Annotated in this window: 51 protein-coding genes (1 of these 51 running past the window's edge); 28 read left to right on the top strand and 23 right to left on the bottom strand. The window is 62.7% G+C overall.

The window, feature by feature from the left end; all coding sequences use genetic code 11:
• The 3 genes in view from V8U06_RS19395 to V8U06_RS19405 are tightly spaced (each overlapping or abutting the next) and all read right to left on the bottom strand, a layout consistent with a single transcriptional unit that may run on beyond the window.
• Window positions 1–325, bottom strand: the beginning of a protein-coding gene (locus V8U06_RS19395) for an ABC transporter permease (RefSeq protein WP_427142080.1). Its footprint begins 671 nt before the window's first position; only the first 325 of its 996 coding nucleotides appear in the window; its start codon is at window positions 323–325; its stop codon lies off the left edge, out of view.
• The gene (locus V8U06_RS19400; protein WP_427142081.1) at window positions 291–1,883 is read right to left on the bottom strand and encodes a sugar ABC transporter ATP-binding protein; all 1,593 of its coding nucleotides are present in this window, start codon (window positions 1,881–1,883) and stop codon (window positions 291–293) included. Before V8U06_RS19400 ends, V8U06_RS19395 begins: the two co-directional genes overlap by 35 nt.
• A complete protein-coding gene (locus V8U06_RS19405) occupies window positions 1,880–2,566 on the bottom strand; it encodes a GntR family transcriptional regulator (RefSeq protein ID WP_427142082.1) in 687 nt (228 codons plus the stop codon). Before V8U06_RS19405 ends, V8U06_RS19400 begins: the two co-directional genes overlap by 4 nt.
• Before the next feature lie 100 nt (window positions 2,567–2,666).
• Between V8U06_RS19405 and V8U06_RS19410 the strand changes: the two genes are divergently transcribed.
• The 4 genes from V8U06_RS19410 to V8U06_RS19425 are packed head-to-tail and all read left to right on the top strand — an operon-like array spanning window position 2,667 to window position 7,226.
• Entirely contained in the window at window positions 2,667–3,671 is a 1,005-nt protein-coding gene (locus V8U06_RS19410) for an Ldh family oxidoreductase (protein ID WP_427142083.1), read from the top strand.
• A 20-nt stretch (window positions 3,672–3,691) separates the two neighbouring features.
• Window positions 3,692–4,891 (top strand): iron-containing alcohol dehydrogenase, encoded by a 1,200-nt coding sequence (locus V8U06_RS19415; protein ID WP_427142084.1) that lies wholly within the window; start codon window positions 3,692–3,694, stop codon window positions 4,889–4,891.
• A 14-nt stretch (window positions 4,892–4,905) separates the two neighbouring features.
• On the top strand, window positions 4,906–6,369 hold the full coding sequence (locus V8U06_RS19420) for an NAD-dependent succinate-semialdehyde dehydrogenase (protein ID WP_427142085.1): 1,464 nt from the start codon (window positions 4,906–4,908) through the stop codon (window positions 6,367–6,369).
• Between the two features lie 17 nt (window positions 6,370–6,386).
• Window positions 6,387–7,226 (top strand): alpha/beta hydrolase, encoded by an 840-nt coding sequence (locus V8U06_RS19425; protein ID WP_427142125.1) that lies wholly within the window; start codon window positions 6,387–6,389, stop codon window positions 7,224–7,226.
• A gap of 579 nt (window positions 7,227–7,805) precedes the next feature.
• Here V8U06_RS19425 and V8U06_RS19430 read toward each other — a convergent pair.
• A complete protein-coding gene (locus tag V8U06_RS19430; protein ID WP_427142086.1) occupies window positions 7,806–8,057 on the bottom strand; it encodes a DUF982 domain-containing protein in 252 nt (83 codons plus the stop codon).
• A gap of 903 nt (window positions 8,058–8,960) precedes the next feature.
• The gene (locus V8U06_RS19435) at window positions 8,961–9,740 is read right to left on the bottom strand and encodes an ABC transporter permease (protein ID WP_427142087.1); all 780 of its coding nucleotides are present in this window, start codon (window positions 9,738–9,740) and stop codon (window positions 8,961–8,963) included.
• A 112-nt stretch (window positions 9,741–9,852) separates the two neighbouring features.
• Between V8U06_RS19435 and V8U06_RS19440 the strand changes: the two genes are divergently transcribed.
• Window positions 9,853–11,967 (top strand): 4Fe-4S binding protein, encoded by a 2,115-nt coding sequence (locus V8U06_RS19440; protein ID WP_427142088.1) that lies wholly within the window; start codon window positions 9,853–9,855, stop codon window positions 11,965–11,967.
• A complete protein-coding gene (locus V8U06_RS19445) occupies window positions 11,964–12,845 on the top strand; it encodes an FAD:protein FMN transferase (protein ID WP_427142089.1) in 882 nt (293 codons plus the stop codon). Before V8U06_RS19440 ends, V8U06_RS19445 begins: the two co-directional genes overlap by 4 nt.
• Here the strand turns inward: V8U06_RS19445 and V8U06_RS19450 are convergent.
• Window positions 12,842–13,738, bottom strand: a complete 897-nt coding sequence (locus tag V8U06_RS19450) for a substrate-binding periplasmic protein (RefSeq protein WP_427142090.1) — start codon at window positions 13,736–13,738, stop codon at window positions 12,842–12,844. The genes V8U06_RS19445 and V8U06_RS19450 overlap by 4 nt on opposite strands.
• 6 nt (window positions 13,739–13,744) lie before the next feature.
• Window positions 13,745–14,431, bottom strand: a complete 687-nt coding sequence (gene pedF, locus V8U06_RS19455) for a cytochrome c-550 PedF (protein WP_427142091.1) — start codon at window positions 14,429–14,431, stop codon at window positions 13,745–13,747.
• Window positions 14,432–14,677: 246 nt separating this feature from the next.
• On the opposite strand from pedF, the gene V8U06_RS19460 reads away from it, so the two are divergent.
• Genes V8U06_RS19460 through V8U06_RS19485 form a run of 6 tightly spaced genes read left to right on the top strand, consistent with a single transcriptional unit; the run spans window position 14,678 to window position 19,342 of the window.
• Window positions 14,678–15,769: an ABC transporter substrate-binding protein gene (locus V8U06_RS19460; protein ID WP_427142092.1), complete on the top strand. Its 1,092-nt coding sequence runs from the start codon at window positions 14,678–14,680 to the stop codon at window positions 15,767–15,769.
• Window position 15,770: 1 nt separating this feature from the next.
• A complete protein-coding gene (locus tag V8U06_RS19465) occupies window positions 15,771–16,736 on the top strand; it encodes a YVTN family beta-propeller repeat protein (RefSeq protein ID WP_427142093.1) in 966 nt (321 codons plus the stop codon).
• 29 nt (window positions 16,737–16,765) lie between these two features.
• Entirely contained in the window at window positions 16,766–17,224 is a 459-nt protein-coding gene (locus V8U06_RS19470) for a hypothetical protein (protein WP_427142094.1), read from the top strand.
• 5 nt (window positions 17,225–17,229) lie between these two features.
• Window positions 17,230–17,943, top strand: coding sequence for an ABC transporter ATP-binding protein (locus V8U06_RS19475; protein WP_427142095.1), 714 nt, complete (start codon window positions 17,230–17,232; stop codon window positions 17,941–17,943).
• Complete coding sequence (locus tag V8U06_RS19480) at window positions 17,940–18,782, top strand: ABC transporter permease (protein WP_427142096.1); 843 nt, start codon at window positions 17,940–17,942, stop codon at window positions 18,780–18,782. Before V8U06_RS19475 ends, V8U06_RS19480 begins: the two co-directional genes overlap by 4 nt.
• Window positions 18,783–18,796: 14 nt before the next feature.
• A complete protein-coding gene (locus tag V8U06_RS19485; RefSeq protein WP_427142097.1) occupies window positions 18,797–19,342 on the top strand; it encodes a tetratricopeptide repeat protein in 546 nt (181 codons plus the stop codon).
• Here the strand turns inward: V8U06_RS19485 and V8U06_RS19490 are convergent.
• The gene (locus V8U06_RS19490; protein ID WP_427142098.1) at window positions 19,282–19,962 is read right to left on the bottom strand and encodes an ATP-binding cassette domain-containing protein; all 681 of its coding nucleotides are present in this window, start codon (window positions 19,960–19,962) and stop codon (window positions 19,282–19,284) included. The two genes, V8U06_RS19485 and V8U06_RS19490, sit on opposite strands and share 61 nt — an antisense overlap.
• A complete protein-coding gene (locus V8U06_RS19495; RefSeq protein WP_427142099.1) occupies window positions 19,934–20,908 on the bottom strand; it encodes an ABC transporter substrate-binding protein in 975 nt (324 codons plus the stop codon). The genes V8U06_RS19490 and V8U06_RS19495 overlap by 29 nt, the downstream gene beginning before the upstream one ends.
• Window positions 20,909–21,111: 203 nt before the next feature.
• On the opposite strand from V8U06_RS19495, the gene V8U06_RS19500 reads away from it, so the two are divergent.
• The 12 genes from V8U06_RS19500 to V8U06_RS19555 all read left to right on the top strand — a co-directional run bounded on the left by V8U06_RS19500 (window position 21,112) and on the right by V8U06_RS19555 (window position 32,198).
• On the top strand, window positions 21,112–22,878 hold the full coding sequence (locus V8U06_RS19500) for a PQQ-dependent methanol/ethanol family dehydrogenase (RefSeq protein ID WP_427142100.1): 1,767 nt from the start codon (window positions 21,112–21,114) through the stop codon (window positions 22,876–22,878).
• A 113-nt stretch (window positions 22,879–22,991) separates the two neighbouring features.
• Window positions 22,992–23,678 (top strand): response regulator, encoded by a 687-nt coding sequence (locus V8U06_RS19505; RefSeq protein WP_427142101.1) that lies wholly within the window; start codon window positions 22,992–22,994, stop codon window positions 23,676–23,678.
• 94 nt (window positions 23,679–23,772) lie between these two features.
• Window positions 23,773–24,924 carry an FIST N-terminal domain-containing protein gene (locus tag V8U06_RS19510; RefSeq protein ID WP_427142102.1) on the top strand — a complete coding sequence of 384 codons (1,152 nt, stop codon included), beginning with the start codon at window positions 23,773–23,775 and terminating at the stop codon, window positions 24,922–24,924.
• Window positions 24,921–27,113 carry a PAS-domain containing protein gene (locus tag V8U06_RS19515; RefSeq protein WP_427142103.1) on the top strand — a complete coding sequence of 731 codons (2,193 nt, stop codon included), beginning with the start codon at window positions 24,921–24,923 and terminating at the stop codon, window positions 27,111–27,113. The genes V8U06_RS19510 and V8U06_RS19515 overlap by 4 nt, the downstream gene beginning before the upstream one ends.
• Window positions 27,114–27,292: 179 nt before the next feature.
• Entirely contained in the window at window positions 27,293–27,733 is a 441-nt protein-coding gene (locus tag V8U06_RS19520) for a pseudoazurin (RefSeq protein ID WP_427142104.1), read from the top strand.
• 97 nt (window positions 27,734–27,830) lie between these two features.
• Entirely contained in the window at window positions 27,831–27,932 is a 102-nt protein-coding gene (gene pqqA, locus V8U06_RS19525; RefSeq protein WP_069063320.1) for a pyrroloquinoline quinone precursor peptide PqqA, read from the top strand.
• A complete protein-coding gene (gene pqqB / locus V8U06_RS19530) occupies window positions 27,904–28,827 on the top strand; it encodes a pyrroloquinoline quinone biosynthesis protein PqqB (RefSeq protein ID WP_427142105.1) in 924 nt (307 codons plus the stop codon). The genes pqqA and pqqB overlap by 29 nt, the downstream gene beginning before the upstream one ends.
• Window positions 28,824–29,594 (top strand): pyrroloquinoline-quinone synthase PqqC, encoded by a 771-nt coding sequence (gene pqqC, locus V8U06_RS19535; RefSeq protein ID WP_427142106.1) that lies wholly within the window; start codon window positions 28,824–28,826, stop codon window positions 29,592–29,594. Before pqqB ends, pqqC begins: the two co-directional genes overlap by 4 nt.
• Complete coding sequence (pqqD, locus tag V8U06_RS19540; protein ID WP_427142107.1) at window positions 29,591–29,863, top strand: pyrroloquinoline quinone biosynthesis peptide chaperone PqqD; 273 nt, start codon at window positions 29,591–29,593, stop codon at window positions 29,861–29,863. Before pqqC ends, pqqD begins: the two co-directional genes overlap by 4 nt.
• The gene (gene pqqE / locus V8U06_RS19545; protein WP_427142108.1) at window positions 29,860–30,951 is read left to right on the top strand and encodes a pyrroloquinoline quinone biosynthesis protein PqqE; all 1,092 of its coding nucleotides are present in this window, start codon (window positions 29,860–29,862) and stop codon (window positions 30,949–30,951) included. Before pqqD ends, pqqE begins: the two co-directional genes overlap by 4 nt.
• Window positions 30,952–31,280: 329 nt before the next feature.
• On the top strand, window positions 31,281–31,661 hold the full coding sequence (locus tag V8U06_RS19550; protein ID WP_427142109.1) for a hypothetical protein: 381 nt from the start codon (window positions 31,281–31,283) through the stop codon (window positions 31,659–31,661).
• Between the two features lie 123 nt (window positions 31,662–31,784).
• Complete coding sequence (locus tag V8U06_RS19555) at window positions 31,785–32,198, top strand: hypothetical protein (RefSeq protein ID WP_427142110.1); 414 nt, start codon at window positions 31,785–31,787, stop codon at window positions 32,196–32,198.
• Between the two features lie 285 nt (window positions 32,199–32,483).
• Here the strand turns inward: V8U06_RS19555 and V8U06_RS19560 are convergent, their stop codons facing one another.
• The 3 genes from V8U06_RS19560 to V8U06_RS19570 all read right to left on the bottom strand — a co-directional run bounded on the left by V8U06_RS19560 (window position 32,484) and on the right by V8U06_RS19570 (window position 33,801).
• The gene (locus V8U06_RS19560; RefSeq protein ID WP_427142111.1) at window positions 32,484–32,732 is read right to left on the bottom strand and encodes a DUF982 domain-containing protein; all 249 of its coding nucleotides are present in this window, start codon (window positions 32,730–32,732) and stop codon (window positions 32,484–32,486) included.
• Between the two features lie 316 nt (window positions 32,733–33,048).
• Window positions 33,049–33,351 (bottom strand): DUF982 domain-containing protein, encoded by a 303-nt coding sequence (locus V8U06_RS19565; RefSeq protein WP_427142126.1) that lies wholly within the window; start codon window positions 33,349–33,351, stop codon window positions 33,049–33,051.
• Between the two features lie 204 nt (window positions 33,352–33,555).
• Window positions 33,556–33,801 carry a hypothetical protein gene (locus tag V8U06_RS19570; RefSeq protein WP_427142112.1) on the bottom strand — a complete coding sequence of 82 codons (246 nt, stop codon included), beginning with the start codon at window positions 33,799–33,801 and terminating at the stop codon, window positions 33,556–33,558.
• Window positions 33,802–34,961: 1,160 nt separating this feature from the next.
• Between V8U06_RS19570 and V8U06_RS19575 the strand changes: the two genes are divergently transcribed.
• Window positions 34,962–35,153 carry a DUF6894 family protein gene (locus V8U06_RS19575; RefSeq protein WP_427142127.1) on the top strand — a complete coding sequence of 64 codons (192 nt, stop codon included), beginning with the start codon at window positions 34,962–34,964 and terminating at the stop codon, window positions 35,151–35,153.
• 776 nt (window positions 35,154–35,929) lie between these two features.
• Here V8U06_RS19575 and sigJ read toward each other — a convergent pair.
• Complete coding sequence (sigJ, locus tag V8U06_RS19580; protein ID WP_427142113.1) at window positions 35,930–36,802, bottom strand: RNA polymerase sigma factor SigJ; 873 nt, start codon at window positions 36,800–36,802, stop codon at window positions 35,930–35,932.
• 173 nt (window positions 36,803–36,975) lie between these two features.
• On the opposite strand from sigJ, the gene V8U06_RS19585 reads away from it, so the two are divergent.
• On the top strand, window positions 36,976–37,419 hold the full coding sequence (locus V8U06_RS19585; RefSeq protein WP_427142114.1) for a carboxymuconolactone decarboxylase family protein: 444 nt from the start codon (window positions 36,976–36,978) through the stop codon (window positions 37,417–37,419).
• Window positions 37,420–37,558: 139 nt separating this feature from the next.
• On the opposite strand, the gene V8U06_RS19590 is transcribed toward V8U06_RS19585, so the two are convergent.
• The 3 genes from V8U06_RS19590 to V8U06_RS19600 are packed head-to-tail and all read right to left on the bottom strand — an operon-like array spanning window position 37,559 to window position 40,384.
• On the bottom strand, window positions 37,559–38,548 hold the full coding sequence (locus V8U06_RS19590; protein WP_427142115.1) for a zinc-binding dehydrogenase: 990 nt from the start codon (window positions 38,546–38,548) through the stop codon (window positions 37,559–37,561).
• A 13-nt stretch (window positions 38,549–38,561) separates the two neighbouring features.
• Complete coding sequence (locus V8U06_RS19595; RefSeq protein ID WP_427142116.1) at window positions 38,562–39,257, bottom strand: SDR family NAD(P)-dependent oxidoreductase; 696 nt, start codon at window positions 39,255–39,257, stop codon at window positions 38,562–38,564.
• Window positions 39,254–40,384, bottom strand: a complete 1,131-nt coding sequence (locus V8U06_RS19600; RefSeq protein ID WP_427142117.1) for a glycerol dehydrogenase — start codon at window positions 40,382–40,384, stop codon at window positions 39,254–39,256. The genes V8U06_RS19595 and V8U06_RS19600 overlap by 4 nt, the downstream gene beginning before the upstream one ends.
• Before the next feature lie 86 nt (window positions 40,385–40,470).
• Here V8U06_RS19600 and V8U06_RS19605 point away from each other — a divergent pair, with 86 nt between their 5' ends.
• Window positions 40,471–41,277, top strand: coding sequence for a shikimate dehydrogenase family protein (locus V8U06_RS19605; protein WP_427142118.1), 807 nt, complete (start codon window positions 40,471–40,473; stop codon window positions 41,275–41,277).
• A 16-nt stretch (window positions 41,278–41,293) separates the two neighbouring features.
• Here V8U06_RS19605 and V8U06_RS19610 read toward each other — a convergent pair whose 3' ends face one another.
• The 5 genes from V8U06_RS19610 to V8U06_RS19630 form a co-directional block, all read right to left on the bottom strand.
• On the bottom strand, window positions 41,294–42,280 hold the full coding sequence (locus V8U06_RS19610; RefSeq protein ID WP_427142119.1) for an ABC transporter permease: 987 nt from the start codon (window positions 42,278–42,280) through the stop codon (window positions 41,294–41,296).
• Window positions 42,281–42,285: 5 nt separating this feature from the next.
• Window positions 42,286–43,773 carry a sugar ABC transporter ATP-binding protein gene (locus V8U06_RS19615; protein WP_245507853.1) on the bottom strand — a complete coding sequence of 496 codons (1,488 nt, stop codon included), beginning with the start codon at window positions 43,771–43,773 and terminating at the stop codon, window positions 42,286–42,288.
• 58 nt (window positions 43,774–43,831) lie between these two features.
• On the bottom strand, window positions 43,832–45,070 hold the full coding sequence (locus V8U06_RS19620; protein WP_133036504.1) for a sugar ABC transporter substrate-binding protein: 1,239 nt from the start codon (window positions 45,068–45,070) through the stop codon (window positions 43,832–43,834).
• Window positions 45,071–45,178: 108 nt separating this feature from the next.
• A complete protein-coding gene (locus V8U06_RS19625; RefSeq protein ID WP_427142120.1) occupies window positions 45,179–46,168 on the bottom strand; it encodes a transketolase family protein in 990 nt (329 codons plus the stop codon).
• A gap of 1 nt (window position 46,169) precedes the next feature.
• On the bottom strand, window positions 46,170–47,033 hold the full coding sequence (locus tag V8U06_RS19630) for a transketolase (RefSeq protein ID WP_427142121.1): 864 nt from the start codon (window positions 47,031–47,033) through the stop codon (window positions 46,170–46,172).
• 107 nt (window positions 47,034–47,140) lie between these two features.
• On the opposite strand from V8U06_RS19630, the gene V8U06_RS19635 reads away from it, so the two are divergent.
• Window positions 47,141–48,637, top strand: a complete 1,497-nt coding sequence (locus tag V8U06_RS19635) for an aldehyde dehydrogenase (protein ID WP_427142122.1) — start codon at window positions 47,141–47,143, stop codon at window positions 48,635–48,637.
• 145 nt (window positions 48,638–48,782) lie between these two features.
• Here the strand turns inward: V8U06_RS19635 and V8U06_RS19640 are convergent, their stop codons facing one another.
• On the bottom strand, window positions 48,783–49,454 hold the full coding sequence (locus V8U06_RS19640) for a GntR family transcriptional regulator (protein WP_427142123.1): 672 nt from the start codon (window positions 49,452–49,454) through the stop codon (window positions 48,783–48,785).
• A gap of 26 nt (window positions 49,455–49,480) precedes the next feature.
• Window positions 49,481–51,085 carry a GMC family oxidoreductase gene (locus V8U06_RS19645; RefSeq protein ID WP_427142128.1) on the bottom strand — a complete coding sequence of 535 codons (1,605 nt, stop codon included), beginning with the start codon at window positions 51,083–51,085 and terminating at the stop codon, window positions 49,481–49,483.
• Window positions 51,086–51,200: the final 115 nt, after the last annotated feature.

The following is a 51,200-nucleotide window of genomic DNA, read 5'->3' on the forward strand; positions in this document are numbered from 1 at the left end:
CCCCCATTGGAAGGGCCCATGTTCCGAACGCCGGAGCGAGATGGTTCATCGCCATGATCATGATGCCCGTGACGAAGGCCATCATGGAACCGACGGAAAGGTCCAAGCCGCCGGACGAAATGACGAAGGTGGCGCCCACCGCGATGATCGCGATGAAGGCACTGCGCGTCATGACATTGATCAGGTTTGCCGGCGCGACGAAGTTGGAATTCACCAGCGCTCCGAGCAAGACGATCACCGCCAGAGCGATGAAAGGCGCAAGGTCTGCCCAGCGGATGCGGCGTCCCTCGTCAACGGAGATGATGGTTGCGGTCGCTGCAGTCATGTTCGTCCTCCCGGTCGTCTGCGCGCCCCCCAACGGTGGCGGCATAGACGACATTTTCCTCATTGATTTCTGCACCGCGAAGCTCGGCGACGACCTTGCCGGCCCGCATCACCAGGACGCGGTCGGAGAGCCCGACCAGCTCCGGCATTTCCGACGAGATGACGATGCAGGCCTTGCCCGCGCGCACCATCGCGTCGATGAAGTCGTAGATCTGGCTCTTGTTGCCGATATCGATGCCGCGCGTCGGTTCATCGATGATCACTACGGAGGGATCGGCCAGCATGACCTTGGCGAGCAGCAGTTTCTGCTGGTTCCCCCCCGATAGTTTTCCCGCGTCGAGGCGAAGAGAACGGACGCGGATATCGTAGTCCGCCACCGCTGCCTCAAGGCGGGAGAGCTCGCTCCGCTTGTCCAGAACAGCACCCGGATTGACGGCATCGAGCGCCTGAAGCGTAAGGTTCGGGCCGAGCTTCTCCTCCAGAAGGAGGCCCTTTCCCTTTCGATCTTCGGTCAGATAGACGAGACCGGCGTCCATCATCGTACGGACCGACCGGTGCCTGATCTCCTTGCCGTTGAGAACGACATTGCTCGCCTGCGAGGGACGAAGCCCCATCAGCCCTTCGATGAGTTCCGTGCGCCCCGCGCCGATCATGCCGCCGATACCGAGCACCTCGCCCGGCCGGACGTCGAAGCTGACACCATCGGAACCATGATCGACCGCCAAATCCGTAACGGAGAGGATTGGCGCGTCTTCGGTCGGAATACGCTTATGGGGATAGAGCATCTCCAGTTCGCGCCCGACCATCAGCTCGGCCATTTCACGCTGGCTGAGGCCTGCAGCAGGCCAGGTGCCGATCATCCGGCCGTCGCGCAGCACGGTGATGCGGTCGGCAAGCGCCTGCACCTCATCGAGACGGTGAGAAATATAGAGCACTGCCACGCCGTGATCGCGCAGCATCCTTACGATGTCGAGTAGCGCTGCGACCTCGTCATTGGCCAGAACAGCCGTGGGCTCGTCCAGAATGACGACTTTTCGCTCATCAAGTAGTGCGCGTGCGATCTGCACGAGCTGGCGCTGGGCAAGCGGAAGTTCACCGACACGATCTCGCGGACGCGCCGTCGAGCCGACTTTCGCAAGAAGTTCGGCGGTCCGGCGGTTCATCCCGCGATCATCGACCATCAGACCGTGGCTCATTTCACGCCCAAGAAACAGATTTTCCGCGACCGTCAGGTCCGGTGCCAGCAGAATTTCCTGGTGCACCAAAACGATGCCGGCCTGTTCCGCCTCCACCGCGTTTCGAAACCCGATCGGCTTGCCGTCCAGGAGCAGCCGACCTTCCGTCGGCGCGACATGACCGGACAACAACTTCATGAGGGTCGATTTGCCGGCGCCGTTTTCACCGATGATGGCGTGAACCTCTGCGGTACGTACATCAAGCGTGACATCGGAAAGGACGGTGATCTGGCCGTAAGCCTTGCCCAGGTTTTCGATCCGAAGGGTTGCGACCGCCGATTCCATCGGCGGCGCCAGGGAGTGAGGAGAAAGCACCGCGTTCATTCGAAAGCCGAAAGCAGCCGGTCGCGCGAACGCTCGATGTGGACGCGCATAGCTTCGGACGCTGCCTGCGGATCACCCGAGCGGAATGCCGCGAGCAGGTTCTCGTGCTCCTCGAGAGCCTCCTGCGTCACGCGCGTGTGGAACATCAGCCGGAAAATGTGCAGGTGAACATGTTGGTTCGACAGCGTGTTTCGGATGATCTCGTTGCCGGCGATCTTGAGGATCGCATCATGGAAGTGCGCGTCAGCGCGGGCGAAACGCGAATATCGCGTGTTGCGATCAACCGGCGCTGCGCCGTTGCCCATGTCCGCAGCGGAATTTTCAAGCCGCTGCAGCGCCTCGGGGGTCATGTTGATCGCTGCCAGTCTGGCGGCCTCCGGCTCGATCAGCAGGCGGAAAACGTAGAGATCCTCGAACTGCTTCCTGGTCCACTGCGGTGCAGCGCTATAGCCGACAAGATGCTCCTTGCGAACGAGGCCTTCGCGTTCGAGACGGCTCAAGGCCTCGCGGATTGGCGTTTGGGAGACGCCGATCTCACGGGCAAGCACGTCGATCGGAATCCGGGCACCGGGCGCGATCTCCAAGGACATCAGCCGATGGTAGATGTTGTCATAGACACCATCGACCACACTGCTCGGTCGAAGGCTGACCCCTCGGGCCTCCCGTTCCGCTGCGAATGCCACTTGCGTTCTCCAACTGCTTCTTGACACGCCGATATTTGTTGCAAATAAGATATCCCATGTCAAATACAATATCGTATATGATCTGATATAGGATTTTGAAATGAGGGTTGCGCCGGAACGGCTCCGAGAATTGGCGAGCGGGCTGCTCGAAGCACGCGACGTCCCTTCCGCCCATGCTCGCCTTCAGGCCGATCTTCTTCTGGAAGCCGAACTGCGCGGCCTGCCCTCCCATGGTTTGCAGCGACTGCCGATCATCCTTACTCGGCTGGACAAGGGCTTGGCCGATGGGCGAGCACGCGGAAGCGGAACATGGCGCCGACGCTCATTTCTCAGCGTCGATGGTGAGCGCGGCCTTGGGCCGGTGGTGGTCATGCAGGCCTTGGAAGCCGTGCGCCCCGTCGTGGGAGAGACAGGGATCGCCATAGCGGCGATCCGCAATACCAACCATATCGGCATGCTCGCCTATTACGCGGAGGCGGCGGCGAGGAGCGGCCTGATCTGCTTGGTCATGTCGACCAGCGAGGCACTCGTTCATCCATTCGGCGGAACGCAGGCCATGCTGGGCACCAATCCCGTCGCCATCGGAATCCCTTCCGGCGATCAGCCCTTCGTCCTCGATCTTGCGACGAGCGTCGTCTCCATGGGCAAGATCAACCATCACGCAATGCGTGGTATGCCCATCCCGCCCGGCTGGGCCGTGGACGCAGAGGGCTGGCCGACAACGGATGCGAAGGCGGCCAGGACAGGTGCCATCGCCCCGTTCGGCGGCGCCAAAGGATACGGGCTGGGCCTTGCGATCGAGCTTCTGGTCGCCGCCCTCGCCGGCTCCGAACTAGCACCCGATGTGCACGGCACGCTCGACGATATCCACGCCGCCAACAAGGGCGACCTTCTCATTATCATAGACGCGGCGGCGGGTGATGGCAGTGTCCACTCGATTGCATCCTATCTCGATCGGCTACGCGGCTCTCGCCCGTCCGATCCCGCAAGCCCAGTGGCCGTTCCCGGCGACGGCGCGCGCCAGCGCCGCGCCGCGACAGAACGCTCGGGAATAGAGCTGCCCCAACCGCTTTTGGAACATCTTTTGGCACTTGAAGCCGCGTGAATTATCGGAGGAGAAACGGAATGAACCTTTTCGGCACATTGAGAGCGCCGCGTGAGCTGCTTTTCGGCGCGGGGCAGCGGCTTGCTCTCGGAAGCATCGCCGCAAGGCTAGGCCGGCGCGCGCTTGTCATCACGGATACACGCCTCGCCGCGGATGCCGATTTCCTCATGCTCGTCAGGCAGCTAGAAGAAGCCGACATAGCGGTTGCGGTCGATAGCTCGACCCTCCCGGACGTTCCCGTCAAATCCGCGGAACAAAGCGCGGAAAATGCCCGAAACTTCTCACCCGACCTCGTCATCGGCATCGGCGGTGGCTCCTGCCTCGACATGGCCAAATGCGTGGCCCTGCTTGTCACGTATGGCGGGCGGCCACAAGACTATTACGGCGAGCATACCGTGCCCGGCCCGGTCATACCGCTGATCGCTATTCCCACCACCGCCGGCACCGGTTCGGAAGTGACACCCGTCGCCGTGCTTTCCGATGCCGAACGGAGCCTGAAGGTCGGCATTTCAAGCCCGCATCTCATTCCAACCGTCTCCATCTGTGACCCGGATCTTACCCTCTCCTGCCCGCCCGCGCTGACGGCGATCGCCGGGGCCGATGCATTGACGCATGCGCTCGAGGCCCTCACCGCAATCCGCCGCGACCCCGTTCCCGGCATCGCGCAACAGCGAGTCTTCGTCGGCAAGAACGAACTCTCCGATCAGTTCGCGCTCAGGGCCATCGCACTGCTCTGGCAGGGCCTGGAAGCGGCATGCACGAATGGCGGCGACCGTGCGGCGCGCGAAAAAGTCATGCTTGGCGCAACACTGGCAGGGCTGGCCTTTGGCGTGGCGGGAACCGCGGCCGCCCATGCCATCCAGTATCCTGTCGGCGCCCTCACTCACACTGCGCACGGTCTCGGCGTCGCCTGCCTCATGCCTTATGTCATGACATGGAACGCGCCCGTCATCCGCGCCGACCTTGCCAGGATAGCGCAGGCGGCGGGGCTGGCAGGACCCGACAATGTCATTCCCGAGCTCGTTTCCCTTTTCGCCCGGATCGGCATCCCATCCACGCTGCGTGAACTTGGGCTGGAAGAAAGCCGGCTTGCCTGGGTGGCCGAACAGAGCATCGGCATCGCGCGCCTCATTCAGAACAATCCCCGCCCCTTGAACCTCGACGAAATGCGAAACCTTGTCGCCGCCGCCTACCATGGCGACTGTTCGAGCCTGAATTGAAAAGGATTCCCACCATGACACTCCACGCCAAGATCACCGGCTATGCCGATCCCACCATGCACGCCGCCGGCCTTTACATCGGCGGCAAATGGCACAAGGGCGACGGAATCGCGGTCATGAACCCGTCCACGGGCGAAAAACTGTCCGACGTCGCGGATGCCACCGTCGAGGATGCGATGCGCGCCGTCGATACCGCAGAGGCCGCAGCGTCCGGCTGGCGGGCCACGCCGGCGAGGCAACGTTCGGAAATATTGCGCCGCTGGTTCCAACTCATGACGCAGCACGCGGAGGAACTGGCGACCCTTATCTCGCTGGAGAACGGCAAGGCGCTGCCAGACGCCCGCGGCGAAGTCGCCTACGCCGCCGAGTTCTTCCGCTGGTACGCGGAGGAGGCGGCACGTGTTCCCGGAGAATACCGCCACACGCCCTCCGGTTCACATCACATCCTCGTCGATCACGAACCGATTGGCATCGCGGTTCTGATCACGCCCTGGAATTTTCCGGCCGCCATGGCCACCCGCAAGATCGGCCCGGCGCTGGCAGCGGGCTGCACGGTGATCCTCAAGCCGGCGTCCGAAACGCCGCTGACGGCCTATGCCATGGCGCGCCTCGGAGAAGAAGCCGGCGTACCGCCGGGGGTCGTCAATGTGCTCACGACGAGCAGACCGGGCGCGGTGACCAATGCCATGCTCGCCGATCCGCGTGTGCGCAAACTCTCCTTCACCGGTTCGACGGGTGTTGGCCGGACGCTTCTCGCCGAGGCAGCAAAATCGGTCGTTAGTTGCTCAATGGAACTTGGCGGCAATGCCCCCTTCCTTGTATTCGATGACGCGGACCTGGAAGCTGCGCTGGAAGGCGCAATGATCGCCAAGATGCGCAACGCCGGCGAAGCGTGCACCGCCGCCAACCGCTTCTATGTCCAGACCGGCATATACGATGCTTTCGTCGCGGGGCTCACGGCGCGCATGGCCGCGCTGAAGGTGGGACCGGGATATGATCCCGCCACGCAATGCGGCCCCATGATCACCACGAACGCCGTCCACAAGATCGACAGGCTCGTCACCGATGCGATCGCCCTGGGCGCACGCGTAACCACCGGCGGCAAACCTTTAACAGAAAACGGTTATTTCTATCCGCCGACAGTTCTTGAAAACGTGCCCACCGACGCGGCGATCGCGCGTGAGGAAATTTTCGGCCCCGTCGCGCCTGTCTACCGGTTCGAAAATGAAGATGAGGCTGTCCGGCTTGCCAACGACACCGAATACGGCCTCGCCGCCTACATCTACAGCCAAGACCTGAAGCGCGCCATGAGGGTTGGAAAACAACTCGAAACAGGCATGCTCGGCATCAACAGGGGCCTGATGTCAGACCCGGCCGCGCCCTTCGGCGGCGTCAAACAGAGCGGTCTTGGCCGTGAAGGTGGCGTTACCGGCATACTGGAATTCATGGAGGCCAAGTATTACGCAGTGGACTACTGACAATGAGAGAGCCCATGATGACTTCCCAGGACCTCTACCGGATTCGAGACTTCGTTCCCGACTTCGACGCCATTGCCACAGAATTTGCTGAGCGCAGCCGGAAGCTCTCGGAGACGGCCGATGTTTTGGCCGATATCCGGTATGGCGCGCGTGAAAGGGAGGTTCTGGACGTCATACTCCCTTCACGTTTCAACGCCGGCGCCCCCTTGCATGTGTTTGTGCACGGCGGTTACTGGCGCTCGGGTGAAAAGGAAAACTACCGCCTTGTCGCGGCACCCGTCCTTGCTGCTGGCGGCGTCGCCGCCATCGTTGAATATGACCTGATGCCCGGCCAGCGCCTCCACGTGCTGGTCGACCAGGTGCGTCGGGCGGTGCTCTGGCTCCAGAAACACGCCAGCGATTTCGGCGCGGATCCTCGCAGGCTCACGGTCAGTGGCCATTCGGCAGGCGCACACCTTGCCTCGTTTCTTGCCGCACGGGGCCCGGAAGAGACGGCCGAACCATCCCTTCCCGAGATAAGCGGGCTTCTTCTCGTGAGCGGCATCTACGATCTTTCGGAGATTCCGGGCAGTTTTCTGCGCGACGAGGCCGAAATGACGCTGTCGGAAGCAGCGGCATGGTCACCTCTGACCTCAATTCAGCTTCATTGTCCTCAACGGATCATAGCATTCGGCACAGAGGAAACATCGCCCTTCCACCAACAGGCCACGGCTTTAACCGCACAACTCAACGCTCGGGGCAGTGTCTCGGAAATCCTCCCGCTGCCGGGTTTGAACCATATGAGCGTCGTGCTGGATTTGGCGGATCCGGCCGGTCAGTTGGGCGGCCGTGTCGCGAGCATGATCTCGTCGATTTGAAATCAAGGCACGTACGTGAGATCAACCGGTGTTAGCGGTCTCTCCGATGATTTCGGCGAGGCCGCGCAAGGGCGTTCCGTACAGCAGGAACGAGTTCCTTATGGTCGCTGTGTCGCTACGGCAGTCTTGCCATCCGGCATGGAGGACGACGTCGACCTCAAGAATGCCACCCAAGTTCTCAGGCCGACAGCAAAACCGATTGGGTCGAACCAAAGCCTGCCTTCGCAGAACGATTAACGTTTCCCCGTTCGTCGACAAGCCTTGCGCTTCGGCCCCTAAAGTATCGGCTGAACGCAGCGCTCGACTTCTATCGAATCTGGTATCCTCGAAAAACCCCGTGGGATCCGCAAAGCATCGGGTTCTAAGCGCCGAAATCTGGAAGGACGCAGTTTTTCTCGTGCACCGCGTCCTTCCCAACCCCGGAGTGTGAGGGGAGACATCCCTTACTCTCATTCAGATAGAACGGACGCGCCTTTCGACAATAGCCGTTCAAGGCCAACAACGCTCGCCCGGCTGGCGGGATCTGCGGTCGCGCTCTGGAGAGCGCAAATCTCCTAGCTGTGACGTCGGCCCGTCCAGTCATCGCCACTGCCGGAGAATGCCAACTTCGGCGGCTGCCTCCTTGAATGCCTCGGCCGCCGCAGAAGCGTCCACACGGCCTTCGATTGCTTCGATGCACGCCCTGCGCGCTGCTGCGAAAGTCTTGCCACCTTGTTTTGGCCAACTGGTCATCAGCCAAGCGAGGGCATCTCGGGTATTTGTAATGCTTTTGAAGTGGTCCCCATTGTCGATAGCTATTTCGACGGCGGGGTCCCAGAGCTCTGTCATCATCGGGATAACCTGTGTGTCCATCTATGAAGTTGCTAAAACGCCGGATGTGGCAACAGGTTTCTCCATGGGACTTTGGTCCAAAAACCGCTGACAGGTATCGGCGAGAAATCCGACCTCTGGCACAAGAGTGCCGCGGGCAAAGACGCGCGATGCGGAGCACTGTTTGCAAAGCGAGGGTGCGGGACCTTTTTGTGCCCTGCTATTTTCTACCCATTGCCATCTCGTCCCTCACCACAGGATCGTCATCAAGAAACTCTTGCTCGGCCTCCGCGCCGACTGCGTCGAAGTAGCGGCGCATGAAGGTCTGGAAAGAAGCCGCCTATGCAATGTCCGCGATATTGACGTCTCTCAATCCGACGGACCGCAGGCGCTGGATGTTCGCCTCCGCAATCGCGGGCGCGTCCACCGTGGTCTGTTTCGCATAGGTCAGCATCTCGACCTGTTGCGCAGTTAAGTCAGCGCTCCGGTATTCCTTCGGATGGCAGCGCTTGCTCCCCCCAAGGATCATTGCGGAAATAGACGTGAGGACAGTAGCTGGCCGGTACATGCTGGGCACAAACGAAGGCAATCAGGCGAAAATTCAGCAATCTCGGAGAGAAACCGTCTCGTATTTGGTAAAGGAGAGCTTCCACGGGAACGAGAACGACCGGGCGAGCAGACCAGTATTGGGTCGCCGGCCCCCTGGGCTTTCTCGGCGGCGTAAACCGCGGCAATCTCACCCGCCTCTTCCGGTTGAATTGGTTTGATGAACATGTCCCTCAGACACCGTTCGACCGCCGGCATGATAAGGTCGATCGCGCTCGCGCAGCATTGTCTATTCTCACGGCCGTCTCGATGTGATTGTTCGACAAACCGTTGCACCGGGCATTAAGTCGATCGACGTTGCTTTTTTTGCGCGGCTATTCAATTGTCTGGGGCTTTTCGTCTCCAATGGGTAGAGCGGCTCTCCCAGGGTTGAATCAGAAAACGCTCCACCGCAAGCATGCAGGCCACGAAGGAAACGGAATAGGCGAGGATGTGGGCGACCTCGAACTGCTGGAAATAGAGATGGATCCGGAAGCCGACCCCGTTTGACCGGCCAAGAAATTCGACCACGAGCACGATCTTCCAGATGACGGCGATACCGTTTCGCGCCGCGACGGCAAGCCACGGCCCAAGCTGTGGCAGGATCACGTGCCGCAACCGTTCGCGGCACGACAACCGGGCGACGAAAGCCAGATCGGCGAGAGCGGGATCCAGGGCGCGTACGCCCTGTCGCACGGTGACCATGACCATGGCGGTCTTGTTGAGTGTCACCGCGACGACCGCCGCGACCTCATTGAGGCCGATCCACAGATAACAAAGGACGATGAGCACCAGCGCGGGCAGGTTCATGAAGATCGTTACCCACGGATCGGCCCAATGATTGAAGCGCCGGAAATGACCGAGAAGGATGCCGAGCAGGGTGCCGATCGCCATTGCGAGGCCGAAGGAGACGGCAACGCGGGAAAGCGTCGCGAAGAGATCGCGTGTGAGCCGCCCGGCGGCGAGTTCCGACCGGAACACGCGCGCCACCTCGAGCGGATCCGGCAGTACCGTCCGGTCGGCCTTGAGCGCCGCAAGCGCGGTCCAGAACAGCACGAACAGGACGAGGGAAAGGATGAACACGCCACCGGACGGACGGTCGTCTAGGCTTTTCTGCATAAGACATCTCCCGTCCGCACCATAGCGGCATCCCCCATAAGCCGATCCGCGACCTTGGTCGTATGGCGGCGGCTCTCTTCCTGCATAGAAATCGGCGGGGGAGGATTGCTGCATGGGGAAAGGCCCGACACTTCAAACGGTGCTGCGGCGCGCCTTTCTCGTCGTCGGCGCAATCGTCGTGGTCGCGATCGCCGGGCTCCAGGCCGTGCGCGCCGCGCCGCTGGACCGGGAAGCGCTGCAGGCGATGATCGTGCCGCCCTATGCCCTCGGCGAAGCCGTGAACGACAAGGGTGTATGGACGCTTCTCAATTCCGGCGGCGCGGAGGCCGGTTATGTCTTCGAGACCGGTCCCCTCGCCCCGCTTCCCGGCTTTTCCGGCGCGCCCATCGATATGCTCGTGACCATCGACCTCGATGGCCGTTTTCTCGATGTCAGGCTCGTCTCGCACAATGAACCGATCTTCGTATCCGGTCTCGGCGAAGCACCCCTTCATGCATTTCTGAAGCAGTACCGCGGCCATTCGATCCGTGAGCCGCTGGTCGTCGGCACGCCCTATGGCGATGCCGGCAATGGCTCGGACCTCGTCTATCTCGACGGCGTGACCAAGGCGACGGCCTCGGTGCGAATTGCCCATGAATCGATCCTGGCCGCAACGCTCGCCGTCGCGCGCGAGAAGATGCAGGGCGTTGCAAGCGGCCCGCCCGCTTACCCCGACCCGGCGATCGATGCGGCGCTCGACTGGGCGACGCTCGTCGAGCGCGGCTATGCCCGCAACCTCAAGGTCACCAACGCCGAACTCGACGCAGCCTTCCAAAAGACCATCTGGGCGCATGACGATCCCGACGCCGCGGCGGACCCCGAGGGCCTCTACCTCGATCTGTGGGCCGTCGACATCGGGCCTCCGGCCATCGCCAGGGCTGTGCTGAGCAATGACAGCCTTGCCGATCTTCAACGCCTTCTTCGGGTTTCGCCTGACGACGAACCCGTTCTCGTCATCGACGCGGGCCGCCACGGCCTCGTCTCGCAGGATTTCGTGCGCAATACGGCACCGGACCGGCTCTCGGCGGAACAGGACGGCCTGCCCCTCGCGCTGCGTGATGCCGACATGCTGGTGGAGACGCAGGACGGCGTGCCACACGGCACGCGCATGGTCCTGCGTATCGACCGCCGCCTCGGCTTCGACCCGACGCGGGAGTGGACGCTGGCGGCGCAGGCCGTGCGCGCGCATGGGATGCTGAAGCCGGAAAGCGGATCCGCCCATTTCCCGCTCACCCTCAAGGCCGACGGGCAGTTCTTCGCTCGCCCGCAGATCTCCGTTGCCCTGCCCGCATGGCAGGCGGCGATGGTCTCCCGCAAATGGGATCTCGCCCTTCTCTTTCTTTTGCTTGCCGGCCTGCTCGCCGCCGTCGGTCCGGGCATGCACAGACTTGCAAGGCCTGCGGTACTGCGCCCTGCGCGGCTCGGCTTTCTCGCCCTCGTCATCGGGTTCGTCGGATGGTGGGGCCAGGGCCAGCTATCGATCGTCACACCGCTTGCCGCGCTTCGGACGGCAATGGGTGGCGGCAACCTCGCCGTGCTGCTGTACGACCCGTTCTCGCTCATGATCTGGAGCGCGACCATCATCGGCTTCCTGCTCTGGGGGCGCGGCCTGTTCTGCGGCTGGCTCTGCCCCTTCGGCGCCATGCAGGAATTTGCCCACCACGCCGGCCGCCTGCTGCGACTGCCGCAATGGAACCCGTCCCCGGCGTGGGACGCCCGGCTCAAGGCCGGGACGTGGCTGTCGCTTGCGGCCCTCGTCGCCATTGCCGTGTTCGCACCGGAAAGGGCGGAAACGGCGGCCGAGATCGAACCCTTCAAGACGGCCGTCACCACCGGCTTCCAGCGCGAATGGTACTATGTCGCCTATGCCCTCTTCTGGCTGGCCCTGGGTGCGATCACCTTCAAGGGCTTCTGCCGCTACCTCTGCCCGCTTGGCGCCCTGATGGCGTTGGGCGGCCTGCTCCGCACACGCAGATGGATCCCGCGACGCGTGGAATGCGGCTCGCCCTGTCAGCTCTGCCGCGTGCGCTGCCCCTATGGCGCCATCAAGAAGACAGGCCATATCGCCTATTCCCAATGCTTCCAGTGTCTCGATTGCGTGTCGATCCATGACGACACGGCGCAATGCGTGCCGCTGGTGCTTGCCGCGCGAAAGCGCGCATCACAGCCGGCGGGAGCCCAGCCATGAAGCGGCGGCGCTTTCTCTTCATCGCCGCGGCGACGGCATTTGGCGGCCCTGCGCGCGCCGAGATCACGACATGGCAGGCCGATATGCTCGGCGGTACGGTGCGTATCGACCTGCGCGGCCCGCGCGCGCTTTCCGCCGATGTCGTGCGCAACGTCGGCGCCACCATAGCCGAGGTCGAGGCCGCAGCCAGTCTGTTCAAACCCGCCTCGGCTTTGCGCCGTCTCAATGCCGCCGGCCGTCTTGACGAGCCGCCCGCCGCCTTGCTCGATCTGTGCAGCCTGGCTGATGATCTCTACCGTCGTACCGACGGGCGCTTCGATCCGACGGTTCAACCGTTATGGCGCGCCCTTGCCGAAGGCCGCGATACCGCGGATGCAAGGGCCGCGATCGGCTGGAACCGGGTGCGGATCGGAACGCCCATCCGGCTCGACGATGGCCAGGCGCTGACCTTCAACGGGCTTGCACAGGGGTATGCGGCGGATCGGGTACGCGCCCTGCTTCGCAAGGCAGGCTATAATCAGGCTCTTGTCGAAATGGGGGAATACGCGACGATCGGCGGACCATTCACCGTCGCAGTGGAGGATCCGGACATCGGTACCGTTGCGGTCCGGCGGCTGACGGGAAATGCCATCGCGACCTCCAGCCCGGCCGCCATGCGCATTGGCGGCAGCTTTCATATCCTCGGACCGAAGCGTGAGGCCCCATGCTGGTCAACGATTTCGGTGGAGGCGGACGACGCCGCCATGGCCGATGGTTTCTCGACAGCGTTCTGCCTGATGCCAGCCGACGACATACGCGCCACCCTGCTTCGGGCACCGTCCATCGCGCGGGTTACGGCGGTCGACCTTTCCGGCGACGTCTCGACCTTCGTTCGCTAGCGTTGCGGCGCGGTGAACGTCAGGCCGTGCGCAGCGAAAATGCGCGCGATCTCGCCGTCGTTGAGCGCGGCCTGGATGGCGTCGTCAACCGCATAGGCAAGATCCTTGTGCTGGAAGTTGATCCCGACGCCAAGCGTCCACTGGCCACGGCCAAAGCCCACGAGCGGTGGCGAGTGCACCTTCAGCCCTGCCTGCGGATGACGGGTGAGCCCCTCTTCCAGCTCGGCACGCGGCCCCATGGCAGCCTTGGTATCCCCTTCCGCCAATCCGTCCATCGCAGCGCCGGTCGAGCGATAGCGGTGGATCTTGTCGACGGATCCGATCAGCGATGTCAAGTAGAAATCGGCGATCGAGTCGTTTTCGACCGCGACCGGATCGAAGCGGAAGAAGGCTGGCGACGGCGCCTTCTCGGTGTAGTCTGCTGCACGGTAGGCGATCGCCACGTTTTCGGCGGCATATTGGCCCGTGAAGGTCACCTGCTCGATACGACAGACGAGTGCGCTGTCATAGGGCACATGCAGCATGACGTCGCTGACCCGCCCCCCGACAGCCGCTCCTTTCCAAACGTAGTTCAAGAGGTCGGCCTCGAGGTTTTCCCCGGAGGCCACCAACCTGAATTTCGCCTCCAGGCCAAGGGCCTTGGCAATCACCCGGCCGATGTCGATGTCCACACCCGCGGGCTTGCCCTTTTCCTCATAGGACCACGGAGCATAGTTCTCATAGACGGCGAACTCGATCCACCCTTCCTCGACAATGCGATCGAAACTCCGGCCGACATCCTGCGCGAACGTGTTCTGCGGCTTGGGTTGGGGCTTGTAATCCTCGCAACGTGCGAGAGCCCCGCCCGGCAAGGCGAAGCCGATCAGGATCCCGATAAGGGCGCGGGTCAGCATGGCGGTCTATTGCGTGGCGGAAAGGCCGACGGTCAGGACTTCTGCCGCCTTTTTCCAGCTTTCCGGTTTGTCGGAGAGGATGCGGGCGGCTTCATAGGTGACGCTGTCGGCAATCGGCGCGCCGGAAGCTGTCTTCACATCGGTTGCGATCGTCTCAAGTTCCTTTTTCAGGGCTGCCGTATCCGACACCTTGCCGCTGCCAAGTTCGTCGCGGATCTCATGAAGGCGCTTGGCGTGGGCGTCGAGCGCGCCATCCTCCGGCCGTGTCTCGACATAGGTGCGGATCGCCCAGGCCGCTTTCTGACCGAGAATGTCGCCGAAGGCAGGCATCTTCGTCGTGCCGTCCTGCGTATAGCCGTGACGGAAACGCTCGATGAACCATTCGTCGCCGACTTCCTCCGCCTCGAGGAAGCGCAGGTCAGGCGCAAGACCGCCGGAAACAGCGCCGAGGCCATGACAGCGCGCGCAGTTCTGGTTGAAGCCCGAAGCACCGATCTCAACAGCCTTCAGCCAGGTTTCGTGCCCTGCCTTGGCCTCGCGGTAGGGGTTTTCCGTCAGCCACTCTTCGCCCACTTCGGGCAGCGCGTCCGTGTTGACCGGTTGCGGCGCCACGTCGCCATGGGCGACCACCAGGCTCGTCGTTGCTAAAAGGATGGCTGCGGCAATCCCGCCACGAATTGTGTTGGCCGACATACGGTCCTCCCTCGCATTCAAGACTGCCGGTTTTCTACGGCAGGCAAGCCGCGCCGCGATATGCGACCTAGGTCTCCCCACCCCATGGCACCAAGGTCGTATTTCGGCGTTGGCCGGGTATGGCCATGCTGGCAGCCGGGAGGACATGAAATGCCGACAAGTCTTGCACCGCGCTGCGGAAGCCTTGGGCTTGCGGCCGCGATCGTCTGCCTGGCGTCCTCGGCCGCTGCCGGGATTGACATACCGATGACCTATCTCCGGCAGCGGATGAATGCGCCGCCGGTGCTGTCCAACCTCGACCCCATACCGGAAAATCGCGGCGTTGCGGGCGCGAACGTCGCGCTGGCGGATGTCAGGACAACCGGCGGCTTCCTCGGGCAGAACTACAGTCTCGCCGTGGTTTCCGTCGAACCGGGTGGGGACTTTCTGGACGCGGCGCGAAAGGCCCTCGCCGTTTCGAGGATCGTCTTCCTCGACGCCACGACGGAGAGCCTTCTCGCCGTCGCCGACCTGCCGGAGGCGAAGGGCGCGTTGCTCTTCAACATTGCCTCGGGCGCGCGGCGGCTGAGGGATGCCGATTGCCGCGCAAACCTCCTCCATACCATGGCGGAGGACGCCATGCGCACCGATGCACTCATGCAGGTGCTCAAGGCCCGGCGCTGGACACGCACCGTGCTGATCGTCGGGCCGAAGCCGGAAGACAAGGCGTATGCCGAGACGTTGCGCACATCCGCGCGCAAGTTTGGCGTCGATATCCTCGCGTCCAAGGACTGGACATTCAACACGGACCTGCGCCGTGCCGCCGGCCAGGAGATTCCGCTCTTCACACAGGATTTTCCCGACCATGACGTCCTGCTGATCGCGGACGAGGCGGACGATTTTGCGCGCTATGTCCAGGACAACACCTGGCTGCCGCGTCCCGTCGCCGGCGCGGACGGGCTTCGCGGGGAAGGTTGGGCGCCGGTTCTCGAGCAATGGGCGGCTGTGCAGTTGCAGAACCGCTTCGAGAAGGCGACCGGCCGCGACATGGGTTCGCGCGACTATGCTGCCTGGACGGCGCTGCGCACCGTCGGCGAGGCGGTGACACGCACCAATTCCGCCGATCCCGCGGCGCTTCGCGCCTTCATCCTTTCCGACAAATTCGCGCTGGACGGCTTCAAGGGGCGCAGCCTCAGCTATCGCGCCTGGAACGGCCAGCTTCGACAGCCGATGGCGGTCGTCAATGCCCGCGCTCTGGTCGAACTGGCTCCGCTCGAGGGGTACCTGCACCAGATCAATGAAATGGACACGCTGGGGCTCGACCGCCCCGAAAGCGCCTGCGCCGCCTTTGGAGAATGACATGCGATTTGCGCCCCTTCTGCTCGCCCCTCTCCTCTTGGCTGCGCCGCTGCAAGCCATCGCCGGGGAAATCTGGGTGACGAACGAAAAGGACGATACGATTTCCGTCATCGACACGGCCACACTGGAGGTGACGCGCACGATGAGGACCGGTGAACGGCCACGCGGCATCACCTTCAATTCGGATCACAGCCGCGTCTACATCTGCGCTTCCGACAGCGACACGGTGCAAGTCATGGATCCGGCGACGGGTGCAATCCTGCATGACCTGCCTTCCGGCGAAGATCCCGAGCAGTTCGTGCTGGCACCGGACGACAGGCATCTTTGGATCGCCAACGAGGACGACGCGGTCACCACTGTCGTGGATGTCGATACGCGGCAGGTGGTCGGCCAGATCAATGTGGGCATCGAGCCGGAGGGCATGGCCGTCTCGCCTGACGGGAAGATCGTCATAACCACCTCCGAAACGACGAACATGGCGCACTGGATCGACACGGGGAAGAAGACCATCTTCGCCAACACGCTCGTCGACTCCCGCCCCCGGCACGCCGAATTCGCCAAGGGGGGAACGGAACTCTGGGTCTCCTCGGAGATCGGCGGAACGATCACCGTCTTCGATGTCGCGACACAGGCGGAAAAGGCGAAGATCCGTTTCGAGATCACGGGTGTGAATGCCGATCTCATCCAGCCTGTGGGCTTCGAGTTCACACCCGACGGCAAGACCGCCTTCGTCGCGCTTGGCCCGGCCAATCATGTGGCCGTCATCGATACCAAGACCTTTGCCGTCGAAAAATACGTGCTCGCCGGACGCCGCGTCTGGCACCTCGCCTTCTCGCCGGATCACAAGCAGCTTTTCACCACCAACGGGGTGTCCGGCGACGTGACCGTCGTCGATGTCGCGACACTCGAACCCGTGAAGTCCATCAAGGTCGGCCGCTTCCCCTGGGGCGCGGCGACCCGGCCATGAACGGCCATGAATTTGTAAGGGAGGTTTGAATGAAAAAAGCACTTTTTGTGGCCTTGATCCTTGCTGGCATTCCGTTGGTCGCCGCTGCCGAGGATGACGACGACGCCAAGCCGGAGACCGGCATGGGTCTGGCGGGTGTTCTGTCGAAATCCAATCGCGAAACGCTTCCCGAACTTACGCTGTCGGCCGGAAAGCCCATCGCCACGGGTCCGCTGACGCTGAAGTCGGGCAAATATTACACGCTGAAGATCGAGGCGGACGGCAGCCAGGAGCTGGCGCTGGAAGGGGCCGGTTTTTTCCGCGCCGTGTGGATCAACGAAATCGTCATCGAAGGCATCGAGATCCGGCCGCTCGGCATCGACTCCATCGAGTTTGATGAGGCGGGCGAAGCGGAAATCAGCTTCGTTGCCGTAAAACCGGGCAGCTACCACCTGAAAATTCCCGGCAGCACAGGTGACAACCAGCAGGTCGTCATCACCATAGAGTAACGGCCATGGGCGGCTTGACGGTCGAGGGGATCAGCCATGACTGGGGCGCGCGGCGCGCATTGGATGCCGTGTCCTTTTGCGTCGAGCCCGGCCACTTCTGCGCCCTGCTCGGCCCGAACGGCGCTGGAAAGTCGACGCTCTTTGGCGTGCTGACGCGGCTCTTCACGCCGAAGAGCGGCCGCATCGCCATTGCGGGCTACGATATGAACCAGCAGCCAAGAGCCGCGCTTGCCCATATGGGCGTCGTCTTCCAGGCCTCGACGCTCGATCCCGATCTTACGGTCAAGCGCAACCTGCTTTATTTCGCCGCCCTGCACGGCCTTTCCGGAAAGGAAGCAGAGATGCGGGCCATGGCCGCACTCGAACAGCTCGGCATGGCAGACCGTGCCGGCGAGAAGGCAGCGAAACTGAATGGCGGGCACCGCAGGCGCATGGAGATCGCCCGCGCTCTTCTCCACCGGCCGAAGGTCCTGCTGCTCGACGAGCCGACCGTCGGGCTGGACGCAGCCTCGCGCATGGCCATCACCGCGCACGTGCATGATCTGGCATTACAGGGTCTGACCATACTCTGGGCAACGCACCTCGTCGACGAGATCCGTGCGGCGGACCGGCTCGTCATTCTCCATCACGGCCGCGTTCTTGCCGATGGCGAGGCGGGTCCCATCGGTGGCGGGGATCTGACGGCGCGCTTCCTCACGCTCACGGGAGACCGGGCATGACGACGGAGGCATTCGGCGCAATCGAACAGAAACCGGCCGGCATCCCGCGTGCCCGCCCCTTCGTTGCGCTGGGGGCGATCCTCCATCGCGAGGCGTTGCGCTTCCTCGGCCAACGCGGGCGGCTGGTCGCCGCGCTCGTGCGGCCGCTCGTCTGGCTTTTCGTCTTCGCGAGCGGCTTTCGCGCAGCACTCGGCCTTTCGATAACGCCGCCCTATCAGACCTATATCACCTACGAGATCTACATCGTGCCAGGCCTCGTCGGCATGATCCTTCTCTTCAGCGGCATGCAATCCTCGCTCAGCCTTGTCTACGACCGGGAGATGGGTTCGATGCGGTTGCTTTTGACCGCGCCGCTGCCGCGCTGGTGGTTGTTGTCGTGCCGGCTTCTGGCCGGCAGCCTCATCGCCGTCCTGCAAGCCTTTGCATTCCTTGCCATCGCGGCCCTCTACGGCATCCGTTTTCCTTTGATCGGCTATCTCGCCGCAGCGCCCGCAATGGCCGCCGCCGCGGTCATGCTCGGTGCGCTCGGGCTTCTGCTCTCCTCCTTCATCCGCCAGCTGGAGAACTTTGCGGGGGTCATGAACTTCGTGATCTTCCCGATGTTCTTTCTATCGTCCGCGCTGTACCCGCTTTGGAAGATGGCCGAGGCCTCGCCGCGTCTGCGTGACCTGTGCGCGCTCAACCCCTTCACCCATGCCGTCGAACTGATCCGCTTTGCCCTTTATGCCCGGTACAACCTGACGGCGCTCGCCGTCACGCTCGCCGCCTTCGTCATCTTCGGCCTCATCGCCATCTGGGGATATGACCCCGCCCGCGGCCTGACCGCACGCAAAATCTGAAGTGGAGAACCGTCATGCGCCTTGCGATCCTTGCGGCCAGCCTGGTGCTGTCCGCCACTGCCGCGCTACCGCAAGTGGATGCGGACGGCGGCGGCACGCTCAATCCGGAAGAACTGACGCTGAACCGCGTCATGCAGGATGTCGCCGAAGGCCGGACCAACATGACCGTCTGTGCAGCGGGCTACTACATCACGAAATCCGGACGCCATGCCATGGCGCGCGATCTCTTCGAGCGCTGTGCCGCGGCAGGCTGGACGGGCGCGATGACGTGGATGTCGCAACTCGAGGACAATGGCCTTGGCGGTATCGAGGATCCGGATGCTGCCGCCGAATGGGACCGCCGGGCGGCGGAGGCCGGCGATCCCGTCGGCAAGTTCAACTACGGCCTTGACCTGATGCGCGGCCGCGGCGTCGTCGAAAACAGGCTGCTTGGCCGGCGCTACATCGACGAGGCGGCGCGGCAGGGTCTTGCGCCCGCCCGCACGCTCAAGGGCGCCGGCTATGATCTCGGCGTCGTGACGCCCGACGCGGACAACTGGAAATACGCCCCTGCCTTCTGATCTTGCGCGACAAGGCGCGCCGGACGTCCCTCCAGGCGAAGGACACGGCCGGCAAGCCGCTCGGCTTCGGCCTCCACATGCGTAACGATGAGGGCCGCACAGGGGCGCGCGGTCCTCAGGTCTTCGAAGACGCGCATCATGTCTGTGGCAAGCGCCGGATCGAGACTGACGAAGGGCTCGTCCATCAGCAGGAGATCCGGCGCGCCGGCGAAGGCGCGCGCGAGCGAAAGCCGCCGCTGCTGGCCAAGCGACAGCGCGCCGGGAAACCGGCCGCCCAAACCGGCGAGACCGACTTTCTCAAGCCAGCACTGCGCCTCGTCTTCGGTTATTCGGGCGATGATCGTCAGGTTCCGAAGGGCGGTGCGCCATGGAAGGAGGGTGGGTTCCTGGAAGACGACGGCGAGCCGCTCCGTTGCTTCGCGGCGCCCGCAAAAGGTCCGGTCGAGGCCAGCGGCGATCCTCAAGAGCGACGTCTTGCCGACGCCGGAGGCCCCCGTTAACGCGACCGTCTCCCCGGGCAGCAATGAAAGGGCGATCGGGCCAAGCACGCGGCCGGGACCGCCATGGCCGAGATCGAGCCGGAGCACCGGCTCAGCTGCCGGGGTGATGGAAGACGCCATCGGGCAGTTCTTTCAGGTCGCCGACGAGATCAGCGCCGCCAAGCTTGGTCATCAGCGCCAGCATGCGGGCGGCGGCGGCTTCATCGACGGGCCCCCGCTTCGGAATTCCGGCGAGAAATCCTGCCCTCAGCGCTTCGAACTCGGCATCGTTTGCGGCCTTCATCATCGGACGGATGCGTTCCCAGGCAGCCGGGTCGGAAGCGAGCCTCTCCTTGGCCTCGCGCGAAGCTGCTGCGATCGCCTCGCCAAGGCGCGGACTGGCCTTGAGCACCGGGCCGCGCACCACATAGCCGAGGAGCGGCGTTTCGGGATCGAGCCCGAGGGCTTGCGCCGCCTGCTCGACGCTGACCAGCGTGCGCATGCCCGCCGCCTGCATCCTGGCACCGAAATTCCAGAAGTTCAGCGCGCCCTGCAGCTCGCCGTCCAGGGCGGCCTTGTAGATGAGCGGCGGCGCGCCAAACAATTGCTCGGTCGTCGCGGACAGATCGATGCCTTCGACCTTCTGCGCATAGGCGCGCAGGATCAGCCAGCTCTTGTCGATGGGGCTGCCGGCAACGCCGATTTTCCCGCCCTTGAGGTCCGCGAGCGTTTTGGCCGGACTGTCGGCCGGCACCATCAGCCCGCCGACGGCCCGGGAATAGGGGATGAAGACGAAATCCCGGCCGGCGGCGCGCTCGCGCGCCACCCAAAGCCAGTCGGAGACGATCATGTCCACATCGCCGGCAAGAAGCGCGATCTGCGCCGCGGGCGCACCGGCGACATCGATCACTTCCAGAGAGAAGCCGTTCGACGTGTCGAGCCCATAGTGGCGGATCGTGTCTGCTTCCCAATTCACCGTGCCGGAAAGCTGGAGCGCGGCGCGCAAGACAGGCGGGGCTGCGCGCACCGGCGCAAGCGACAAAAGGGCCGCGGTGAATGCGCCGAGCAGCAGAATAAGGCCTTTCATATGCTCCCTCCTCCCTGGTCTCGTGATGCTAGCGACCTGGCGCGGGCCTCGCCATACGACCTATTGACGGGGGGCAAAGCCGCCGCAAACGCACGGGAGGCCGGATTTTACGACCAAGGTCCAATTCAACCCTTTCCGAACTGCGCCGATGATCCCGATCGTGGAGCCCGCGTCCTGCTGCGGGCATGGAGTGGGAGGATGCCATGAAGAAACTCGTTCTGGCCGCAATCGCGGCCATCGCCTGTTCGAGCGCCGCGTATGCCGGCGTGACGGAGGCCGATCTTGCCAAGGATGCAGAAACCGTCGGCGACGTCCTTACCAACGGCATGGGCCGCAATCTGCAGCGCTTTTCGCCGATGGAGACGTTGAACACCAAGAACGTCAAGAATCTCGTTCCCGCCTGGGCCTTCTCGCTCGGCGGTGAAAAGCAGCGCGGCCAGGAAAGCCAGCCGATCATCTATGACGGCATCATGTACATCACCGGCTCCTACAGCCGCCTCTACGCCATCGACGTCAAGACCGGCAAGGAAGTCTGGCAGTACGACGCACGGCTGCCTGAAGGCATCCTGCCCTGCTGCGACGTCGTCAACCGCGGTGCGGCGATCTTCGGCGACAACATCTATTTCGGCACACTCGACGCGCGCCTCGTCGCCCTGAACCGCAAGACCGGCGACGTCGTGTGGAACAAGAAGCTCGCGGATTACAAGGAAGGCTACAGCTATACCGCAGCCCCGCTGATCGTGAACGGCCTTGTCGTGACGGGCAATTCCGGCGGCGAATTCGGCATCGTCGGCGAGGTGCAGGCGCGCGATGCCGAGACCGGCGAACTCGTCTGGACACGCCCCGTCATCGAAGGCCACATGGGCACCTTCAAGGGCAAGGAAAGCACGATGACCGGGACGCTGAATGCGACCTGGCCCGGCGACATGTGGAAGACCGGCGGCGGCGCAACCTGGCTCGGCGGTTCCTATGATGAAGAAACCAAGACGCTGGTTTTCGGCGCCGGAAACCCCTCGCCGTGGAACAGCCACCTGCGCAATGCCGGCAAGCCCGTCGAGGGCAACAAGGGCGACAACCTTTATGCCGCCTCGCGCCTCGGCATCGACCCCGAGAACGGCGAGATCAAGTGGCATTTCCAGACGACGCCCCGCGAGGGCTGGGATTTCGACGGCGTCAACGAGGTTGTTCCCTTCGTCGACAAGGATGGCAACAAGCGCTTCGCCACCGCGGACCGCAACGGCTTCTTCTACGTGCTCAACCGCGAAGACGGCAAATTCGTCTCCGCCCATCCGTTCGTGAAGGACATTACCTGGGCCAAGGGGATCGATGAGACGGGTCGTCCGATCTACAATGAAGACAATCGTCCGGGCGACGCCGCGGAAGCGGCTGACGGCGCCAAGGGCCAGCAGGTCTTCGCCGTGCCGTCGTTCCTTGGCGGCAAGAACTGGATGCCGATGGCCTACAGCCCGAAGACCGGCCTGTTCTATGTGCCGTCCAACGAATGGGGCATGGACATCTGGAACGAACCGATCACCTACAAGAAGGGCGCCGCCTATCTTGGTGCCGGCTTCACCATCAAGCCGCTCTTCGAAGACCACATCGGCAGCCTGAAGGCCATCGACCCGAACACCGGTGAGATCAAGTGGGAATACAAGAACGGCGCCCCCCTGTGGGGAGGCGCGATGACCACCGCCGGCGGCCTCGTGTTCTTCGGCACCCCGGAAGGCGACTTCGTTGCACTCAACAACGAGACGGGCGAGGAACTCTGGAAGTTCCAGACCGGCTCGGGCATCGTCGGCCAGCCGGTGACCTGGGAACAGGACGGCGAGCAATATGTCTCGATCATCTCCGGCTGGGGCGGCGCCGTTCCCCTCTGGGGCGGGGAAGTCGCCAAGAAAGTGAACTATCTCAACCAGGGCGGCATGGTGTGGACATTCCGTCTGCCAAAGCAACTGGCCTCGCTGAACTGAGATCTGGAGCCGGGCGGAAACGCCCGGCTTTTCTGCTTTCGCCCTGAGCAATAGGCCGATGAAGACGGACGAATTCGATGCTAAGCTATCGCCAGCCCTATCGGGAATTTCGCATGTTACCAGTTTTGATGCCGGAAAAACCTGTGCGCGTGCTGAAGTCGGCGCTGATCGTGGATGATCATCCGCTGTTCTGCGATGCGCTGGCGATGACCCTGACGGGCCCGGTCGGCATTGCGGAAGTGGACGCTGTCGGCACGCTGGAAGCGGCGCTGACGCGGCTCACGACCGGTCCCCTGCCCGACGTCGTGGTCCTCGACCTCAACCTGCCGGACGTGAACGGCCTCGACGGCGTGGTGCGCCTGCGACAGACAGCACCGGAAACACCGATCGTCGTCGTCTCGTCGCTCGACGAGGTCCGCATCGTGCGCGCGGCGCTGAAGGCGGGCGTCAACGCCTTCGTGCCGAAGCATGCGTCACGCGAGGAGTTTCGCGAGGCCTTTTCCGTCATTGCGCGTGGAGAAATCCATGCGAGCCGTCTCGCGCTCGACGGGTCGGCGCCAAGCCCTTCCGAGGAAGCCGTCAAACGGCTCGCACTTCTGACACGGCAACAGGCGCGCATCCTGCAACTGGTCTGCGCCGGACGAATGAACAAGCAAATCGCCTACGAGCTCTCTATCGCGGAGACGACGGTCAAGGCGCATGTGACGGCCATCATGCGCAAGCTCGGCGTGCAGACACGCATGCAGGCGGTGCTCTTCGCGCAGGAAGCCAGCTTTGCGACGATGGTGACGGACGCCTAAGACCATCGGCTAAGAACCCCATTCGACGCTGGCGCCCGGCCGTGACGGATGCTTTAAAATGGAGGCGGGGGAACGGCGGAGGAGGCCATCGCCCGTGGACGAACAATACATGGCCCGTGCGCTCGTTTCCGCGCATGAGAATCGTCCGGTCGAGCGCCTGGCAGCAAGCCTTGGCCCCGGCCCGTTTTCGCTTGTCCTCCTCTTCGTCTCGCCGGAGGCGGATGTCTCCGAGGTCGTCTGTAACGCCGCGCATGCATGGCCGGGCGCGAAAATCGCCGGTTGCACGACGGCAGGCGAAATCTCGGGCGACGGCTATGACGAAGAGAGCATTGTCGCCATCGGCTTCCTTGCCCGTCACTTCGCTGCCGAGACCCTGCTCGTTCAAGACCTCTCCAAGCTTGTTGCGAGCGAACTTTCCGAAGCCTTGCTGCACATTCGTCAGGCACTCGCGCGCGATCACGGCCATCTGCCGCACGAATTCGCCCTCCTTCTCGTCGACGGCTTGTCCGCGCGGGAGGACGAGCTTGCCTCGGCCCTGGCTTCCGCGACGGGCGCCATGCCGCTGATCGGCGGGTCGGCAGGCGACGGCACGCATTTCCGCGAGACGCTGGTTTTCGATGGCACGCGGCTTCTGGCGAATGCCGCCGTCATTTCGGTCATGCGCGGCGCCTGTCCGCTGCGTCCCTTCAAGATGGACCATATCAAACCCACCGAGCGGCGCATGGTTGTGACGGAGGCTGATCCTGCCGCCCGCATCGTTCGGCGCATCAACGCCGAGCCGGCGGTGCATGAATATGCCCGCCTCATCGGCATGGAACCGGAAAGCGTCAACACGCTGACATTCGCCATCCATCCCCTCACCGTCCGCATGGGCGAACGCCATCACGTGCGTGCGATCCAGCGCGTCCTGCCCTCGGGCGAGCTTTTGTTCTTCTCGGCAATCGATGAGGGCATGGTCCTGACGATCGCCCAGCCGCACGACCTCGTCGGACACCTGTCGGCCGAGCTGCAGTCCCTCAGGGAACCCGCAGATCCCGTTGCCGTGCTCGCCTTCGACTGCATCCTTCGACGCATCGAAGCGCAGGAACGTCAGATGACTGGCCGCGTCTCCGAACTTCTGCGCCAGCACAGGGTGATCGGCTTTTCCACCTATGGCGAACAGATCGGCCCGATGCACATCAATCATACGATGACGGGCTTTGCATTCTATCCGCCCGGCACGGTCGTTTCGGACGATACGCCATGAGCGGGCGCATCTCCGACGGACTGTTCGATCCCGCCGATGGCGACGGTCGTAACCTGGAAAAGATGCTCGTCATCGCCGATGCGTTGATGCGCCATGTCGAGCAGAACACCGGCGACCGCGGAGCCGCCTTCGAGCAGTTCCGCCGCGCGGCCATGCTCGAGGAGCGGGTGCGGCAACGCACGCGGGATCTGGAATCGACCCTGAAGCTCCTGAACGACGCCAACAGCGCCGCCGAGCGCGCGCGGCGGGATCTGTCGCAGGCCATCGAGGCGATCGAGGAAGGCTTTGCACTTTTCGATCCCGCGGACGTTCTGGTGCTGTGCAACTCGCGCTTCTGCCGCGACCTTGCCGACGTGAGGCCGGCACTGTCCCCCGGCATTACCTTCACCGCCTATGTCGAGACGGTGAGCCGCTCGGCAAGGCTCGCCTTGCCCCGCGGCGTGACGCCGGCAAGCTGGGCGGCGGAACGCATGCGGCTGCACCGCGCGCGGCAGGTCTTCAACGTCGGGCTTTCCGGTGACCGGTGGCTTCAGGTGAGCGAACAGCGCACCGCCGACGGCGGCACCGTCATCCTTCAGACCGATATTACCGACCTGATCCGCATGGAGCGCTCGGAACGCGGCAAGCTCCTGGACGATCAGGCGCGCATGATCCGCGCCACGCTGGAGCATATCAATCAAGGCGTCGGTATCTTCGACGCCAACCGGCGCCTCGTCGGCTGGAACAGCCGCATCGCGCAATTGCTCGATATTCCTGCCCGCCTCTTGCGGCGCGGTATCCCTTTTGCGTTGCTGGCCAACCGTATCCGACACGCCATTACGCTTGGCGACGGCTTTTCCGGCGAGATGCTGCGCCAGTGGATCGACGGCGGCTTGCCGCGCGGCCCCCTCTCCTTCGAGGTCACCCACGCATCGGGCATCATCCTTGATGTTTTCGCACAGGAGATGCCGGGGCGCGGCTTCGTGATGTCCTTTGCCGACGTGACGCGTGAACGGCTCGCAATCCACGCCATGATCCGCGCCAACAACTCGCTGGAAGCGCGCGTCGCCGCCCGCACGGGGGACCTTGCTCAGGCACTGGCGGAGGCCGAGCGCGCGAATTCCGCGCGCGTACGCTTCGTCGCGGCCGCCAGCCACGACCTTCTGCAGCCGCTCTCGGCGGCCAAGCTGTTCGTTGCCGCAGCCCGCGACGACGCGGAGCAGACCCCGCTGCGCGGGACGCTGGAAAAGGCGCACAACGCGCTTGTCAGCGTCGAGAACATTCTGGGGGCCTTGCTCGACATCTCGCGCCTGGAGGCCGGCGGCACGGCGATGGATGTCGGGCCCGTGTCGCTTTCGCTGCTCCTGCGCCAGCTCACCGACGAATTTGCGCCAATCGCAGCCCGCAAGGGGCTGCGGCTCGACATCCTGCCCTGTGCCCTGACCGTTTCGAGCGACCCGACCTATCTGCGCCGTATCCTGCAGAACCTCATCAGCAACGCGATCCGCTATACGGCTAGCGGCCGTATTCTCGTCGGCCCGCGCCGTTCCGGCGGACAGGTGCGCATCGAGATCCACGATACGGGGCCGGGCATCGAAGCCGACCAGCAGAAGGCGATCTTCCGCGAGTTCCACCGTGTTCAGGGCTCCGCCTCGGCGTCGGAGGGCATGGGGCTCGGCCTGGCCATCGTGGAACGCGCCTGTGCGCTTCTCGGCCACCGGCTGGCCCTGCATTCGCAAGTAGGGCGCGGCACCTGCTTTTCCGTGGAACTCACACCCGTGGCGCCGCATGCCAGTCCCAGCTACCGCGAGGCGACGCCGGTCATACCGGATGAACCCGGCGACAACAGCGACCGGATCGCCCTTCTCGTCGAAAACGATATGGACCTTCGCCGCGCGATCGCCCTCTTGCTTGAACGACGCGGCGTCAGCGTGCTCGAAGCCGCGAGCGGCGAGGAGGCGCTCTCGTTGCTGGAGGAAATCGGCATCGTACCGGACCTCTATCTGGTCGATCAGCAGCTTGACGGCGCCATGACCGGCATCGAGACCGTCGAGGCCCTGCATGCGCAACATGGCGAACGTCCCACCCGGATTCTGACCGCCGATCGCAAACCGCAGACGCGGATGGCGGCCGAAGCGGCGGGCATCGAGATCATGTACAAGCCCATTGCCGCCGACGCGCTGGAGGCCTTCGTGTTGCATGCCGGCTAGAAGCATTTCCAGCCGAAGCGGGATGGTGTTGTCATAATACAGTGAAAACAATAGGATAGAACGTTCCGATGAACCGGATTTCACAGGAAATGCTCTAAGCGCGAGGCTGGCACCAAGGTCGCATTGCGACGACGCCCACCCCATGGGACATCCCTTCAACCGATCTGGAGGAGATGCCCATGAAGAAACTTATCGCAGCAGCAACCCTGATGGTCCTCGCAAGCAGCATGGCAGAGGCCGCCGAGCATGTGGTCAAGATGATGAACAAGGGCGAGAGCGGAAACATGGTTTTCGAACCGGCCGCGGTCGCCGCCGCGCCGGGCGACACGATCCGTTTCACGCCGACCGACAAGAGCCACAATGTCGAGAGCATCAAGGGCATGCTTCCCGAAGGCGTCAAACCCTTCAAGAGCAAGGTCAACGAGGAATATGTCCTGACCGTGTCTTCCCCCGGCCTCTATGGCGTGAAGTGCTCGCCGCATTTCAGCATGGGCATGGTCGCGCTCATCAAGGTCGGCGACAGCCCGGCCAACCTGGAGGCGGCAAAGGCCGTCAAGCTGCCGGCAAAGGCCGGCGAACGCATGAAGGCGGCCTTCGAAACACTCCCCGCCGCGCAATAGGTCCGCCCCATATAGAGACCTTGGTCGCATTGTGAAGCGGGCCTGAGGAAGCGCAACCTGCTGCGGTGGCTGTTCCACAAACCTGGAGGAGAATTTCATGGCTTGGAAGAAACCCGTCATCAAGGACATCGCCTGCGGCATGGAAATCAACATGTACGGCCCGTCGGAAGATGACCCGCGTCCGGACCACCCGTTCTGAGGCAACGGTGCGTATCATCGTGCTCGGGGCAGGCGCCGGTGGTGGCCTGCCCCAGTGGAATTGCGGCTGTGTCCAGTGCGCGGCCGCACGCACGGGCGCGATCGCGCCCATGACGCAAAGTACGCTCGCGGTCAGCGTGGACGGTCGAAACTGGGCCTTGCTCAATGCATCGCCTGATTTGCGCCACCAGCTTGCCGCCTCGCCCGCCCTCCATCCGACCGGTCTTCGCGACAGTCCGATCAAGGCGGTTGTGCTGACCAACGGCGATGTCGACCATATCGCGGGGCTCCTGACCTTGCGCGAGAAGACGGGTTTTACCCTTTTCGCGACGGAAGCGACCCATCAGATCCTGTCGCAGAACACGGTCTTCGGTGTCCTGGACCCCACGTTCGTGCGACGCGAAACGATCGCTCTCGACACTGATTTCTGTCCGCTTCCGGGCCTGACCGTCGCCGCTTATGCCGTTCCGGGCAAAATACCACTCTATCTCGAAGGCGAGGCGCCCGACGTGACGATGATGGGTGAGCAGACAATCGGACTGCGGCTGCGGTCCGGCGATCGCGAGGTGCATTATGTGCCCGGTTGCGCAGCCCTGCCCGACTGGCTTGTGAGCCTCCTGGAACCGGCCGATGCGGTGCTGTTTGACGGTACGATCTGGCGCAATGACGAAATGCCGCGTTCCGGCACCGGCACGAAGACAGGAGCCCGCATGGGGCATCTGGCCATGGGCGGTCCCGACGGCTCGCTCGCGAGACTGCGGTCGCTGCGCGGGCGTCGCATCTACACCCATGTCAACAATACGAATTCGGCCTTGATGCCGGATAGCGCCGCCCGCGCGGCCGTCACCGCGGCGGGGTGGGAGATTGCTCGGGACGGCATGGAGATCGCGCTATGAATTCGATCGTGAACCACAACGAACTGCCGTTGAGCCGCGCTGAATTCGAGGCGCGGCTACGCCAGGTCGGAGTCGAACGCTATCACGACAAACATCGCTTCCATGATCGGCTGCACAGCGGCGGCTGCACGATGGATGAGGTGCAGGCCTGGGTCATCAATCGATGGCAGTATCAGTGCTCCATCCCGATGAAGGACGCCGCTTTCCTGTCGCGCTGCCATGACCCGGATCTGCGGCGCGTCTGGCGCTCGCGTATCGAAGACCACGACGGCGGCGTCGAAGACGGCGGCGGCATCCGGCGATGGTTGCGGCTCGCCGAAGGTGTCGGCCTCGACCCGGCCTATGTCGCCTCCGGCCGCGGCGTCATGCCGGCGACTCGCTTCATCGTGGACGCCTATATCCGCTTCGTGCGCGACGAGCCGCTCGTCGCCGCCATGGCGAGTTCCCTGACGGAAATGTTTGCCCCCGCCATTCACACCCGCCGGATCGACGGTCTTCTCGAGCATTATGATTTCGCGGACCGTGAGACGATCGCCTATTTCCGCCATAGGCTGACAGAGGCGCCGAAGGATGTGCGGTTCACGCTCGACTGGGTTCTCAACCACGCCGTCACCCGAACCGACCAGGAAGCGGCGATCGCAGCGCTGACATTCAAGACGGATGTGCTTTGGGCACAGCTCGACGCGCTGTGGAGCGCCTATGTCGACGGACATGTGCCGCCTGGCGCCTGGAAGCCCGGCGAGGCACAACTGGCGGCACGGCCATGACCGACGATCCCGTCCCCTGCCTTCCGCGAGGAACGCGCCTGCATCATGACCGCGTCCGCGACACGATGGTGCTTCTCGTTCCGGAACGGGCGCTGCTGCTCGACGAGACCGGCAACGCCATCCTTCGCGAGATCGACGGTCGGTCCACGGTGAACACGATTGCCGCCCGGCTCGCCGAACGCTACGGCGCACCCGAGGCGGCGGTTATGTCGGACGTCCGCGATTTTCTGGGCGGCCTCGTGGCGCAAAGACTGGTGGATTATCGATGACGGAGCGACCTGCCCTACCCATCGCCCTACTTGCGGAACTGACGCACCGTTGTCCGCTGTCCTGCTCGTACTGCTCCAACCCGCTTGAGCTGACCGCACGCGAGAAGGAATTGCCGACCGAAATCTGGGCGGATGTCTTCCGGCAGGCGGCGGACCTTGGCGTCCTGCAATTGCACCTTTCCGGCGGAGAACCGGCGTCGCGTCGGGACCTCGAGACGCTTGTGGCGGTAGCGCGCGATACGGGTCTTTACGTCAATCTCATCACGTCGGGCATCGGGCTGTCCCCCTCTCGCCTCGATGCCCTGGAAACGGCAGGCCTCGATCATGTGCAACTTTCGCTGCAGGCGACGCGTGCCGAAAAGGCCGACTGGATCGGTGGCTACAAGGGTGGCTTCGCCCGCAAACTCGCCTTTGCCGATGAGGTTCACCGGCGCGGTCTTCCGCTCACCATCAATGCGGTCATGCACCGGCACACGATCGACGATATCGACGCGGCGATTGAATTCGCCGCAAGCCTCGGCGCCCGGCGCATCGAGGTCGCCTGCGTGCAGTTCTACGGCTGGGCGCTGGCAAACCGGTCGGGGCTGCTGCCCTCCCGCGACCAGGTTCTCCGTGCGAAGGAAGCAGTGCTCGCGGCGCGGCGTGCCTATGCCGGCCGGATGACGATCGACTTCGTACCGCCCGACTATTATGCGGACTATCCCAAGGCATGCATGGGCGGCTGGGGCACGACCGGCATCAATATCGCCCCGGACGGAACGGTTCTGCCCTGTCATGCCGCCGCGACGATCCCCGGCCTCGCTTTCGACCGGGTGACGGAGAAACCTCTCTCGGCCATCTGGTATGACGGATCCGCCTTCAACGCGTTTCGCGGCTACGCCTGGATGAAGGAACCGTGCCGCAGTTGCGCCCGCCGTGACAAGGATCATGGCGGGTGCCGCTGCCAGGCCCTGGCCCTTGCCGCCGATGCCACGGCGGCCGATCCGGTTTGCCGCCACGCGCCCGGTCGTCCCATCATCGATGACATCCTCGCCCAAGAGACGACTTTCGAAACTGGGCTGCTCTACCGTAATAGCAAAGCCATGTAACTGCATGGTTTTCTGGCGGTATCGCTACTGATTGCGAACAAAAAAGTATAATGCACAATCTAGAAATTCGTGGCCGGCACATCGCCATCACGGGTACTGCATTCACGACACTATAACAGCGAAAACGTCATACAGCTCTTTCGCTAACGAAGCGCTATCGGTGGCTGTTTCGATTGCTGCGAGCATTTTTCATGGTGCTCTGAAGCGTTTCAATTCTCACAACTCGAGTGCTCAGCCACGCTCACCGGCTTGGCTGTTTTCGTCAGCGTTCTACACCCTTGACATATACAGCAGCTAATTCAACATTAAGTTTTAGAAGGGAGACAACTATGCGGAAATTGCTACTTCCAGCATTTCTTTGTGTTGGCTTAATCGCCCCCGTAGCGATAGCGGCGGGCAAGGATATGAAAGAAGCAGAGTTGAAGAGCCTTCTTGGAGGCGGAAAGGAAATACAACTCGGTGGAGAAGGCCTAGGGTATAAAGGGACCCTCAGTCTGACCGCTGAAGGCACCGCTGTCGGATCAGCCCAGCCAGACAGTGGCGATAAGATCGATATCAAGGGGAAGTGGCGGATCAAGGGCAATAAGTTCTGCCGCACTTGGGAAGGTTTGGATAAGGGGAAGGAAGTCTGCGAAACGTGGCGTTCGATCGCCCCCAACAAAGTTGAGGTTTACGTTGGGAAAGAGATGACCGGCGTAAATTCGTGGTGATTTGCGGCCACTGGCCCCAAGTAAAGATCGTAAGCCCGCCGTCTTGGCGGGCTTTTCGCTGGATACCTATAGATTTACTTAACTCGGAAGCGCGCGGAAACCGCCATCGGGTATTCTACTCGCATGAGCAACTTCACCTACCTCGTCATCGGCGCATCGATCGCCAGCTCCCTTACAACTGGCGGGTATGCTTTGGTGCCGCGTGAGTTCTACGATCCTGCGTGTGACATCAAGGGGAACATCTCGTACAACGGCGGGCAAAAAATCTACCAGACACCTGGTCAGCACTATTCTGACGACACCCGCATACCCTATCCAAGGGCGAACGTTGGTTCTGTAGTGAGGCGGACGCTCGGGCTTCAGGCTGGCGGCGGCCGGATATTGAACTCCCAGGATGACCTTAGCGAGCCCTTCAACCCAGCCCAACCCAGTTTTGATCGCCGCCCATTTGCCCAAAGTGGCAAGGAGGCTAACGCGGCCGCAACCACGGTGAGCCAGTGTGCTGCGGAAGGGAGAACGAGAGCGATGCGGTCGTAGCGCTGGATGTAGTTCGCCTTCGTTCGCGTGCTGTCCTCTCAGTGGATGGGGTTACATCGTCACCATCAGCACGGCGTGCATTCCCGCTTTATAGTGCCCTTTATGTTGTAGAGCAGGAAATAGAAACGAGGGGCAAGTTTTGCCCTCAGCTGCCCGTTCGCGCCGGGTATCAGGTCCGCTTCGCCGAGACCTTTCAACTGCTTCTCAGCCTCCCGATGTTCCGAGGCGATCACATCGTCCGTCTGGTCGGCCGCCCGTCGTAAACTGCGAGGCGGCATGTCAGGCTTATGCAACAACTGCAACATTTGCCTCGCGAGCTGCCGCAAGGAATGCCAGCCGCGCACGCGATGGAGAACATTTGCCCTCCATGGCTTGAGTGCAGAAGACAAGCGCGCGCTGAAAGGCTCGGCCATAGGTCACTGGCCATTTTTCCGCCAGGACAAACATGGCGTTTCGGACGTCTTTGATCTCCATCACACGGCGCATACCTGGAAGTAGAATGGCGAGAGCACGATCCCAAGTTACAGAAAGCATTTGGTATTTCCCTGTCAAATCGGGACCATGAATGCAGATTGTGTGCGGGTTGTTCCGTGTCAGTCCAATGAAAATTGTATGAGGAGCGCGGCATGACAGAGGCCCATGTTCTCGACGAGAAACTTGCCAAATGCGGATCAAGTAAGACGTGAGCCTCGCCGTTTATGAGCTGGAGCATAACAAGCTAGACATTATCACCCGCCTTCGCGACCGGTGCGCCGGCTAACTTGCAACGCTTGAGACACGCGGCAGCGGGATATCGGTGGCTGTTCGCAAGAGAGGCTGCGTCGGCAGCCTCTCCCGTCTGCAATAACTCCTATGCGGACAGGCGACCGCCGCCGGAGCGCGACCGGATCATCCACGGCATGACGCCGGGAGATTTCACGAGAATACCCTTCTTCTCTCCAAAAGAGCGAATGGCATTGCGTCCGGTCTTTAAGGGTTTATGGCCGTCAAAGGCCATGTAGCAGGTCTTCAATGCCGCGTCGTGAACGATGTCACGATCTCTTTCAGGCCATTCTTCCAGAAAATCGATGGCGTCTTCCAGGCACGTTATCTCTCGGATCAGTTCCCTGCGTTCCCTCAGATATACGGGTCTATCAAATACCGTCGAGTTCATCTCTACCTCACTGAAAACGTTGGTGATCAACAAGGGTGGCGTCGGGATCGAGCGCCGACCGAGGATGTATTTTCGCGGGTCTTCGGTTTCAAGATCAATCTCAATTGCGCCGGCGAAAAACATGGCGAGATGGCGCCGTGAGCCAATGGAGCCCCCTCCAGACCTCAATTCCCGTGGACTGCGTGTTGCCGAATAACCGCTCACCTAGCTCACTGTGATCGCCCCAATGGACACAAGGGCGGTAACGTCGAGGTCGAACCGTTCTGCAACCTTTGACATCCTCTCAGGGACCGGCTCGACTATATGCAGAAAAAAGGAATGTTTCCGGCGATGCTGTCGCTCAATCTCGGTTTCCGAAATCCTCTGCCCCACGTAGATTCCGCCATCGACGTTGTGTCCCTCGACCAGAACAGAATGCTTCACCGTGAATTTCACTGGGGTGATGGTCATTCGTTTCCTCCATTTGGTAGCACTTTGGCACGGACCTGGCGGAAGCAAAACTCGATTACGACCGCTATTGCACGACCTGTGCTATAGGGCTCCTTCAGAATCCAACAGACATAGGGTTGCGCTCTGGCGGAAGTGGAAGGGGTTGGGCGCAGTATATTCGCAAAGCGGCGGCTGTGTGCTGCCGATGTCCAACTATCATCGTCGCATTTTCAAAGTCATTGAGAGGAACTGCTAACATCGGTGGTCAGGCAATCCTGCTGGCCTCCGCCGCCCTTGATCGCGGTCAAACGGAAGAGGTGATCGCGCGGCTTAGGTGTGACCGCGACGAGGGCTACAAGGAGGAGCCACGAGGTGGCGGGAACCGCTGCCCTTCTCAAACTTTCTCAGCGTGGATGGAAAATCGAAGATTTAGACGTTGAAGCGACAGATCCGTCGGCGCTTTGAAAGCACGCGCGTCTCGATGAGCATTCGCGGATTCCGGCTGGGGCAGATCTCGCGTGAGCCTACATCTCCAGCATAGGCACGTAGCCCCTCGTCAAATGCTGGCCACGTTCTGGCCTGTAACGCGGTTATCAAAAATCCATGCACCAGTTCGCTGCAGAAACACCCATTGAAGCGTTGATCGCTTTGATGCCCGTCGGCATCAACCGGCACTAGCGACGGAAGGAAGCGAGACAGATCGCCGCTTGAAACACCTTGCGCACCATACACACACACACACACACGAGATCTCGACGCCATCGCGGCGTCCGATCAACTTTAACGGGCAAGCACAAGATTGTAAAAAAAGGGCGCGGAAACACGACAAACCGCGCCCAAGCCTAAAGACCCCGGATGCGCTTCGCATCCTGACACCGTCGCCGGTGCTATGAACCTAATCGATCATTTTAGGGTTTGTTCCTAACTTTAGGGGCGACTAATCCACCACCATCCGAACGCGATGGCGGAGAACCAAAGCCCTGCCAATAGCACATATGTCGAGAAAAACTGAACATCGCTGATCATGCATATAGCGTCTCACGACCATATTGCATTTTGAAGACGGACCAAGGTCCGATGCCCTGCCTTGACCTTAAGATCGGAACATTACTTACGCTCTCCAATTTTGGCGCCATGCCGCGCTTTTTCTTCCATCTTCACGACGGCGAGAGACACACGATATCGACCTTGATGGGCTGGAGTTTTCGTCTTTGGAACATGCCGTTTCGGACGCGCGACAAGCAACGCGAGAAGGGCTTGCGGAACGGCTGCTCGCGAATGAACCAATTGACGGACAAAGGTTTGAGATCGCTGACGCGACCGGTGAGGTCGTTGAAATCGTGACGGCCAAGTCCGTGCTTAACTTTTGCTGAGCGTCAAAAATTTCGACAGAAAAAAAGGGCGCGACCCGCTCCAGCAAATCGCGCCCAAATCGTCCGAAGTCGTCGGAGCAAACGCCGAACGATAACCCCAGCGCATAAGTCGTACTATTGAAATCTCAATGCACCCTGCTTTTTCCAGAAAATATGAGGACTGTATGTAGATCGAAGCCCGTTAGAACGCGCCCATTGCGCCCAATGCACTTTGCCTTTGCCCCTGCGCACTTACACCGCCTCGACAGCCAGCTTCAGGCAGCAGGCGGTGCCGCCATCGACGTCGCCGCCCACACCGCCGTTATCGCCCTCGTGACGTCAGGCGTTGTCGCATTCGACAACGGGGACTATCCGCGCGGTCTTGCGCTTGTGGGACGCCGCCGCAGAGCAATTTAGGACGCTCGCCTTCATCAACGATCGAAATTGGACCGATATGATGGCTTGATCGGTTCCCAACAGGCAAACCTCGGAAGCTCTGGGAGGGCGAAAGACGCTCACGTAAGCTGCCCGTAATCTCACCGAGAACAACCTGAGGCAACACTGCCTTTTCAGTACTAGGGTCCTTAGCGAGGTATTAACGTACGGTGCCATGCGCTCGGCTTTTCCGAAGTCAATCTCTGCCAACCTGCTGCGGAAATAACGACGTCCCTTTCGGCTTCTCACTCATGAGGGTCTGCGCCGCATTGCCCGCGTGAACGCCTTCACGGAGTTCGCAGCTCAGGCCCCCGCGAACATTTGCCCGCTTCCTGGGAGACCAGCGCTTGGAACACATCTCGTCAAAGAAGCTCAGGTAGGGCCGCAGGGCCGAGCTTGTCGGGGTTGAGGACGCGCATTATGGAAAGGATATGCGTACCATCCGTCTCGAATGATGTCACCGCATAGATGCGGCCGCCGATCTTCCCGAGGGCACCGGCTCGTCCATTGACATACCCCACATCGATAGAAAACGTCCGCGGCAGCTTCCCCAGGACGCCTGTTTCCATGCGAGCAATTCGCTGCGCGCCGATGACAGGGCGAAGGGCGGCCCAGGTCTTGCCGCCACCGTCGCTAACAAACACCGCGTCATGGCTGAGCAGTTCCGCAATGCGATCGGCATCCCGCTCCTGAACGGCCAGGACATACTGTTCCACGAGCCGCTGATGCGCCACGGCAGGCACGTCGAAGCGGCGCTTGTCGGATCCGATACGCGTGCGTGCCCGGTGCACGAGCTGCCGGACAGCAGCTTCATTCTTGCCAAGCGCGGCCGCAATATCAGGATACTCGCAGTCGAAGACGTCATGCATGAGGAAGCCGACGCGCTCCTCCGCCGACAACCTTTGCAAAACGACAAGAAGGGCCATCGAAAGGTCTGATGCGAGTTCGATGGTATGGTCTGGAGACGGCTCCAAAGCGATCAAAGGCTCCGGCAGCCAAGGACCGACATAGGCATCGCGCTCCGCCTGAAGGACACGCAGTCGGTCAACGCACAGTCGCGACAGCACGGTCACGAGCCAGCCTTCCATCGACCGGATGTCGGCAGGCCGCTTATGATGCCAGCGCAAAAAAGCCTCCTGCACCACGTCTTCCGCCTCCTGCCTGGAACCAATCATACGGTAGGCGAGGCCGAACAAGCGCGGTCTCAGCCTTTCCAGTTCATGAGCATTTTCCATCAGGCATTCACCTTTGAAACAGCAATCCGGATATGCAGACGGCTGACTGTGGCGTTCTGTGACAACGCTCGAGACATTTTTCCGGTGTCACAATCGCACCGGGCTTCCCGTCTTTGCCGTGTGACAGCTCTTGGACGGAGAGAGTCACGTTCCCAAAACAAGAAGGACGAACCATGGAAGCCAGATTGAATTTCTATTCCCAAGCCCCGGAGCTGATGAAGGCGCTGGTAGCGGTGAAGACAGCGATCGATGAAAGTGGCCCTGATAAGGGGCTGATGCACCTCGTCAACCTGCGGACTTCGCAAATCAACGGTTGCTCCTACTGCGTCGACATGCACTCCCGCGAGGCGCGCGAAACCGGGGAAACCGAGCAGCGCGTCTATCTCGTGTCGGCCTGGAAGGAATCCCCGCTCTACTCGCCCTCCGAACGCGCCGCCTTGGCATGGGCCGAGCAGGTGACGCTCATCGCGAGCGGTGGCGTGTCGAACATCCTCTACGAGCAGGCCTTGGAGCATTTCAACAAAAGCGAGCTCACAAAACTTACCATCGCTATCGGCCTGATGAACATCTTCAATAGGCTTTGCATCGCCTTTCACGCAATCCATCCGGTGAAATGACCAAGACAGATTAACAGCGACGCCGTGGTGAAGGCTGTGTCGGCATGCATGGCACGGCCTTCGAGCATAACGAAAGTCCGAAAACTAAGGCGCCCGCGAAAGCCACGACAGCTGACCTTGGTCCTTCATATCTTCCATTTCAGAATTCCTCCATGAGGATGACCCGGTTGCCCGGATTAGGGCCGACTTTCAGGCGGGCAAGCGCTTCCGGCAGCGCCTCGAATGCGGCAACTTCGACGATTTGGGGATCGAAGCGGCCTTCGGCGATATCTTTGGCGATGGCGGCCCCGGCAGCGACGAGATTGCCCCATTGCCGGTCGTCCGCATGGTTGTGCATGGCGTTGAGGCCGACCTCGTGCAGGGAGATCGTGGTGGTGAAGGCCGGCAACGGGGCCTGTTCCTGCCGGTCCTGGATGCAGACGAGATGACCGTTTGCCGTCAGAAGCGGTGCAAGCGAAGTGGCGTGTGCGCCGCTCACCATATCGAAGACCGCCTGCAGTGGCTGGACACGCGTCTTTTCCCGGATTTCCTCGCGCCAGGCCGGATGGTGATAATCCGTCACGGTCGCTGCACCAAGGCGCAGCACCCTTTCCGCCTGCGCCGCGGATGAGACGGCATGGACGATCCAGCCGCGGGCACGGGCAAGCTGCAACAGCGCGCCGCCGACGGCACCGGAGGCTCCCGTCACCAGCACATGCGTGCCGGGGCCGAGCGGAACCTTGGAGGTCGCCTGGAAGGCCGTCAGCACCGGGCACGGGATGGTGGCGGCGGCGGCAAAGGGCAGCGTAGCCGGTAGCGGGATCAGCGCTCGCGCCGGCACGACCGTATATTCGGCAAAGGAACCGGGCCGCACGAGATCGTTGTGATAGGCGACCCGGGCACCGCGGGCGATATGCTGCACGCCCTCGCCCAGCGCTTCCACCTCGCCAGCGCCGTCGACGCCCGGAATGTGCGGCCATTCCCAGGCGGGGTGACCCCATTCGATGAATTTCCAATCGACGGGATTGAGACCGATGGCGCGGTTGTGCACCAGCGCCTCGCCCCTGCCCGGCTTTGGCCGCGGCCGCTCTTCCAGCCGCAGGACGCCAGGTGCGCCGGTTTCGTGATGGACCCAAGCTTTCATCGTCATTGTCATTCTCCTTTCAGGAAACGGAATATCCGCCGTCGATCGGCAGCATGGTGCCCGTGACATAGGCTGCATCGGGCGACAGCAGGAAGCGGATGACCGAGGCGACCTCGGACGGTTGCGCCCAGCGCCCCATCGGAATGCGGCCGTTGATACGCGCGGCGCGTTCGCTGTCCGATCGCGCCCGCGCCGACATGCGCGTTTCCACCCAGCCCGGCGCCACGGAATTCACCCGGACCCCTTTCGGAGCCCAGGCAACGGCCATCGACCGGGTGAGCGCCGCCACCGCGCCCTTGCTCGCCGTATAGGCCGGCGCACCGGCGGAGCCGAAGATCGCCCACATCGAGGCGAGCATGACGATCGCGCCACCCGCCATTTCCAGCCGCGGCAGAAGGGCATTGGCGAGCGCGAAGCCGGCGCTGACATTGACCTGCATCACCGCGTCGAAATCGGCGACCTGCCATTCCCGCTCATGACGCAGAATGCCCGCGCAATGGACAAAGCCGTGCAGATCCGTCTCACCGGCCAGCGCGGGAAGGATGGCGGCCGGATCGGTGACATCGGCCCGATGAAACCGGATAGCCGCCGGCAGGTCGTCGTCGCAGTCGAGACCGACGGCAATGACCCGCCAGCCCTCCAAGAGAAGGCGTTCGGCCGTGGCGCGGCCGATGCCGGTGCCGCCGCCGGTGATGAGCGCAAGCGGGGCGATCATGCGCCCGCCCTCCGCGCAGGAGCCTTCTCTTCCACACGCAGGATGGCGCTGATCAGGGCGTCAGCATCGAGAGCGAACGGTAGGTTCTTGATGTGCCGCACGGCGAGCGTCGCATCGGCAAGCGCGACGAGTTCGGCGCGTGACGACGCGCCGACCCCCATCTCCTGCAGCGACAGTGGCAGGCCGACAGCCTTGTAAAGGCGCACCACTTCCGGCGGCAGCTCCAACTTCAGCGCCTCGAAATGTACGATCAGCGCCCAGGCAACCTGTATGCCGTGCAGCACGTCGCCACCGCCGGGAAGAAGCGGGATGCCGCGGGTCAGCGCATGGGGCAGTGAAAGGCCGCCACTTTCAAAACCGAGACCCGCCATGAGGATCATCGCCTCCACGGCCGCATCGAAATCCTCAGTGACGGTACCCGTTCCGACGACTGACCAGGCACCGGCGCCGTGCTTGACAAGCGTCTCGTAACAGGTGTTGGCGATTTGATGGGCAAGCCGCGTCGAACGCGCCAGGAACATCGTCCCCCCACCGCTGTTGAAGCAGGCATCCGCTTCGAATTTCTTGGCGAGCGCATCGCCCATTCCGGCGCGGAACAATGCCTTTGGCGCCTTGGAGAGGATGTCGGTATCGACAACGACGAAATCCGGATTGCGCATGAGATGGCGCACTTCGAGCATTCGGTGACCGTCTTCGTAGAGGACAAAATTCTTCGAGGTCGGCGCGTCGTTGGAGGCAACGGTTGGCAGGGTGATAAGAGCGGAGCCGAGGCGTTCGGCCAGCGCCTTGCCGGCATCGATCGCCCGGCCGCCGCCGGCCGCAAGCACCGCCGCGACCGGACCGTCAAGCTGCGCCTGCAATTCCGCGCCGGTGTTCGCGCCGAGATGTCCGGCAAAGGGCAGGATCTGAAGGTCGACGCCAGCAGCTGCGCAGCTTTCCTCCACCTGTCCGGCCAGCATGTCGCGGATCGTGGCGTCGATGACGAGCACCGCGCGCGCACCCAGTGTCGCGGCGCAATCCCCCACCAGTCGCCAGGCGCCCTGCCCCTGGATATAACGCCCCGGTGCGCCGAAGACGGTGACGCGCGTATCGAACATCTCCATGATGGGTTTGTGTTGCAACGGCATTTCGGTTTCCTCCGCGGATTCGCGTTTACATGATATATGATATATTTTAAAGAAGTATCGTTTTCACCCGTGAGGAGGCTCCATCAATGGATCGACGCATTACCGGCACGACGCACGTCGTCGTGCATCTCGCCTACCCATCCCATCACCTGCGCACGCCGACCTATTTCAACGCTTACTGCGCCGAGCACGGCCACGACGCCGTGCTCGTGCCTTGGCAGGTCGCGCCGGAAAATCTTGCGGCCGCCTTCGAGGGGCTGCGCCGGATCGACAGCCTTGCCGGCGTCATCGTCACCATTCCGCACAAGACGAGCGTCGCCGGCCTGTGCGACAGCCTTTCGGACACGGCCGGCTTCCTCGGCGTCGCCAATGTCGCGCGCCGCACCCCAGATGGCCGCTTTCACGGCGAGATGTTCGACGGCGCGGGTTTCGTGCAGGGTCTCGTCCGGGAGGGCCGGAGTATTAACGGCCGGAACGCCCTGCTGCTGGGCGCCGGCGGTGCGGCCACGGGCATCGCCGAGGCGCTGGTGCGGGGTGGCGTTGCCCGTCTCGCCATCGCCAACCGTTCCATGGACAAGGCCGAAGAGCTCGCCGCGCGGCTGCGTAGCGCCTTTGCCGGCCGCGATATCGTCGCGGCTCCCGCCGATGCACGCGGTTTCGACCTCGTCGTCAACGGCACCTCGCTCGGCATGAAGGCCGGCGATCCGCTGCCGGTCGATCCTGAAACGCTGGAACCGGGCGCTCTGGTGGCCGAGGTCGTGATGGAACCCGACGTCACGCCTTTGCTGCGGCTGGCGTCGGAACGGGGATGCGGAACGCATAGGGGCGTGCATATGATCACCGGACAGATCGAGTTGCTGGCAAGGTTTCTGCTGGACGAACCGGGCGCCTGAGCGCCCGGCATTCGCCTCAGGTGCGCTTCGTCTCGCCGCTGATATTCTGCAGCAGCACGGCGAAGACGATGATGACGCCCTTGATGATCTGCTGCGGATAGGCGGGCACCGACAAAAGGTTCATGATGTTGCCGATCAGGCCGAGGATGAGGACGCCGATCATCGTGTTGATCACCGACCCCTTGCCGCCCGAGAGCAAGGCGCCGCCGATGACGCAGGCGGCGATCGCATCGAGTTCCAGACCGAAGCCGGTATTGGCCGTGCCGACCGCCGTGCGTGCGGTCGCCACCACGCCGGCCAGCGCCGAAAGCCCGCCGGCGATGGCATAGACGAGGAATTTGTAGCGCGCGACCGGGATGCCGGCGAGGCGCACCGCGACCTCGTTCGAACCGGTGGCGATGACGAGCCGGCCGAACTTGCTCTGCGCCATGAGGACGACGAACAGCACGATGAAAACGAGCGCGATCAGCACCGGCCAGGGCATGCCGATGCCGGGCAGCGCGCCACTGCCGAAGGCGCGCATCAGATCGGCCGCTCCCGTATCCCGCGGAAAGCGCACCGGCTGCCCGTTCGACATCATGAAGGCGATGCCGCGCGCCACCGTCATCATCGCGAGCGAGGCGATGAACGGCGCCATGCGGAAGAACGCGACGAGCGCACCCGTCACCGCCCCCAGCAGCGCGCCGGCGGCAATGGCCGCTACGATGCCGACGAAGAGACCGACGGCAGCCTGCGACGGCAGATAGGGCAGCAGCATCGCGACCACCATGGCCCCGATGGCCGCCAGCGCCCCGACCGACAGGTCGATGCCGCCGGTCAGGATCACCAGCAGCATGCCGATGGAGACGAGCGCCAGGGGCACGAGCTGGCGCAGCAAGTTCCACAGGTTCTGCGGTGTCAGGAATACATCCGACAACAGCGCGGAGGCGACGACGAGCAGCGCCAGCATCAGGAAGATGTTGTAGCGGATCAAGAAGGTGGCGACACCGGTATTCTTTTGCATGAGGGTCACGCCTCCATTCCCATGGCGAGGTCGATGATGGCTTCCTCGCTGATTTGATGTTTGAGAAGTTCGCCGGCGACCGCGCCCTGGCGCATGACGACGACCCGGTCCGACATGCCGATAACCTCCAGCATGTCGGAGGAGACCATGATCACGGCGGCACCCGCCTCGGCGAGTTCGTTCATCACGCGGTAGATCTCGATCTTGGCGCCGACATCGACGCCGCGCGTCGGCTCGTCAAAGATGAGCACGCGGCACTTGGCGGCGATCCATTTCATGATTGCCACCTTCTGCTGGTTGCCGCCCGAAAGCGTTCCGGCAGAAATGTCGATGCCGGCCGACTTCAGGCGCAGACCCTTGGCGATCTCCTCGACGGCGGCGATCTCTTCGCGGTTGCGGATGAAACCGAAGGCCGAGATGAAGGGATTGGCCGGCGTCATCATGGCATTGATGCGGATTGGCAGGTCGAGCAGCACGCCCTGGTGCTTGCGGTCCTCCGGCAGCATGCCGATGCCGTTGGCGACAGCCTCGCCCGGTGAGGCGTTGACGATCTCGCGACCCGCCAGCCGGATGCGGCCGGACTGGAGGGGATCGGCACCGAAGATGGCGCGCATGGTTTCCGTGCGCCCGGCCCCCACCAGCCCGCTCACGCCGAGAACCTCTCCGGCCCGGACGAAAAAGGAGACGTCACGCACCATCGGCCCGGCATTGAGGCCTTCCACTTCAAGCAAGGCCTCACCCACCGTCGCCTTGCGCGGCGGAAAGAGATCGGACAGTTCCCGGCCGATCATCTGGCGCACGAGGCCCTTCTGGTCGATCGCGTCGATCGGCCAACTGCCGACGGTCTGGCCGTCCTTCAGCACCGTGACCCGGTCGCAGAGCGTAAAAATCTCCTCCAGCCGGTGCGAGATATAGAGAATGCAGACGCCGCGCTCGCGCAGCAGGCGGATGAGGCGGAAGAGTTTTTCCGTTTCATGGCGAGTCAGCACGGCGGTCGGTTCGTCAAACACCAGGATCCGGCTATCGCGCGACAGTGCCTTGCAGATCTCCACCACCTGCTGATAGGCGACCGGCAATTCGCCCGCGGGCTGCATCGGGTCAATGTCTTCGAAACCCATGTCGGAGAGCAGCGCGCGGGTCCGCCGGACCATCTCCGACCACGGGACCCGAATGCCGGGCCGTCCCAGTTCTTCGATCAGCACGTTCTCTGCCACGGAGAGATGGCCGGCAAGAGAGAATTCCTGGTAGATGACGGATATGCCCCTGATAATCGCCTCGTGCGGTGAGGTGATATCGGCGGGCTGACCGTCGAGACGGATCTCACCGGAATCGCGCCGGTAGGCGCCGGCCAGGACCTTCATCAGGGTGGACTTGCCCGCCCCGTTCTCGCCCATCAGGCCATGGACCTCGCCGCCGAACGCTTCGAGGCTTGCGCCCTGCAAAGCCGCGACGCCGCCGAAGGCCTTGTCGATCTGCAACATCGAAAGATGCATCTGCTTCTCCTCCCCGAACGGCATCGCCGGCTCTCCGGCGATGCCCAGGATCAAGCCGTCAGCCGCGGATCTGCGGGATCGTGCGGAAGGGCGGAACCTCGTATTTGAAGAACGGGTTCGACTGGTCGGGATCGATCAGACTGTCGACATTCTCCTCGGTGATGATCTCAGCCGGGAAATAGGAGCCGAGCGGCAGGTTGTTGGCGTCGAAGCCCTTGCGGAAGATCTCGTTGATCAGCACCATCACGCCCTCGCCCGTGGCACGGCCGCTGTTGGCGCCGGTCACGAGAAGGTCGCCGCTCTTGACGAGATCGAGTGCGACGCGGAAACCGTCGGCAGCGCAGGCAACCGGGATCTGGCCCTTCTTGCCGATGTTCTCGATGGCCGTCAGCGCGCCGATACCCATGAAGTCGTTTTCGGCGAGCATCAGGTTGATGCGGTCGCCATGGCCGGCGAGCAGGTCTTCGGCACCCTTCAGGCCGCCCTCTTCCGTCCAGCCGCCCGGCTGGATGCCAACGACCTCGAACTTGCCTTCAGCCCAGTTGAACGAACCCCCGGTCTTCAGGTCCTGGAACAGGTTGAAGCCCTTCAGCATCGCGTCCTCGCGGCTGAGACCGAGATTGAACTGGTTGGAACGCTCGAAGACGATGCCCGAGAGCAGGCCGGTGATGCGGCTTTCGGAGGTCGAATTGCCAAGCGTGCCGATGGTGACACCCGAGACGATCGCCGCGTCCTTGCCGATATGCTTAGCCGCATAGATGCCGGCCTCGAAGCCGTTGCCGAAGGGATTGGCGAGGACCGTCGAGACGAAGGGTCCCGAGGCATCCGGCACCGTGCCGAGTGCGATGACGGGAATGCCGGCATCGACGGCGCGCTGGGCGTCGGTCGCAGCGCCCGCCACGTCGGTCGGGTCGACCACGATCACGTCGACGCCTTTGGTGATGAACGAATCGAAATGCGCCGAGGTCTTGGACGGATCGCCGTCGGCCACCTGGATGTCGATCGTGTAGCCGCCGTATTCGGCGGCCTTGCGCTTGGCCGCTTCGACTACCTCTACGAACCAGGCATTGCCGAGCGTGATCTCGGTCCAGCCGATCACGATGTTCTTCGGGTCCTTCGGCGTCTTCGGCAGCGCCTTGACGATATGGGCGCGGTCGTCCATCTGCGGGTCGATCACGCCCGACAGCGCGGTGTTCGGCATGTGCGAGTAAAGCTCATGCTTTTCGGCGGCGAAAGCCGGACCGGACAGCGCCGTCAACAACAGCGCCGCGGCGGCGAGGTTTCCATAGGTCTTCATCTGCGTCCTCCTCCAGGATGGGCCGGCGACACTCCCGCGCAGGCCCGATTAAAATACATGATATATCTTAAATGCGGACAATCTCCCGCTGCCGACACATGCCCTCCGTCAGCCGATAGCTTTCAGCACCAGTTCCTCGATGCCCTTCGCGTCGAGCTTGTAGTGGGCGTAGAGATGGGTCGGCGGAGCGATCAGCGCGTATTCGTCATGGATGCCGTGACGGATGAGCCGCTTGCCGACGCCTTCGTCCGCCAACACCTCGGCAACGGCCGCCCCGAGACCACCGATGATATTGTGCTCCTCGATGGTCATCAGCAGCTTTGAACGGGCCGCCGCTTCGAGCACCGCATCACGGTCGATCGGCTTGACGGTCGCCATGTCGATGACGCCAACCGAACGGCCGGCGGCATTGAGCCGCTTGGCCACTTGCACGGCGGGGTGCACCGGCAGGCCGCAGGCGATGATCGTCAGTTCCTCGCCGCGCGCATGCTCTATGGCCTTGCCGAAGACGAAGTCGGCCTTGGGATCGTAGAGGTCCGGCTCACGGCCTCGGCCGGTGCGGAAGTAGATCGGCCGGTCGTGATCGATGCTGGCGCGGATCGCCGCCTCGAGCTGCGGGCCGTCGGCCGGCGACACCACAGTCAGGTCGGCGATCGAGCGCATCGTGCCGATGTCCTCGGTGGCGTGATGCGAGGTGCCGTAGAAGCCCATGGAAATGCCGGTGTGGTGGCCGATCAGGCGCACCGGCAGGGCGCAATAGGCAACGTCCATGCGGATCTGCTCGCAGGTGAGCAGACCAAGGAACGAGGCGAAGGTGGCGACATAGGGCATCATGCCGGTCGTCGCGATGCCGGCGGCGGCCGAAACCATGTTCTGCTCGGAAATGCCGAAGCCGACATAGCGGTCCGGGTAGCGCGCCGCGAAACGGTTGAGGCCATTGGAATATTGCAGGTCGGCCGACCCCGCCATGACGGGATGGCCCGCCTCCACCAGCGAGATCAGGCCGTTCGACAGATGGTCGAGGCCAGGATTCTTCTGGTTCAGTTCACGGTAGTGCCAGGAATTCGGAGACTGGGGACGTGCGAGGGCTTGGCTCATGTCAGATCACCTTCGAAAGGATTTCGGCGCGGGCGGCGTCGGCGTCGCTCGGATCGAGATAGCCGAGATGCCAGCCGGGCTCGGTCTCCATGTAGCTCACGCCCTTGCCCTTGAGGGTGCGGGCGATGATGCAGCACGGACGCGTGCGGGCTTCATCTGCCTTCGCCCGGCGCAGCGCCGCCGTCAGTTCGGCGATGTCGTGGCCATCGACGACATGCACCTCCCAGCCGAAGGCACGCCATTTCTCGTCGAGCGGCTCGATGCCCATGACATCGTCCACGGCACCGTCGAGCTGATAGCCATTGCGGTCGACGATCGCGACCAGGCGGTTGAGCTTGTGGTGCGCCGCCCCGATGGCAGCCTCCCAGACCTGGCCTTCCTGCATCTCGCCGTCGCCCAGCATGACGAAGGTGGTGAAGCTGCGGCCCTGCATGCGCCCGGCGAGCGCCATGCCGAGTCCATTCGACAAGGCATGACCAATGGAGCCGGAGGAAAAGTCGACGCCCGGCACCTTGCGCATGTCGGGATGGTCGCCGAGCGGATTGCCGAGGCGGGTATAGCCGTTCAGCACATCCACCGGCAGGTAGCCGAGATCAGCAAGGATCGGGAACAACCCGACGGCCGCATGACCTTTGCCCATCAGGAAGCGGTCGCGGTCGGCCCATTTCGGGTCGTCGCTGAGCCGCATCACATCATAATAGAGCGCGGCGAAAATCTCGGCCGCCGAGAAGACGGACGTGTAATGGCCGACCTTGGCGATCTCGATCAGGCGGATCGTTTCCAGCCGCACGAACTGCGCCCGGTCGCGAAGCCGCGCGATGGTCTCCTCGTCGGGGCGAAAATCATTTCTCAGTGCCGAATTCAATCTGCGTCCTCCCTGCGCTCGCCGCCCAATGGCAGCAACATTCGCTTGTCTGACGGGATTTAACATCATATATCATATATGTCACGCGCAAATTTAGGGAGGAGAGCATGACCCTTCAACTGTCAAAATCCGACATTCTTGGAATCCGCAGCCGCCTTGAAATCAAAGGCCAGGCCTTTATCGACGGCCGCTTCGTCGATGCGGCATCCGGTGAAACCTTCGACAATATCTCGCCGCGCGACGGCCAGGTGATCGCCAAGGTGGCAGCCTGCGACACCGCCGATGTCGACCGTGCGGTCACGGCTGCCCGACGCGCCTTCGAAACCGGCGTCTGGCGCGACCGCTCCCCCAAGGAGCGCAAGAAGGTGCTGCAGCGCTTCGCAGCGCTCTTCGAAAAGCATATGGACGAACTGGCGGTGCTGGAAACGCTCGACATGGGCAAACCGATCAGCGAAAGCCGGACGATCGACGTGAATGTCGTGCTCGACACGCTGCAATGGTACGCCGAGTGCCCCGACAAGCTCTATGACGAGATCGCGCCGACCGGCCCGAACCAGCTTGCCACCATCACCCGCGAGCCGGTGGGCGTCGTCGGGGCCGTCGTGCCGTGGAACTTCCCAATGCTCATGGCGACCTGGAAGCTCGCCCCGGCGCTTGCCATGGGCAACTCCGTTATCCTCAAGCCCGCCGAACAATCGCCGCTCACGGCGATCCGCATGGCGGAACTCGCGGCAGAAGCCGGCATCCCCGACGGCGTCTTCAACGTCGTGCCCGGCTTCGGCCCGACCGCCGGCAAGGCGATGGGCATGCATATGGACATCGACTGCCTGGCCTTCACCGGTTCGGGCGAAGTCGGCAAGCTCTTCCTGCAATATGCCGGCCAGTCGAACATGAAGCGCGTCTATCTGGAATGCGGCGGCAAATCGCCGAACATCATCCTCGACGACGTGCCGGAATTGCGGGCCGCCGCCGAGCGCGCCGCCACCGCGATCTGCTTCAACCAGGGCGAAGTCTGCGTCGCGCCGTCGCGCCTCATCCTGTCCGAGCGCATTCAGGACCAGTTTCTCGATATCGTCGTCGATACCGCCAAGTCGATCCGGCCTGGCGACCCGCTAGATCCCGAAACGAAGCTCGGTGCGCTGGTCGAGGACGGCCACCGCTCGCGTGTCGAAAGCTATATCGCCAAGGGCCGCGAGGAAGGCGCCCGTCTGGTGCTGGGAGGCGAGCGGCCCGATACCGGTCTTGACGGTTATTACGTCAACCCGACGATCTTCGCCGACGTGACGAACTCGATGGCGATCGCTCGGGAGGAGATTTTCGGACCGGTGCTGTCAACCATCACAGTGAAGGATGACGAGGAGGCGGTGCGCATTGCCAACGACACCAACTACGGCCTTGCCGCCGCCGTCTGGACCCGCGACCTCTCGCGTGCCCACAAGATCGCGCGCAAGCTCCGTGCCGGCAGCGTCTGGGTCAATTGCTACGACCACGGCGACGCGACGGTCCCCTTCGGCGGCTACAAACAGTCCGGCAACGGCCGTGACAAGTCGCTGCACGCGCTCGACAAATACACCGAGCTGAAGACGACCTGGATCGAGCTCTGACTTTTTAAGGAAGGCGGCTCCGGCCGCCTTCCCTTTTCAGCCGTGCTGTTCGGGCTGCGCCCGAGCGCTAGAAATCGATTGATACTGGAAGCGTTGAATTTCCGGCCCGGGGCAGACAATGATGTGGAACCGAGCCGGCGGGCGCTCAGCCGGCCCGCTTCTTCTCAAGCCAATCCACCAGCACCTTGCCCCAGGCGATATCCTCCTGCATCGCGGCCTTCGCGGCCGCTGCATCGCGTTTGGTCAGGGCACGCAGGAGATCATAGTGCTTATGCGATCCGCTCGTCAGGTCCCGGACGGGCACAGTTATGTGGAAAGTGCGCAGCAGCGGCCCCATCAGCGTCCACATATTCTCCACCGTGGCGAAGACGAGCGGCATGTCGGCGGCTGCGACAACCGCGAAATGGAATTGCCGGTTGATCAGCGACGCCTCCTGCGGATCCTTGCCGGCGGCGATACGGAACGCTTCCTGCAGGCTTTCGAGATTGGCCAGTTCCTTCGCCGTAATGCGCTCGGCGGCAAGCCCGGCGGCCTCCCCTTCCAAATGATAGCGGATGAACTGGATCTCGCGCAGTTCGGCGGGGGCAAGGTTTCGTACGTGGATCGCCGTCGCTGCCTTCATTTCCAACGCATGTTCGCTCGCGAGGCGAAAGATCGCCTCGCGCACCGGCGTGATCGAAACCCCAAGCTCCTCGGCAAGACTATTGATGCGCAACCGCTCGCCGGGTTCGTAGCGACCATCCATCAGCGTGCCGCGGATTGCCGTATAGACCTGCTCGGAGAGATTGCCCCTGTCCAGTTTGCTCAAGCTCGTCATAGGGCACCTCCATATGCGCCGCCATATCAGGCGTTGCTTGGCGGCAGTGGTTCAATGCCGCGGATCAAGTCCGACGCCTTTTCGCCGATCATAATCGCCGGCGCATTGGTATTGCCCGAAATCAATGTGGGCATGATGGAGTTGTCCACAATTCTGAGGTTCCGCAAACCTCTTACCCGCAATTGTGGGTCGACGACCGCCATATCGTCCGTTCCCATCCGGCATGTTCCAGCCGGATGGTACACGGTCTTGCCCTTTGAGCGAATATAGGACTGCAGGGTCGCCTCGTCCTCTACGCCTGTTCCGGGGAAGGCTTCGGTCTTTTCCACATAGGGCGCGAATGCCGATTGCGAGAGGATGTCGCGCGCCAGCCGGAGGCCCTTGACGGAAAGACGCATGTCCTCGGGGTGGCTGAGATATCGCGGATCGATGATCGGATGGTCGGCCGGATCCGTCGAGCGCAACCGGATCTCACCGCGGCTCAGCGGCCGCAGCACACAGGGATTGATCGTTGCTCCCGCCCGCTTGATCTGCTCCTGATCGCTGTCCAGGAAGACGATCGGCACGAAATGCAGCTGTATGTTCGGCTCGTCCTCCATGTCGTCGACATTGACGAAAGCGCAGGCCTCCGTGACGTTCGACATGACCGGACCGGACTTGAAAAGCAGATATTGCAGACCGTTACGCATCGAACGGAAGAAAGTATCCTCTCCGAAGTAACCGTACCGCCCGGTGCAGTAGCGGATCGCGGGAAACTCCAGGTGATCCTGCAAATTTTGGCCGACGCCCTCAAGGCGGTGATGCACGGCGATGCCGTGGCGCTTCAATTCGCCCTCCGGCCCCACGCCCGAGAGCATCAGGAGCTTGGGCGTCTGCACTGCACCTGCGGAGAGAATGACTTCCTTCTCCGCCCGGATCGTGCGCAGCGCTCCGTCCTGCCGGTATTCCACCCCAACCGCGCGATCGCCCTCGAAAAGGATGCGGGTGACGAAGCAGCCGGTCTGGATGTCGAGATTGCCGCTGGCGAGCGCTGGCCGCAGATAGGCGACGGCTGCACTGCAGCGCCGCGCATTGCGTGTGGTGGTCTGGTTATAGCCGACACCGCGCTGGCGGCGGCCGTTGAAATCGGAGGTGAAGGGAATGCCCGCTTCCTGCGCGCCGCGCACAAAAGCGCGCGTCAATTCGTTGACCTGCCGGAGATCGGAAACGCCGAGCGGGCCATTCGTGCCGTGATAGGCGTCGGAGAAGCGGTCATTGTCCTCGGCGCGGCGGAAATAGGGCAGCACCTCCGAATAGGACCAGCCCGTCGCCCCCTGCGACGACCAAGTGTCATAGTCAATGCGCTGACCACGAATATAGATGGTGGCGTTGACCGATCCGCCGCCGCCGAGAACAGCCCCCTGCGGCATGATCGGCGTACGCCCGCCGAGACCATCCTGCCGCTCGGTCTTGTAGTGATACAGCAGGTTCGAATCGAGCAGCTTCACGAAACCCGCGGGAATATGGATCAGCGGATGACGATCACGCGGCCCCCCTTCGAGAACGGTCACTATGCCCGCATTCGACTTGGCCAGCCTGCCGGCAAGCGCACTGCCGGCCGACCCCCCGCCCACAATTACATAATCCGTCACGACTTTCCTCCCAGCCACGCTTTCCCATTTTGACCAAGCATCTCCGCCCCTCCTCAGGCGATGCCGCCGAGGCAGACATACTTGATCTCGGTGAACTCCTCGATGCCGTACCTGG

Origin of the sequence: Shinella sp. G-2 (genome assembly GCF_050172695.1) — a bacterium.
Lineage (GTDB): Bacteria > Pseudomonadota > Alphaproteobacteria > Rhizobiales > Rhizobiaceae > Shinella.

What these genes read in the sequence shown, in the direction of transcription:
- V8U06_RS19400 (WP_427142081.1), bottom strand. Translation starts at nt 1,883, where the DNA reads ATGAACGCGGTGCTTTCTCCTCACTCCCTGGCGCCGCCGATGGAATCG.
- V8U06_RS19410 (WP_427142083.1), top strand. Translation starts at nt 2,667, where the DNA reads ATGAGGGTTGCGCCGGAACGGCTCCGAGAATTGGCGAGCGGGCTGCTC.
- V8U06_RS19415 (WP_427142084.1), top strand. Translation starts at nt 3,692, where the DNA reads ATGAACCTTTTCGGCACATTGAGAGCGCCGCGTGAGCTGCTTTTCGGC.
- V8U06_RS19420 (WP_427142085.1), top strand. Translation starts at nt 4,906, where the DNA reads ATGACACTCCACGCCAAGATCACCGGCTATGCCGATCCCACCATGCAC.
- V8U06_RS19425 (WP_427142125.1), top strand. Translation starts at nt 6,387, where the DNA reads ATGACTTCCCAGGACCTCTACCGGATTCGAGACTTCGTTCCCGACTTC.
- V8U06_RS19430 (WP_427142086.1), bottom strand. Translation starts at nt 8,057, where the DNA reads ATGATGACAGAGCTCTGGGACCCCGCCGTCGAAATAGCTATCGACAAT.
- V8U06_RS19435 (WP_427142087.1), bottom strand. Translation starts at nt 9,740, where the DNA reads ATGCAGAAAAGCCTAGACGACCGTCCGTCCGGTGGCGTGTTCATCCTT.
- V8U06_RS19440 (WP_427142088.1), top strand. Translation starts at nt 9,853, where the DNA reads ATGGGGAAAGGCCCGACACTTCAAACGGTGCTGCGGCGCGCCTTTCTC.
- V8U06_RS19445 (WP_427142089.1), top strand. Translation starts at nt 11,964, where the DNA reads ATGAAGCGGCGGCGCTTTCTCTTCATCGCCGCGGCGACGGCATTTGGC.
- V8U06_RS19450 (WP_427142090.1), bottom strand. Translation starts at nt 13,738, where the DNA reads ATGCTGACCCGCGCCCTTATCGGGATCCTGATCGGCTTCGCCTTGCCG.
- pedF (WP_427142091.1), bottom strand. Translation starts at nt 14,431, where the DNA reads ATGTCGGCCAACACAATTCGTGGCGGGATTGCCGCAGCCATCCTTTTA.
- V8U06_RS19460 (WP_427142092.1), top strand. Translation starts at nt 14,678, where the DNA reads ATGACCTATCTCCGGCAGCGGATGAATGCGCCGCCGGTGCTGTCCAAC.
- V8U06_RS19465 (WP_427142093.1), top strand. Translation starts at nt 15,771, where the DNA reads ATGCGATTTGCGCCCCTTCTGCTCGCCCCTCTCCTCTTGGCTGCGCCG.
- V8U06_RS19470 (WP_427142094.1), top strand. Translation starts at nt 16,766, where the DNA reads ATGAAAAAAGCACTTTTTGTGGCCTTGATCCTTGCTGGCATTCCGTTG.
- V8U06_RS19475 (WP_427142095.1), top strand. Translation starts at nt 17,230, where the DNA reads ATGGGCGGCTTGACGGTCGAGGGGATCAGCCATGACTGGGGCGCGCGG.
- V8U06_RS19480 (WP_427142096.1), top strand. Translation starts at nt 17,940, where the DNA reads ATGACGACGGAGGCATTCGGCGCAATCGAACAGAAACCGGCCGGCATC.
- V8U06_RS19485 (WP_427142097.1), top strand. Translation starts at nt 18,797, where the DNA reads ATGCGCCTTGCGATCCTTGCGGCCAGCCTGGTGCTGTCCGCCACTGCC.
- V8U06_RS19490 (WP_427142098.1), bottom strand. Translation starts at nt 19,962, where the DNA reads ATGGCGTCTTCCATCACCCCGGCAGCTGAGCCGGTGCTCCGGCTCGAT.
- V8U06_RS19495 (WP_427142099.1), bottom strand. Translation starts at nt 20,908, where the DNA reads ATGAAAGGCCTTATTCTGCTGCTCGGCGCATTCACCGCGGCCCTTTTG.
- V8U06_RS19500 (WP_427142100.1), top strand. Translation starts at nt 21,112, where the DNA reads ATGAAGAAACTCGTTCTGGCCGCAATCGCGGCCATCGCCTGTTCGAGC.
- V8U06_RS19505 (WP_427142101.1), top strand. Translation starts at nt 22,992, where the DNA reads ATGTTACCAGTTTTGATGCCGGAAAAACCTGTGCGCGTGCTGAAGTCG.
- V8U06_RS19515 (WP_427142103.1), top strand. Translation starts at nt 24,921, where the DNA reads ATGAGCGGGCGCATCTCCGACGGACTGTTCGATCCCGCCGATGGCGAC.
- V8U06_RS19520 (WP_427142104.1), top strand. Translation starts at nt 27,293, where the DNA reads ATGAAGAAACTTATCGCAGCAGCAACCCTGATGGTCCTCGCAAGCAGC.
- pqqA (WP_069063320.1), top strand. Translation starts at nt 27,831, where the DNA reads ATGGCTTGGAAGAAACCCGTCATCAAGGACATCGCCTGCGGCATGGAA.
- pqqB (WP_427142105.1), top strand. Translation starts at nt 27,904, where the DNA reads ATGACCCGCGTCCGGACCACCCGTTCTGAGGCAACGGTGCGTATCATC.
- pqqC (WP_427142106.1), top strand. Translation starts at nt 28,824, where the DNA reads ATGAATTCGATCGTGAACCACAACGAACTGCCGTTGAGCCGCGCTGAA.
- pqqD (WP_427142107.1), top strand. Translation starts at nt 29,591, where the DNA reads ATGACCGACGATCCCGTCCCCTGCCTTCCGCGAGGAACGCGCCTGCAT.
- pqqE (WP_427142108.1), top strand. Translation starts at nt 29,860, where the DNA reads ATGACGGAGCGACCTGCCCTACCCATCGCCCTACTTGCGGAACTGACG.
- V8U06_RS19550 (WP_427142109.1), top strand. Translation starts at nt 31,281, where the DNA reads ATGCGGAAATTGCTACTTCCAGCATTTCTTTGTGTTGGCTTAATCGCC.
- V8U06_RS19555 (WP_427142110.1), top strand. Translation starts at nt 31,785, where the DNA reads ATGAGCAACTTCACCTACCTCGTCATCGGCGCATCGATCGCCAGCTCC.
- V8U06_RS19560 (WP_427142111.1), bottom strand. Translation starts at nt 32,732, where the DNA reads ATGCTTTCTGTAACTTGGGATCGTGCTCTCGCCATTCTACTTCCAGGT.
- V8U06_RS19565 (WP_427142126.1), bottom strand. Translation starts at nt 33,351, where the DNA reads ATGAACTCGACGGTATTTGATAGACCCGTATATCTGAGGGAACGCAGG.
- V8U06_RS19570 (WP_427142112.1), bottom strand. Translation starts at nt 33,801, where the DNA reads ATGACCATCACCCCAGTGAAATTCACGGTGAAGCATTCTGTTCTGGTC.
- sigJ (WP_427142113.1), bottom strand. Translation starts at nt 36,802, where the DNA reads ATGGAAAATGCTCATGAACTGGAAAGGCTGAGACCGCGCTTGTTCGGC.
- V8U06_RS19585 (WP_427142114.1), top strand. Translation starts at nt 36,976, where the DNA reads ATGGAAGCCAGATTGAATTTCTATTCCCAAGCCCCGGAGCTGATGAAG.
- V8U06_RS19590 (WP_427142115.1), bottom strand. Translation starts at nt 38,548, where the DNA reads ATGACGATGAAAGCTTGGGTCCATCACGAAACCGGCGCACCTGGCGTC.
- V8U06_RS19595 (WP_427142116.1), bottom strand. Translation starts at nt 39,257, where the DNA reads ATGATCGCCCCGCTTGCGCTCATCACCGGCGGCGGCACCGGCATCGGC.
- V8U06_RS19600 (WP_427142117.1), bottom strand. Translation starts at nt 40,384, where the DNA reads ATGCCGTTGCAACACAAACCCATCATGGAGATGTTCGATACGCGCGTC.
- V8U06_RS19605 (WP_427142118.1), top strand. Translation starts at nt 40,471, where the DNA reads ATGGATCGACGCATTACCGGCACGACGCACGTCGTCGTGCATCTCGCC.
- V8U06_RS19610 (WP_427142119.1), bottom strand. Translation starts at nt 42,280, where the DNA reads ATGCAAAAGAATACCGGTGTCGCCACCTTCTTGATCCGCTACAACATC.
- V8U06_RS19615 (WP_245507853.1), bottom strand. Translation starts at nt 43,773, where the DNA reads ATGCATCTTTCGATGTTGCAGATCGACAAGGCCTTCGGCGGCGTCGCG.
- V8U06_RS19620 (WP_133036504.1), bottom strand. Translation starts at nt 45,070, where the DNA reads ATGAAGACCTATGGAAACCTCGCCGCCGCGGCGCTGTTGTTGACGGCG.
- V8U06_RS19625 (WP_427142120.1), bottom strand. Translation starts at nt 46,168, where the DNA reads ATGAGCCAAGCCCTCGCACGTCCCCAGTCTCCGAATTCCTGGCACTAC.
- V8U06_RS19635 (WP_427142122.1), top strand. Translation starts at nt 47,141, where the DNA reads ATGACCCTTCAACTGTCAAAATCCGACATTCTTGGAATCCGCAGCCGC.
- V8U06_RS19640 (WP_427142123.1), bottom strand. Translation starts at nt 49,454, where the DNA reads ATGACGAGCTTGAGCAAACTGGACAGGGGCAATCTCTCCGAGCAGGTC.